The 57,671-nt window shown below is 59.4% G+C and carries 45 protein-coding genes and 1 pseudogene (1 of these 46 cut by a window edge); 30 read left to right on the top strand and 16 right to left on the bottom strand.

Features of this window, described 5'->3' with window-relative positions; genetic code table 11:
* Positions 1–388: the final stretch of a UDP-glucose 4-epimerase family protein gene (locus ACYJRZ_RS22960; protein WP_459462855.1), read on the top strand. 548 nt of this gene lie to the left of the window's left edge; 388 of the gene's 936 nt are visible here — the last part of the coding sequence; the start codon falls outside the window, past its left edge; it ends in the stop codon at positions 386–388.
* A 15-nt stretch (positions 389–403) separates the two neighbouring features.
* On the opposite strand, the gene ACYJRZ_RS22955 is transcribed toward ACYJRZ_RS22960, so the two are convergent.
* Complete coding sequence (locus ACYJRZ_RS22955) at positions 404–1,690, bottom strand: nucleotide sugar dehydrogenase (protein ID WP_459462853.1); 1,287 nt, start codon at positions 1,688–1,690, stop codon at positions 404–406.
* Positions 1,691–1,950: 260 nt separating this feature from the next.
* Here ACYJRZ_RS22955 and ACYJRZ_RS22950 point away from each other — a divergent pair, with 260 nt between their 5' ends.
* The gene (locus ACYJRZ_RS22950) at positions 1,951–2,139 is read left to right on the top strand and encodes a hypothetical protein (RefSeq protein ID WP_113352752.1); all 189 of its coding nucleotides are present in this window, start codon (positions 1,951–1,953) and stop codon (positions 2,137–2,139) included.
* A 28-nt stretch (positions 2,140–2,167) separates the two neighbouring features.
* Here ACYJRZ_RS22950 and ACYJRZ_RS22945 read toward each other — a convergent pair whose 3' ends face one another.
* Both ACYJRZ_RS22945 and ACYJRZ_RS22940 read right to left on the bottom strand, forming a co-directional pair.
* Positions 2,168–2,515, bottom strand: coding sequence for a conjugal transfer protein TraD (locus ACYJRZ_RS22945; RefSeq protein ID WP_459462851.1), 348 nt, complete (start codon positions 2,513–2,515; stop codon positions 2,168–2,170).
* Positions 2,445–2,669: a TraC family protein gene (locus ACYJRZ_RS22940; RefSeq protein WP_459462849.1), complete on the bottom strand. Its 225-nt coding sequence runs from the start codon at positions 2,667–2,669 to the stop codon at positions 2,445–2,447. Before ACYJRZ_RS22940 ends, ACYJRZ_RS22945 begins: the two co-directional genes overlap by 71 nt.
* 189 nt (positions 2,670–2,858) lie before the next feature.
* Between ACYJRZ_RS22940 and traA the strand changes: the two genes are divergently transcribed.
* The 5 genes from traA (at position 2,859) to ACYJRZ_RS22915 (ending at position 11,075) form a co-directional block, all read left to right on the top strand.
* A complete protein-coding gene (traA, locus tag ACYJRZ_RS22935) occupies positions 2,859–6,743 on the top strand; it encodes a Ti-type conjugative transfer relaxase TraA (RefSeq protein ID WP_459462847.1) in 3,885 nt (1,294 codons plus the stop codon).
* Between the two features lie 410 nt (positions 6,744–7,153).
* Positions 7,154–7,567, top strand: a complete 414-nt coding sequence (locus ACYJRZ_RS22930) for a DUF2442 domain-containing protein (protein ID WP_459462845.1) — start codon at positions 7,154–7,156, stop codon at positions 7,565–7,567.
* Between the two features lie 144 nt (positions 7,568–7,711).
* Complete coding sequence (locus tag ACYJRZ_RS22925; RefSeq protein WP_459462843.1) at positions 7,712–8,395, top strand: YoaK family protein; 684 nt, start codon at positions 7,712–7,714, stop codon at positions 8,393–8,395.
* A 150-nt stretch (positions 8,396–8,545) separates the two neighbouring features.
* Entirely contained in the window at positions 8,546–9,529 is a 984-nt protein-coding gene (galE, locus tag ACYJRZ_RS22920; RefSeq protein WP_459462841.1) for a UDP-glucose 4-epimerase GalE, read from the top strand.
* Positions 9,507–11,075 carry an alkaline phosphatase family protein gene (locus ACYJRZ_RS22915; protein ID WP_459462839.1) on the top strand — a complete coding sequence of 523 codons (1,569 nt, stop codon included), beginning with the start codon at positions 9,507–9,509 and terminating at the stop codon, positions 11,073–11,075. Before galE ends, ACYJRZ_RS22915 begins: the two co-directional genes overlap by 23 nt.
* Positions 11,076–11,083: 8 nt before the next feature.
* On the opposite strand, the gene ACYJRZ_RS22910 is transcribed toward ACYJRZ_RS22915, so the two are convergent.
* A complete protein-coding gene (locus ACYJRZ_RS22910; protein ID WP_459462837.1) occupies positions 11,084–11,590 on the bottom strand; it encodes a DUF1993 domain-containing protein in 507 nt (168 codons plus the stop codon).
* A gap of 372 nt (positions 11,591–11,962) precedes the next feature.
* Here ACYJRZ_RS22910 and ACYJRZ_RS22905 point away from each other — a divergent pair, with 372 nt between their 5' ends.
* From ACYJRZ_RS22905 to ACYJRZ_RS22860, 10 genes are all read left to right on the top strand, one after another.
* Positions 11,963–12,889, top strand: coding sequence for a sugar ABC transporter substrate-binding protein (locus tag ACYJRZ_RS22905; protein WP_041677731.1), 927 nt, complete (start codon positions 11,963–11,965; stop codon positions 12,887–12,889).
* A gap of 74 nt (positions 12,890–12,963) precedes the next feature.
* A complete protein-coding gene (locus ACYJRZ_RS22900; protein WP_459462835.1) occupies positions 12,964–14,505 on the top strand; it encodes a sugar ABC transporter ATP-binding protein in 1,542 nt (513 codons plus the stop codon).
* 32 nt (positions 14,506–14,537) lie between these two features.
* Positions 14,538–15,563 (top strand): ABC transporter permease, encoded by a 1,026-nt coding sequence (locus tag ACYJRZ_RS22895; protein ID WP_459462833.1) that lies wholly within the window; start codon positions 14,538–14,540, stop codon positions 15,561–15,563.
* A gap of 190 nt (positions 15,564–15,753) precedes the next feature.
* Positions 15,754–16,812 carry a dipeptidase gene (locus ACYJRZ_RS22890; protein WP_459462831.1) on the top strand — a complete coding sequence of 353 codons (1,059 nt, stop codon included), beginning with the start codon at positions 15,754–15,756 and terminating at the stop codon, positions 16,810–16,812.
* Between the two features lie 48 nt (positions 16,813–16,860).
* Complete coding sequence (locus tag ACYJRZ_RS22885; protein ID WP_459462829.1) at positions 16,861–18,501, top strand: ABC transporter substrate-binding protein; 1,641 nt, start codon at positions 16,861–16,863, stop codon at positions 18,499–18,501.
* A 42-nt stretch (positions 18,502–18,543) separates the two neighbouring features.
* Positions 18,544–19,590, top strand: coding sequence for an ABC transporter permease (locus ACYJRZ_RS22880; RefSeq protein WP_459462997.1), 1,047 nt, complete (start codon positions 18,544–18,546; stop codon positions 19,588–19,590).
* On the top strand, positions 19,587–20,513 hold the full coding sequence (locus ACYJRZ_RS22875) for an ABC transporter permease (RefSeq protein WP_459462827.1): 927 nt from the start codon (positions 19,587–19,589) through the stop codon (positions 20,511–20,513). The genes ACYJRZ_RS22880 and ACYJRZ_RS22875 overlap by 4 nt, the downstream gene beginning before the upstream one ends.
* A complete protein-coding gene (locus tag ACYJRZ_RS22870) occupies positions 20,510–21,343 on the top strand; it encodes an ABC transporter ATP-binding protein (protein ID WP_459462825.1) in 834 nt (277 codons plus the stop codon). Before ACYJRZ_RS22875 ends, ACYJRZ_RS22870 begins: the two co-directional genes overlap by 4 nt.
* Entirely contained in the window at positions 21,340–22,089 is a 750-nt protein-coding gene (locus ACYJRZ_RS22865) for an ABC transporter ATP-binding protein (protein ID WP_459462823.1), read from the top strand. The genes ACYJRZ_RS22870 and ACYJRZ_RS22865 overlap by 4 nt, the downstream gene beginning before the upstream one ends.
* Before the next feature lie 159 nt (positions 22,090–22,248).
* Complete coding sequence (locus tag ACYJRZ_RS22860) at positions 22,249–22,437, top strand: hypothetical protein (protein ID WP_459462821.1); 189 nt, start codon at positions 22,249–22,251, stop codon at positions 22,435–22,437.
* A gap of 114 nt (positions 22,438–22,551) precedes the next feature.
* On the opposite strand, the gene ACYJRZ_RS22855 is transcribed toward ACYJRZ_RS22860, so the two are convergent.
* The gene (locus ACYJRZ_RS22855; protein WP_459462819.1) at positions 22,552–22,809 is read right to left on the bottom strand and encodes a hypothetical protein; all 258 of its coding nucleotides are present in this window, start codon (positions 22,807–22,809) and stop codon (positions 22,552–22,554) included.
* 772 nt (positions 22,810–23,581) lie between these two features.
* Between ACYJRZ_RS22855 and ACYJRZ_RS22850 the strand changes: the two genes are divergently transcribed.
* Together ACYJRZ_RS22850 and ACYJRZ_RS22845 are read left to right on the top strand one after the other, a co-directional pair.
* On the top strand, positions 23,582–32,092 hold the full coding sequence (locus tag ACYJRZ_RS22850; protein ID WP_459462817.1) for a GH36-type glycosyl hydrolase domain-containing protein: 8,511 nt from the start codon (positions 23,582–23,584) through the stop codon (positions 32,090–32,092).
* Positions 32,093–32,199: 107 nt separating this feature from the next.
* On the top strand, positions 32,200–33,396 hold the full coding sequence (locus ACYJRZ_RS22845; protein ID WP_459462995.1) for an OpgC family protein: 1,197 nt from the start codon (positions 32,200–32,202) through the stop codon (positions 33,394–33,396).
* Positions 33,397–33,969: 573 nt separating this feature from the next.
* Here the strand turns inward: ACYJRZ_RS22845 and ACYJRZ_RS22840 are convergent.
* Positions 33,970–34,248 (bottom strand): helix-turn-helix domain-containing protein, encoded by a 279-nt coding sequence (locus ACYJRZ_RS22840; protein ID WP_459462815.1) that lies wholly within the window; start codon positions 34,246–34,248, stop codon positions 33,970–33,972.
* A gap of 17 nt (positions 34,249–34,265) precedes the next feature.
* Positions 34,266–35,585 carry a type II toxin-antitoxin system HipA family toxin gene (locus tag ACYJRZ_RS22835; RefSeq protein ID WP_459462813.1) on the bottom strand — a complete coding sequence of 440 codons (1,320 nt, stop codon included), beginning with the start codon at positions 35,583–35,585 and terminating at the stop codon, positions 34,266–34,268.
* A gap of 343 nt (positions 35,586–35,928) precedes the next feature.
* On the opposite strand from ACYJRZ_RS22835, the pseudogene ACYJRZ_RS22830 reads away from it, so the two are divergent.
* A pseudogene (locus ACYJRZ_RS22830) lies at positions 35,929–36,299 on the top strand (transposase); the annotation flags it as partial.
* Positions 36,300–36,375: 76 nt separating this feature from the next.
* Here ACYJRZ_RS22830 and ACYJRZ_RS22825 read toward each other — a convergent pair.
* Positions 36,376–38,145 (bottom strand): glucan ABC transporter ATP-binding protein/ permease, encoded by a 1,770-nt coding sequence (locus tag ACYJRZ_RS22825; protein ID WP_459462811.1) that lies wholly within the window; start codon positions 38,143–38,145, stop codon positions 36,376–36,378.
* A 365-nt stretch (positions 38,146–38,510) separates the two neighbouring features.
* On the opposite strand from ACYJRZ_RS22825, the gene ACYJRZ_RS22820 reads away from it, so the two are divergent.
* From ACYJRZ_RS22820 to ACYJRZ_RS22805, 4 genes are all read left to right on the top strand, one after another.
* Positions 38,511–39,251, top strand: coding sequence for a helix-turn-helix transcriptional regulator (locus ACYJRZ_RS22820; RefSeq protein WP_459462809.1), 741 nt, complete (start codon positions 38,511–38,513; stop codon positions 39,249–39,251).
* Between the two features lie 116 nt (positions 39,252–39,367).
* The gene (gene pyc / locus ACYJRZ_RS22815) at positions 39,368–42,829 is read left to right on the top strand and encodes a pyruvate carboxylase (RefSeq protein ID WP_459462807.1); all 3,462 of its coding nucleotides are present in this window, start codon (positions 39,368–39,370) and stop codon (positions 42,827–42,829) included.
* 81 nt (positions 42,830–42,910) lie between these two features.
* Positions 42,911–43,732 carry an AidB family quorum-quenching N-acyl homoserine lactonase gene (gene aidB / locus ACYJRZ_RS22810; protein WP_459462805.1) on the top strand — a complete coding sequence of 274 codons (822 nt, stop codon included), beginning with the start codon at positions 42,911–42,913 and terminating at the stop codon, positions 43,730–43,732.
* 81 nt (positions 43,733–43,813) lie between these two features.
* A complete protein-coding gene (locus tag ACYJRZ_RS22805; protein ID WP_459462803.1) occupies positions 43,814–44,272 on the top strand; it encodes a GNAT family N-acetyltransferase in 459 nt (152 codons plus the stop codon).
* A gap of 120 nt (positions 44,273–44,392) precedes the next feature.
* Here the strand turns inward: ACYJRZ_RS22805 and ACYJRZ_RS22800 are convergent, their stop codons facing one another.
* The 5 genes from ACYJRZ_RS22800 to ACYJRZ_RS22780 form a co-directional block, all read right to left on the bottom strand.
* On the bottom strand, positions 44,393–45,640 hold the full coding sequence (locus ACYJRZ_RS22800; RefSeq protein WP_459462801.1) for an MFS transporter: 1,248 nt from the start codon (positions 45,638–45,640) through the stop codon (positions 44,393–44,395).
* Positions 45,641–45,905: 265 nt separating this feature from the next.
* Positions 45,906–46,667: an amino acid ABC transporter ATP-binding protein gene (locus ACYJRZ_RS22795; protein ID WP_459462799.1), complete on the bottom strand. Its 762-nt coding sequence runs from the start codon at positions 46,665–46,667 to the stop codon at positions 45,906–45,908.
* Entirely contained in the window at positions 46,664–47,344 is a 681-nt protein-coding gene (locus ACYJRZ_RS22790; RefSeq protein ID WP_183874892.1) for an amino acid ABC transporter permease, read from the bottom strand. The genes ACYJRZ_RS22795 and ACYJRZ_RS22790 overlap by 4 nt, the downstream gene beginning before the upstream one ends.
* Before the next feature lie 88 nt (positions 47,345–47,432).
* The gene (locus ACYJRZ_RS22785; protein WP_459462797.1) at positions 47,433–48,206 is read right to left on the bottom strand and encodes an amino acid ABC transporter substrate-binding protein; all 774 of its coding nucleotides are present in this window, start codon (positions 48,204–48,206) and stop codon (positions 47,433–47,435) included.
* 218 nt (positions 48,207–48,424) lie between these two features.
* Positions 48,425–49,156, bottom strand: a complete 732-nt coding sequence (locus tag ACYJRZ_RS22780; protein ID WP_459462795.1) for an SDR family NAD(P)-dependent oxidoreductase — start codon at positions 49,154–49,156, stop codon at positions 48,425–48,427.
* Positions 49,157–49,237: 81 nt separating this feature from the next.
* Here ACYJRZ_RS22780 and ACYJRZ_RS22775 point away from each other — a divergent pair, with 81 nt between their 5' ends.
* Positions 49,238–49,630 carry a winged helix-turn-helix transcriptional regulator gene (locus ACYJRZ_RS22775; RefSeq protein ID WP_459462793.1) on the top strand — a complete coding sequence of 131 codons (393 nt, stop codon included), beginning with the start codon at positions 49,238–49,240 and terminating at the stop codon, positions 49,628–49,630.
* A 132-nt stretch (positions 49,631–49,762) separates the two neighbouring features.
* Here ACYJRZ_RS22775 and ACYJRZ_RS22770 read toward each other — a convergent pair whose 3' ends face one another.
* Positions 49,763–50,635, bottom strand: a complete 873-nt coding sequence (locus ACYJRZ_RS22770; RefSeq protein WP_459462791.1) for a DMT family transporter — start codon at positions 50,633–50,635, stop codon at positions 49,763–49,765.
* Positions 50,636–50,888: 253 nt separating this feature from the next.
* Here ACYJRZ_RS22770 and ACYJRZ_RS22765 point away from each other — a divergent pair, with 253 nt between their 5' ends.
* Both ACYJRZ_RS22765 and ispG read left to right on the top strand, forming a co-directional pair.
* Positions 50,889–52,088, top strand: a complete 1,200-nt coding sequence (locus tag ACYJRZ_RS22765; protein ID WP_459462789.1) for an MFS transporter — start codon at positions 50,889–50,891, stop codon at positions 52,086–52,088.
* Positions 52,089–52,215: 127 nt separating this feature from the next.
* A complete protein-coding gene (gene ispG / locus ACYJRZ_RS22760; RefSeq protein WP_459462787.1) occupies positions 52,216–53,469 on the top strand; it encodes a flavodoxin-dependent (E)-4-hydroxy-3-methylbut-2-enyl-diphosphate synthase in 1,254 nt (417 codons plus the stop codon).
* Between the two features lie 25 nt (positions 53,470–53,494).
* On the opposite strand, the gene ACYJRZ_RS22755 is transcribed toward ispG, so the two are convergent.
* Positions 53,495–54,136 carry a LysE family translocator gene (locus ACYJRZ_RS22755; protein WP_459462785.1) on the bottom strand — a complete coding sequence of 214 codons (642 nt, stop codon included), beginning with the start codon at positions 54,134–54,136 and terminating at the stop codon, positions 53,495–53,497.
* 229 nt (positions 54,137–54,365) lie between these two features.
* Positions 54,366–55,280, bottom strand: coding sequence for a polyprenyl synthetase family protein (locus tag ACYJRZ_RS22750; RefSeq protein ID WP_459462783.1), 915 nt, complete (start codon positions 55,278–55,280; stop codon positions 54,366–54,368).
* Between the two features lie 139 nt (positions 55,281–55,419).
* Between ACYJRZ_RS22750 and mtgA the strand changes: the two genes are divergently transcribed.
* The 3 genes from mtgA (at position 55,420) to rpmF (ending at position 57,345) form a co-directional block, all read left to right on the top strand.
* The gene (gene mtgA / locus ACYJRZ_RS22745; RefSeq protein ID WP_459462781.1) at positions 55,420–56,211 is read left to right on the top strand and encodes a monofunctional biosynthetic peptidoglycan transglycosylase; all 792 of its coding nucleotides are present in this window, start codon (positions 55,420–55,422) and stop codon (positions 56,209–56,211) included.
* A 128-nt stretch (positions 56,212–56,339) separates the two neighbouring features.
* Positions 56,340–56,987 (top strand): glutathione S-transferase family protein, encoded by a 648-nt coding sequence (locus ACYJRZ_RS22740; protein ID WP_459462779.1) that lies wholly within the window; start codon positions 56,340–56,342, stop codon positions 56,985–56,987.
* Between the two features lie 172 nt (positions 56,988–57,159).
* Positions 57,160–57,345 carry a 50S ribosomal protein L32 gene (gene rpmF / locus ACYJRZ_RS22735; protein WP_003543812.1) on the top strand — a complete coding sequence of 62 codons (186 nt, stop codon included), beginning with the start codon at positions 57,160–57,162 and terminating at the stop codon, positions 57,343–57,345.
* Positions 57,346–57,671 lie beyond the last annotated feature (326 nt).

Below are 57,671 nucleotides of genomic sequence, written 5' to 3'. Positions count from 1 at the left end.
ATTTCCCTGGCCGTTTGGGGCGGTTCGAAACCGTAGGTCGCTCATTTATGTCGGCAATCTCGTCGATTTCATGCTGCTGTGCGTCAATCATTCCGCAGTCGGCAACCGCGTGTTCTTGATCAGCGATGGCGACGATCTTTCGATCGGCCAGCTGATCGCCAAACTATCCCTTGCCGCGGGGCGCAAGGCCTGGATGCTGCCGGTGCCATCGGCGCTGCTCGAGGGACTTGCCGCGCTGCTCGGGCGTCGAGCTGCCGCGCAGCGGTTGCTTGGTTCGCTTCAGGTCGATATCGGCGAGACGCGGTCGATCACCGGCTGGTCGCCGCCTTACTCGGTCGAAGAAGGATTGGCGGCAACGGTCGCCGGTGTGGGGAGGAAGGCACGCTGAGCAGGCCTTTTAGGCTTACAGGCTCCAGACCGCATGGCCCTCCAACAAAGGATTGGCTCGATCGAGTGCCGCCTTCACGTCGACGACGACACCGTTTTCGCTCAAAAGATCAAGGATAGTGGCTGCACCTTCCGCCAGATAGGATCTATGGGGAACGGCAAGCACGACGGCATCAAGCTTGCCGAAATCCTTCAGTTCCATCAGGCGAATGCCGTATTCCTCCTCGGCTTCCGCATGGCTCGCCATCGGATCGTGCACCAGCGGCTCCAGGCCGAACTGATGCAGTTCGCTTATAATGTCGGGAACGCGGCTGTTGCGCAGGTCAGGCACATTTTCCTTGAAGGTCAGACCGAAGATGCCGATGCGCGCGCCATTGATCGGCTTTTTCGCCGCAACCAGCATCTTGATGAGCTTCTGGGCAATGAAGGCGCCCATGCCGTCATTGATGCGGCGGCCGGAGAGGATGACTTCGGGGTGATAGCCGAGCTCTTCCGCCTTGGCAGTCAGATAATAGGGGTCGACGCCAATGCAGTGGCCGCCGACCAGGCCGGGGGTGAAGGGCAGGAAGTTCCATTTCGTCCGTGCCGCCTTTAAAACATCGGCCGTGCGGATATCCATTTTCTCGAAAATGATCGAAAGCTCGTTCATCAGTGCGATGTTGACGTCGCGCTGGGTATTTTCGATCACCTTGGCGGCCTCGGCCACCTTAATACTCGGGGCGCGATGAATGCCCGCCTCGACCACGGCACCATAGATGGCGGCGATCTTTTCCAAGGTTTCCGCATCATCGCCGGCGACGACCTTCACGATGCGCTCAAAGGTGTGTTCCTTGTCGCCAGGGTTAATTCGCTCCGGCGAATAGCCGACATGGAAATCCTCGCCCTGGCGCAGCCCGGAAACTTCCGCCAGCACCGGGCCGCAGACCTCCTCGGTAACGCCGGGATAGACGGTCGATTCATAGACGACGATCGAACCCTTCCGCAAAACCTTGCCGACCGTGTGTGAGGCCGAAATCATTGGCCGCAAATCGGGCTGGCGGTTTCGGTCGATCGGTGTCGGCACGGCGACGATGAAGATATCGCGATCCCTGAGATCCTCGATATCGCCGCTGACGCGCAGCCCGCTCGACTGCAGCCGCTCGGCAGAAATCTCCTGGGTATCGTCCTCGCCAAGCTTCAAGGCGGCGACACGGGAGGCCTTGATGTCGAAGCCGACCACATCAGGGAATTTTTCGGCAAGCGCAATCGCGACGGGCAGGCCAACATAACCGAGGCCAATGACGGCAATTTTTTCGTTCAACACAACATACCTCGAACATTCAGCCTGAATTAGCCCGAATTCGAAGCCGATGTCAGTGCCTAATGTTTGCCTTCCCGATCATTTCAGCTGCAGTCGCATGAATGTGATGACCGGTCGGCCACTTTGAAACAAGTGTGAAACGGCGGCATTGCGGCATTTCGTGACGAGAGTTTCAGGTGGGTGATGGGACGTCTATCGAAACTTTCTGATTTCGAACCTATTTATTGGGAGTGAGACTTCATTTCTTTGAAAGCGTATTCGCAATGCGAAACAGCTATCTCAAACATCTGCGCACACAGCGCGAGCAGCTTGAAGCCAAGCTTGAGCTGCACATAGCCCGCTATTGTTTTGGCGAAGGCGAGGTGGACGACGGTACCGAGGCGGAGCTCCGTCAACGCATCGCGGAAATCTCCGACGAGATTGCCGCTCTCGAGGCCGAGCGCGCGGAGTAAGATTTGCGCGCGCCACCTCACTTTATGGTCATGCTAGGTCCTTGCTTTCCGAATCAGTCATGCGTGCATCGGCGCGAAACGCTTCCATACCAATCTTGTGTAGATGGCGGTATTGCGCAGTATCTGGCGGGATCCGGCTCGCCTCGATCAAGGCGCCGAGCAGGAACGCACGATCGGCCTTTCGCAAGCCAGCCTTGATGATCAATCCGCCGAAGATCATCTTTTCGCGCGTTTCGCGCTTGCGATCTTTCATCATGTCACGCTGCTGCCTGCGTTCGAGAAGCATAATCCGCTGATCTAGCCTCTTAAGTGGATGCGCCCGTTTTCCTTTTTTCGCCGTCGCGAAATCGCGCTGTGATTTCGGCGAGGACGTCATTGAGCTCGGCGTCGGAAATGTCCAGTTCCGCGAGACCTGCCCTCCGTGCCGCGCTAGCGAAGCGTTCATTGGCCTTGGCGACCATGTTCTTGCGCTTCTCCCTGAGCAGCTCGATCTGCGTGTCGATCTCGGAAGTCGTGGTTCTTGCACGCATACCTGTCCTTTCTTTCATCGGATCAATTCTGATGGCATCTTTTATACTGTATTAAATACGGTAGTCAAATCGGCTGATATAATATAGGAAAGTGGAAATCATCCTAGAAAATTGGCCTCTTCGAGGCTTTTTCGCCAGGTCTATCGATATCCATGCGGTACCGATGTGCTAGAAAAGGAAGAGTCAAATTTGGCTATTATGTTTTTGAGAGCGAAAATAATCAGCCGCGGAGCGGGGCAGAACATTATCTCGGCTGCCGCCTATCGTCATCGTACCAAGATGATGGATGAGCAGGTGGGGACTAAGTTCCGCTACTCCGCAAGGGCGGCCGAACTCATCCATGAGGAACTCGCTCTGCCCGAGGATACGCCAGCATGGTTGCGAATTTTAATCGACGGGCGATCGGTTGCCGGCGCCAGCGAAGCGCTCTGGAATGCGGTCGATGGTTTCGAGACCCGGCGTGATGCACAGTTGGCCCGCGAGATCATCCTTGCGCTCCCAAACGAGCTCAGCAGGACGGAGAATATCGCCCTCGTGCGCGACTTCGTTCGCAAGAACCTGGTGTCGCGCGGAATGGTGGCAGACTGGGTCTATCACGACAAGAAGGGCAATCCGCACGTCCACGTTATGACTACGCTGCGTCCGCTGACCGCGGAAGGATTTGGACCGAAGCACGTCGCTGTCGTCGACGACAGGGGCGAGCCGCTGCGCCTCAAAACCCTCTATAGGCCGAAAGGAGCATTTGTTTACCGTCCGTGGGCAGGCAATAAAGCAACGATGGAGGAGTGGAAGCTTGCCTGGGCTCAAACGGTAACGCACCATCTGGCACTTGCCGGTCACGATATCCGCATAGACGGCCGCTCCTATGAGGAGCAGGGGTTGCGGGGAATGGGGCAGCGCCATGTCGGTCCTGCACGCACGGCGCTTCTACGTAATGGTGCCGATGTCCATTTCGCCCCTGCGGCATTGGCACAGCGTTACAAGACGGCGGATCGCCTCGCTGCCGACCCCGGTCTACTGCTTAGGCAACTCAGCAACGAGCGCTCGACCTTCGATGAAGCCGAGATCGCCCGTGCCCTGCATCGCCATGTCGATGATCCAATCGTCTTTGCCAACATCCGAGCAAAACTGATGGCATCGGATGATTTGGTAATGCTGCGGCCGCAGCAGGTGAGTGCGGAAACTGGTGGGGTCGAGCTGCCGGCAGTCTTCACGACGCGCACGACGATGAGAACCGAATTTCACATGGCGCGGTCGGCATTCAATCTCTCGAACATCGGTGGTTTCGCGGTATCGTCATCTCAAGTTGATGCTGCCATAGGTGAGATTGAGGTAGCATCAGACAAGACCATTCGCCTCGACGCTGAGCAGGTCGCTGCGGTTCGGCATATCACCGCCGATAGCGGCATTGCAGCAGTCGTCGGTATCGCGGGCGCTGGCAAATCGACATTGCTGAGTGTGGCACGTGCCGCCTGGGAGCGAGATGGCAGGCGCGTCCTCGGAGCAGCGCTTGCCGGTAAGGCGGTAGAGGCATTGAATGGCAGCTCCGGAATCCGTTCGCGTACGATTGCCGCTTGGGAGCTTGCCTGGAAAAACGACTATGACCTGCTGCAGAAGGGCGACGTGCTGGTTCTAGACGAAGCTGGCATGGTATCGTCGCAACAGATGGCGCGTCTTCTCAAACGCGTCGAGGATGCCGGCGCGAAAGCAGTTCTTGTCGGCGACGCGATGCAACTTCAACCGATCCAGGCGGGGGCTGCCTTCCGTGCCATCGTCGAGCGCATCGGCTTTGCCGAATTGGTCGGCGTTCGCCGCCAGAGACACGAATGGGCGCGAGGGGCGTCCCGTCTGTTTGCCCGTGGAAATGTCGAGGAAGCCTTGAGTGCCTATAGCGCTCATGGCCATCTCCTTGAAAGTGACACGCGCAATGATGCGGTTCAACGCATCGTCTCCGATTGGGCCAGCGCCCGCCTTGATGTCATTGCCAAGGCGGAGGCCGAAGGTCGTAAGTTGCGTGGCGACGAGTTGATGGTTCTCGCCCACACCAACAGCGATGTGAGACGCCTCAACGACGCGATCCGTGCGGTCATGTCGCAACAGAATGCGCTTGGGGAGGGTAGGTCGTTTCGTACAGAGCGCGGCATGCGTGAGTTTAGCGAGGGAGACCGGATCATCTTCCTGGAAAATGCGCGGTTCGTCGAACCCAAAGCCCCTCACTTCACTGTTCAGCATGTCAAGAACGGCATGTTTGGAACGGTCATATCGACAGCGGGTCGAGGCGGGGTACCATTCCTTTTCGTTCGGTTGGACAGTGGTCGGGATGTCATGTTCTCCGAAGACACTTATCGCAATGTCGACCATGGCTACGCCGCAACGATTCACAAGACCCAAGGATCGACCTTCGACCGCACTTTCGTGCTGGCGTCCGGCATGATGGACCGACATCTGACATATGTTGCCATGACGCGTCATCGCGAGCGTGTCGATCTTTATGCGGCAAGGGAAGATTTTCAGCCAAAGGTCGAATGGAGCAAGTCGGCGCGCGTCGAACATGCCGCTGGAATCACCGGCGAGCTTGTTGAAACTGGGCTTGCGAAGTTCCGCAAGCGGGACGACGCCGGTCCTTCTCCTTATGTTGACGTCAGAACGAATGATGGAACCACGCATCGCCTTTGGGGCGTTAATCTGCCGAAGGCGCTTGAGACGGCCGGCGTCGGGGTCGGGGATATAGTGACCATGCGCAAGGAGGGGACTGAAAAAGTTACCGTTAAAATGCCCGTTGTTGATGAGGAAACGGGGGCGAGGCATTTCGAGAATCGCATTGTCGACCGCAATATTTGGACCGCATATTCAATTGATAAGGCCGAGGCTCGGATGGATCAACTTGCCGCCGAACATCGCCCTCCGACGCTCTTTGCGCAACTGATTGAACGGCTGTCGCGCCCCGGCGAAAAGACGACGACGCTCGATTTCGAAAACGAGGCGTCTTATCGATCCGTGGCTTTCGATTTCGCACGGCGGCGCGGCATCGACACTATCGCGGAGTATGGTTACGCCGTCGAGGCACACGTGGAACGCCTATCCAATTGGTTCACCGTACAACGTGATCATGTGGCGCGGCTCTGGCAACGGGCGAACGTGCCGTTCGGGGTCGCAGTCGAACCTTCAGGGCGCAATGCTGCTATTCACGCAACCCACGACAAAGACGCCTTGCCCGTTCCGAGGGCGGATGCTTCCGATCTATTACCCGCAGTGAACTCCCTTACCCGATCGTTTGCAGAAGAGGCGCGTCTCGCCCAACTCGCATCTCCTGCGATGTTGCCAGCGGTCACGAAATTCAAGGAAAGCCTCGATGAGGAGGCGCGGATACGTGTGATCGAGGCTGAGCACTACAAGCAGGTAAGAGCTATACTCGTAGCGACTGCGTCCGTGATCTGGCGCGACCCCGCAGCCGCCGTGGCGATGATCGAAGATCTGGTGCTGAAGCAGATCGACCCTGAGCGTATTGCACGTGCTGTTGCCACAGAGCCAACGGCCTATGGCCCTTTGCGCGGCAGCGGCAGAACGATGGATATACTGCTCGCTGGTGGCCGGGAGCGCAGGAAAGCACTGCAGGCGGTTAACGCGGTTGGTGCCGACATTCACTCTCTTGGTCGATATTATTTAAGCGCTTTTGAGACCGAAAAATCGGTGGTCATGATAGAGCGGGAACGGATGGCAATAGCCATTCCAGGGTTGACGAAAATTGCCCAGAACGCGCTACGGCACATCACGTCCGAGACGGAGAAGGACCCGCGCGAGCTGGCGCGATTGGTCCGGTCTTTGTCACCAGATGTCCGACACGAATTTTCTGTAGTCAGTAAGGCACTCGATGCTCGCTTCGGACCGGGCGTAATTTTGCGCAACGAGACCGATGTTGCCAAGATGGTCTCAAGGTCTCAGCAACCGGTCTTCAAATCCATCCTTGGCCAATTGCGCACAGTCCAGCGCGCCGTTGCTATAGATAGGACAGAAGAGATTATCGCTGAGCGCCAAAGTCGATCGATCAACCGTGCCCGTGGTATTGATCGCTGAGAAAACCCAAAGATTTAATAAGAAAATCAATGACTTACACAGATCTGTCCTCGATCAAAATCAATGTGGACAATTCAACCACCGATTAAGCGCGACGTTTACGACTTCAATTCGCCAGCGATCGAAAGAAACCGTTTTCCTAAGCGCTTAGGTTTTGATATAAAGTGAACATAGATGCCAACGGTGTTGAATTTCGCAGGGCTGCGAGCGGTCATTTATCCTAACGATCATCGACCTGCCCATGAACACGTCATTGGCAACGGCTGCTCTGCGGTTTTTCATTATGAACTGCCCTGATGGGCCGCCAGAGCTGAGAGAGAACAGAGGGTTCGGAAAACCTGAACTCGGTAGGATCGCAAGGAGCTTGAACGATTCGCGAAAAAGTATCTGCGAAGCATGGAGACGCATCCATGGAGATTTCTGATCTTGAGTTAGACATGGCCAACATGAGCGGAATGAAGTCGCAGATGGGGCCATATGCCACGTCGGCCCGCTACGACGCAGAGCATGACGCCATCGTTGTGGTGCTCAACAACGGATCATTCCTGGGTTTCCCCGTCGAGAAACTGCAGGGGCTCCAAGGTGCTAACGCTTCGGAATTGAACAACGTCGTTGTCGAGGCCAATGGCCTTGGGCTTCACTGGCCGGATATTGATGCCGATCTCTATGTGCCAGCTCTGATGGACGGAGTTTTGGGTTCCAGAAAATGGATGGCAGCGCAATTGGGTTCGACTGGTGGGAAAGCAAAGTCCGGTGCGAAAGCTAGTTCATCGAGACTCAATGGCCTAAAGGGCGGTCGCCCTAAGAAGAGTGCAGCCGCGTAGTCGCTCCTCCAGCCCGCCTGAAAAGGAGGCCTGGTAGGCAGGTATTTCGTTGGTGGCAGTTGTTACCTAATTCCGCAAACGTCTCGACATCGGAGGTCATTCGGCGCGATAAGGTCGAAGACGATCAAAGCGAGCGAGAAAGCGATGAAGCCGAGCCTGCCCACCCTTCTGAGCATCAATGGCGGCTATGTCGATACCGCCGGCTTCCTTGCCCTGCATGGCCTGTTCACGGCGCATGTAACGGGAAATTTTGTCACGCTTGGCGCTTCCCTGGCGCTCGGAACCTCGGGCGCTCTCGCCAAGCTTCTGGCGTTGCCGGTTTTCTGCGTCGTTGTCATTCTCGCCCGCCTCATTGGTGGTGATCTCTCGCGGCGCAACCTGCCGACGCTGCAGATCATCCTCTCACTGAAATTGCTGCTATTAGCGTTTGCGGCGATCCTGGCCTTACGCTTTGGCCCATTTGGCGATGGAGACGGCTGGCAGCCGCTTCTGACAGGCATGACGCTTGTCGCGGCCATGGCCATTCAGACGACGGCTCATCGCATTCACCTCGGCTCGACACCACCGACAACCATGATGACGGGCACGACGACGCAGATCATGATCGACATCGCCGATCTGCTCCATAGTGCCAAGCCGGAAGAAAAGGCGGCGATGAAGGCGCGGCTTCGCCGCATGGGAGCGGCCGTCGGCGGCTTTGCCTTCGGTTGTGCGCTGGCGGCGGCGCTTTTCCTGTTGGTCGGCATGGCCTGTTTTCTGCTGCCGCCGGTTCTGGCGTTTGCCGGAATTCTCATGCATAGCGGCAAGGCGGAGGTGAAGCCGGCTTAGCTTTCGGCCCCGGCTTGTTCTTGATACTACCAATCTTGCTCCTTTCTTGCGCCTTGCAAGTCGGCTACAGCTCTCTAAGTGTACGCCTCGGATCGAACTGGTCCGTCGCGCTTGGGGCGGCAAATCCTCGTGAGTCAAGAAGGGGTGGTCATGGCAGGAGAAACGGTGCTTGTGGTCGGCGGAGCCGGTTATATCGGTTCGCACACGTGTCTGGATCTGGCGAATAAGGGGTTCAAGCCCGTCGTCTACGACAATTTCTCCAATGGTCATCGCGAGTTCGTCAAATGGGGGCCGGCCGAGGAAGGCGATATCCGCGATCGGGCGCGCCTCGACGAGGTGCTGGCCAAGCACAAGCCTGCCGCTATCCTGCATTTCGCCGCGCTGATCGAGGTCGGCGAGTCGGTCAAGGATCCCGTCGCCTTCTACGAAAACAACGTCATCGGCACGCTGACGCTGCTGTCCGCGGCCCAGGCGGCTGGCGTGAAGGCTTTTGTCTTTTCTTCGACCTGCGCGACCTACGGCCTGCCGCAGAGCGTGCCGCTGGACGAGGGCCACCAGCAGGTGCCGATCAATCCCTATGGCCGCACAAAATATATCGTCGAGCAGGCGCTCGCCGATTATGACCAGTACAAGGGGCTGCGCTCCGTCATCCTGCGCTACTTCAACGCTGCCGGCGCCGATTTCGAGGGGCGCATCGGCGAATGGCATACGCCGGAAACCCATGCGATCCCGCTCGCCATCGATGCCGCCCTCGGCCGCCGCCAGGGCTTCAAGGTCTTCGGCAGCGATTATGACACGCGCGACGGCACCTGCGTGCGCGATTACATCCATGTGCTCGATCTCGCCGACGCGCATGTGCGCGCCGTGGAATATCTGCTTGATGGTGGCGATTCCGTCGCGCTCAACCTCGGTACCGGCACCGGTACGACGGTAAAGGAATTGCTGGGAACGATCGAGACCGTGTCGAACCGGCCGTTTCCGGTCGAGTATGTCGGCCGCCGCGAGGGCGATTCGACGACGCTTGTCGCCAATAACGACAAGGCCCGCGATGTCCTCGGCTGGTCGCCAAAATATGATCTGACGGAAATCATCCAATCCGCCTGGAATTGGCATGCCAAATCCAACCAGCACTAAACGGCGTTCTGTCGCTGGTGTTGAGGGCAAACGCCCGAACGTCCTGCTGATTTCAGCCGACCAGTGGCGGGGAGATTGCCTCTCCGCCGTCGGGCATGAATGTGTTAGGACGCCGAATGTCGATGCGCTCGCGCGGGAAGGCGTGCTCTTCCGGCGGCATTATGCCGGAACAGCGCCCTGTTCGCCGGCGCGCGCGACGCTCTATACCGGTCTTTACCAGATGAACCATCGTGTTTGCCGCAATGGTTCGCCGCTGGATGGCCGTTTCGACAATGTCGCGCTCGCGGCGCGGCGGGCCGGCTATGACCCGACACTGTTCGGCTATACCGATACGGCGCCCGATCCGCGCAGCCGCGATCCCCACGATCCGCATCTGACGACCTATGAGGGCGTACTGCCCGGCTTCACGCCGCGGCAGCTTTTGCCCGAGCACGAGAAACAATGGCTTTCCTGGCTGCGGTCGCGCGGTCATGCCGATGCCGTCAGCCGGGATATCCATATTCCCGTCGGCGCCGAACCCGGCGAGATTTCCAGCAACGCACCCGCCTATTCCAAGGAGGAGACGCAGACGGCCTTTCTGGCGGGCGAATTCATCCGCTGGCTCGGCGAACAGGATCAGCCCTGGTTCGCGCATGTTTCCTTCCTAAGGCCGCATCCGCCTTTCTCGGTGCCGGAGCCCTATAACCGTATGTTTTCGGCCGCCGACGGCCCGGCCTTTGCGCGCGCCGCCGATCGCGAGACGGAAATGGCAGCGCATCCGCTGCTCGCCTTTGGCCTACCGCTGATCGGCAAGAGCGGCTTCATCTATGGCGGCAAAGGCTCCATCAGCGACTGGACGTCACAAGACTTTGCGGCGATCCGCGCGATCTATTACGGCATGATTGCCGAAGTCGACGCGCAACTTGGCCGGATCTGGCAGGCATTGAAAGATGCAGGCGCCTGGGACGATACGGTCATCGTCTTCACCTCTGACCATGCGGAGATGATGGGCGACCACTGGATGCTCGGCAAGGGTGGCTTCTTCGACGGCAGTTATCATGTGCCGCTCGTCATTCGCGATCCCGGCCAGCTCGCCACGCACGGTCGGCAGGTGGAGCATTTCACCAGTGCTGCGGATATTTTCCCGAGCCTGTGCGACCGGCTTGGCATCGCCCCGGCAAATCATGTCGATGGCGAAAGCCTGCTGCCGTTCCTTTCCGGTTCCGAGCCGGAAAACTGGCGCGACGCGGCTTTCTGGGAGTTCGATTTCCGCGATATTGCCGAGGGTGTCCCCGAGCAGCATTTCGGCTTGCGGTCCAATGCCTGCAATCTGGCAGTCGTTCGCGACGAGCGCTTCAAATACGTCCATTGCGCCGGGCTGCCGCCGCTGCTCTTCGATTTGGCGAAGGATCCGGCCGAGCTGTCCAATGTCGCCGAAGACGGCGCCTATATGGCGATCAGGCTCGCCTATGCCGAAAAGCTGCTCTGCCTACGGGCGGAGCATCTCGACCAGACGCTCGCCTATACGGAACTGACGGAAAAAGGGCCGGTCTCGCTCCGGCCCTGAATCACATTTTAGCCAAGTGCACCGAGATAATTCATCTTGCCCACTGGCAGGCCGCGGCTGCGCAGGATGTCGTGCGCCGTGGTGACGTGGAAGAAGAAGTTCGGCAGCGCGAATTTCGCCAGATAATCCTCACCCTTGAAGGTAATCTTGTTGCCTCCCGGCGTGATCGTCACGTCTCTCGTCTCGCTGCCTTCCATCGTAGCCGGGGTGATCGTCGCCAGGAAATCCACCGTTTTCTTCAGGCGTTCGCGCAGGTCCGCGACGGTGACTTCATTGTCTTCGAAGCGCGGCGCATCAATGCCGGCAAGGCGGGAGATGGTGAGCTTCGCCGTATCGGAGGCGCGCTGGTACTGACCGGAGAGCGGCAGCATGTCGTCGATCAGGCGCGCGGAAACGAGTTCCTCCGCCGCAATGCCTTTCTCCGTGGCATAGGCTTCGATCTTGTCGAGATAGACTGAGAGGTTTTGCAGGCCGCGTTGAAAGATGGGGACCGAGAAACTGTACATCGAGGGCATGCGTGTTCTCCATTGCGGGCCGCGGCGCGGCTGGTTGGTTGACCGACATTCTATTCCGTTTCCATGTCGATGGAATAACCGTTCCACGGTGTCGGCGCCCGTATGTAGGGTTTGGCCACCTGATCTTGCACCAGCGGAGACAAGAAAACTCGTCGTCGTTCGCTCCTGTTTCGGTGGCCAGAATTTGCTGTTGACCTTTGCCCTGAAAAATGGAATGAATATTCCGGATAGAGAATTTTACGGTTTGTTTGTTCCGTTTTCGATATGGCTGCCATGGGAGTGGCGGCCGATTGAATAAAGGCCCCGCGGTCGAAACCGGGGGCTCCGGCATTCAGGAGGGGTGTGGCCGGACACCGTATCTGGGAGGAAAACATGAAGAAATTTATCCTTGGTTCTGCGATGGCGCTCATGCTGTCGACCGCTGCCCATGCCGAAACCATCGGCGTCTCCATGGCGCTCTTCGACGACAACTTCCTGACCGTCCTGCGCAACGGCATGCAGGATTATGCAAAGGACAAGGGCGTCACCCTGCAGGTCGAAGACGCGCAGAACGATATCGCCAAGCAGCAGAGCCAGATCCAGAACTTCATCGCCAGTAAGGTCGACGCCATCATCGTGAACCCGGTCGATACCGACGCGACGGCTGCAATTTCCAAGCTAGCCGCCGATGCCAAGATCCCGCTCGTTTACGTCAACCGCGAACCGGCAAACGTCGACAGCCTGCCGGATAAGCAGGCTTTCGTCGCCTCGAACGAGCAGGAATCAGGCACGCTGGAAGCCAAGGAAGTCTGCAGGTTGCTGGGTGGCAAGGGCAAGGCCGTCATCATGATGGGCGAGCTTTCCAACCAGGCTGCCCGCATGCGCACCAAGGACGTCCATGATGTTGTGGCGACCGATGAGTGCAAGGGCATTAAGATCGTTCAGGAGCAGACCGCCAACTGGCAGCGCACCCAGGGTGCCGACCTGATGACCAACTGGCTTTCCAGCGGCATCGAATTCGATGCCGTCATCTCCAACAACGATGAAATGGCGATCGGCGCCATCCAGGCACTGAAGGCTTCCGGCAAGTCGCTGGACAAGATCGTCGTGGCTGGTGTCGATGCGACGCAGGACGCGCTTGCCGCCATGCAGGCTGGCGACCTCAAGGTCACCGTGTTCCAGGATGCCGCCGGCCAGGGCAAGGGTGCGGTCGATGCCGCACTGAAGCTCGCCAAGGGCGATAAGATCGAGAAGAAGGTCTACATCCCCTTCCAGCTCGTCACGCCGACCAACGTCAAGGACTTCGTCAAGAAGAACTGAGGACGAAAACGATCGACGGATGCGGGCTCAAAAGCCCGCATCCTTTGAAATACGATCTGCCCGGGAGGGAAAAAATGGTTGTGAGCCCATCCACCATGGCGGCGGTGCGCGCCAGCGGCGTTGTTCCCAACGCTACCTACCTGTTGAGCGCTGAAGGCATTCGCAAAGAGTTTCCCGGCGTGCTCGCTCTTGATGACGTTTCCTTCCGCCTGAAGCGCGGGACGGTGCACGCGCTGATGGGCGAAAACGGTGCGGGCAAATCGACCCTGATGAAGATCCTCGCGGGCATCTATATCCCCGACCAGGGAGAAGTGCGGCTCAAGGGCGTCGAGATCCGGCTGAAATCGCCCCTCGACGCGCTGGAAAACGGCATTGCCATGATCCATCAGGAACTAAACCTGATGCCTTTCATGACGGTTGCCGAGAATATCTGGATCCGGCGTGAGCCGAAGAACCGCTTCGGTCTCGTCGACCATGCCGAGATGAGCCGCAAGACCGAGGAGCTCTTCCAGCGCCTCAACATTTCCATCGATCCCGAAATCCAGGTGCGCGAGCTTTCTGTCGCCAGCCGTCAGATGGTCGAGATTGCCAAGGCGGTTTCCTATAATTCCGACGTGCTGATCATGGACGAGCCGACCTCGGCGCTCACCGAACGCGAGGTTGCGCACCTCTTCCAGATCATCCGCGACCTGCGCGCCCAAGGCATCGGCATCGTCTATATCACCCATAAGATGAATGAGCTGTTCGAGATCGCCGACGAGTTTTCGGTGTTTCGTGATGGCAAATATATTGGCACGCATGCCTCTACCGACGTGACCCGAGACGATATCATCCGCATGATGGTCGGTCGCGAGATCACGCAGATGTTCCCGAAGGAAGAGGTGCCAATCGGCGACACCGTTTTGTCGGTCAAGGATTTGAGCCTCGACGGCATCTTCTCCAATGTGTCCTTCGATGTCAGGGCCGGCGAGATCCTTGGCGTGGCCGGGCTTGTCGGATCGGGCCGGTCCAATGTCGCGGAGACCATCTTCGGCGTGACGCCTGCATCCTCGGGCACGATCCAGCTCTTCGGCAAGACAGCTGAGATTTCCTCGCCGGCCGAGGCTATCCGTCACCGCATGGCCTTTCTGACCGAGGATCGCAAGGATACGGGCTGTCTTCTCATCCTTAGCGTACTTGAAAACATGCAGGTCGCTGTCTTGCACGACAAGTTCGTGCGCGGCGGCTTCGTGCAAGAGGGCGCGATCGAAGAGGCCTGCGAGGAGATGGCACGCAAGCTGCGCGTCAAGACGCCGAACCTCGACGAACGCATCGAAAATCTGTCCGGCGGCAATCAGCAGAAGGCGCTGATCGGCCGGTGGATGCTCACCAATCCCCGCATTCTGATCCTGGACGAGCCGACGCGCGGCATCGATGTCGGCGCCAAGGCCGAGATCCATCGTCTCGTTACCGAAATGGCGCGCAACGGCGTCGCCGTCATCATGATCTCCTCGGAAATGCCTGAGGTGCTCGGCATGAGCGACCGCATCATGGTCATGCATGAAGGACGGGTCACCGGATTCCTGGATCGCGCGGAAGCAACTCAAGTGAAGGTGATGGAGCTGGCCGCGCAGTGACGCCGCCATTCATCGCAAGGGAGGACTGAACCATGGTTAGCAAAGTTGCAGAGGCGGCCGCCCCGGCAGTCACACGGCCAAAAAGGCGCCGCGTGCCGCCCGAACTCGGCATCTTCCTGGTGCTGATCGGCATTGCGCTTCTTTGTGAAATCCTCGGCTGGATCTTCGTCGGCCAAAGCTTTCTGATGAACCTGCAGCGCCTGAAGATCATGATCCTGCAGGTGTCTGTTATCGGCATTATCTCGGTCGGCGTGACGCAGGTCATCATCACAGGCGGTATCGACCTCTCGTCCGGTTCCGTCGTCGGGCTGACGGCCATGGTTGCAGCGAGCTTTGCCCAGTCGTCGACATGGGCAAGGGCCGTCTATCCCGCACTGACCGACATGCCCTTCTTCGTGCCGATCGGCATCGGCCTGCTGATCGGCCTCCTTGCCGGTTTCATCAACGGCCAGCTGATCACCAAGACGAAGATCCCGCCCTTCATCGCGACGCTTGGCATGATGGTTTCGGCCCGTGGCCTGTCGAAGCTCTACACCAAGGGGCAGCCGATCTCGGGCCTGACCGACCAGTTCAATTTCATCGGTTCCGGCATCTGGCCCGTCATCGTCTTCCTGATCATCGCGGTCGCCTTCCACATCGTGCTGCGCTACACGCGCTACGGCAAGTTTACCTATGCGATCGGCGCCAATGTGCAGGCGGCGCGCGTTTCGGGCATCAATGTCGAGGCGCATCTCGTCAAGGTCTATGCGATTGCAGGGCTCCTGGCCGGTCTTGCCGGGATCATCACGGCTGCCCGCGTGCAGACGGCGCAAGCCGGCATGGGTGTCAACTATGAGCTGGACGCGATCGCAGCGGCCGTCATCGGTGGCACGTCGCTGACGGGCGGCGTCGGCCGCATTGCCGGCACGGTGATCGGCACCGTCATTCTCGGGGTCATGATCTCCGGCTTCACCTTCCTCAATGTCGATGCCTATTACCAGGAAATCGCCAAGGGTTTTATCATCGTCGCGGCCGTTGCCATCGACGTCTACCGCCAGAAGAAGCGGGCCAAGCGCTGAAATGCCCGACACATCATCAGCGTTGTAAAGCATGTCTTCAAGGCGGGGTTTTTGCCCCGCCTTTTTCCATTCGAATATGCACTTCCATGCAAATGCAAATTTTTTTCATTTGGGTATGGCGAATCCTGTCAGCTTTTCTATTCTGGCCGCTTTCCATTCGCTCGCTCGAGCGCTTCATCCGGGATAGACAATGCAAGCCGTATTCGATGGTCATAATGACGTTCTTCTGAGGCTCTGGCATCACGCGCGCGATGGCGCCGATCCGGTTGCCGAATTCAAGGACGGGACGTCGAGCGGCCATATCGATGCTCCGCGTGCGCGTGCGGGCGCCCTGGCCGGCGGTCTTTGCGCCATTTACATCCCGTCGGGCGATCTCGTCTTTGCCGATCCGGATAGCAACGGCCACTATGCCACGCCTTTGGCGGCTCCGCTGGAGCGTTCGCCGTCCCTCGATATTGCTCTCGAAATGGCGTCGATCGCGCTGCGGCTCGACCGCGCCGGCGCCTGGAAGCTATGCCGTTCCACCGCAGAGATCCGCGATTGCATGGAGAAAAGAATTTTCGCGGCGGTCATGCATATGGAAGGCTGCGAGGCAATCGACGCCGATCTCGTCGCACTCGAAACCTTCTATGCCGCCGGCCTGCGTTCGCTCGGTCCGGTCTGGAGCCGCAACAACGTCTTTGCCCATGGCGTGCCCTTCGCCTATCCGAGCTCTCCGGATACCGGACCCGGGCTGACAGACGCCGGTTTTGCGCTGGTGCGCGCTTGTAACCAACTCGGCATCCTCGTCGATCTCGCCCACATCACCGAAAAGGGCTTCTGGGATGTGGCGAAGACCTCGGACCAACCGCTGGTCGCAAGCCATTCCAATGCGCATGCGCTGACGCCGGTCGCGCGCAACCTCACCGACAAGCAGCTTGACGCCATCAAGGAAAGCCGCGGCATCGTTGGCCTCAACTATGCGACGGCCATGCTGCGCGACGATGCGCGCTCGGATGCCGATACGCCGCTCGAGGTGATGGTTCGGCATGTCGATCATCTCGTCGGCCGCTTGGGTATCGACTGCGTTGGCCTCGGATCGGATTTCGACGGTGCTACGATTCCGGCCGAGATCGGCGATGCCGCAGGCAACCAAAAGCTGATTGAAGCCCTTCGAAACGCTGGTTATGGTGAGGCCGATCTTGCAAAGTTGTGCAGGGAGAACTGGCTTCGCGTCCTGGCGTCCGCCTGGAAGGAAGGCAGCCGGTAAAGTGCGTGCCGATATTGCGTAAAGTTTGTTAAGAGGGGAATGAAAACAATGATGATGACCAAGATGAACCGCGGTTTGCGCGCACTGTCTGCCAGTGTGGCTCTCTCGCTTCTGCTGATGGCGGCGCCGAACGCATATGCTGCGACGCCCAAGGACACGCTGGTCGAAGGTTTTGCCTTCGACGACATTCTGAGCATGGACCCGGCGGAAGCTTACGAACTGTCGGCCGCCGAAATCACCGGCAATACCTACAGCCTGCTCGTCCGTCTCGACATCAACGATACGTCGAAGATCAAGGGTGACCTCGCCGAGAGCTGGTCGGTTTCCGACGATCACCTCACCTATACGTTCAAGCTGAAGCCCGGCCTGAAGTTTGCGTCCGGCAATCCGATCACCGCCGAAGACGTCGCATGGTCCTTCGAGCGCGTCGTCAAGCTCAACAAGAGCCCGGCCTTCATTCTTACCCAGTTCGGCCTGACCGGCGACAATGTGACGGAGAAGGCCAAGGCTACCGACGCGAACACGTTTACCTTCACCGTCGACAAGCCCTATGCGCCCAGCTTCGTGCTGAACTGCCTGACGGCAACCGTTGCCGAAGTGGTCGACAAGAAACTGGTCTTGCAGCATGTGAAGCCGGCGACACCGACCGCAGACTATAAATATGACAACGATTTCGGCAACAGCTGGCTGAAGACCGGCTTTGCCGGTTCCGGCCCGTTCAAGCTGCGCGAATGGCGCGCCAACGAGGCGGTCGTACTCGAGCGCAACGACAACTACTACGGCGAAAAGACGAAGTTGAACCGCGTCATCTATCGCTTCATGAAGGAAAGCTCGGCACAGCGCCTGGCGCTGGAGAACGGCGATATCGATATCGCCCGCAACCTATCTCCGACCGACCTCGAGGCTGTCGAGAAGAACGCGCAGCTCGCTTCGACCAGTGCGCCGAAGGGCACCATCTACTACATGAGCCTCAACCAGAAGAACGCTAATCTGGCCAAGCCGGAAGTGCAGCAGGCGTTCAAATATCTGGTTGATTATGACGCCATCGGCAAGACGCTGATCAAGGGTATCGGCGAGATCCACCAGACCTTCGAGCCCAAGGGCATGCTCGGCTCGTTGGATGAGAATCCGTTCAAGCTCGACGTCGCCAAGGCCAAGGAATTGCTGGCCAAGGCCGGCCTGCCCAATGGCTTCTCGATCACCATGGACGTGCGCAGCATCGAGCCGGATACGGGTATTGCAACCGCGATCCAGCAGTCGCTCGGCCAGGCCGGCATCAAGGTGGAAATCATCCCCGGCGACGGCAAGCAGAAGCTGACCAAGTATCGTGCCCGCAATCACGATATCTACTTCGGCAACTGGGGCCCGGACTATTGGGACCCCCATTCCAACGCCGATACCTTCACCACCAACGACGACAATTCCGATACCAGCAGCAACAAGACGCTCGTGTGGCGCAACACCTGGACCGCTCCAGAACTGGAGAAGCTGGCGAAGGCCGCTCTCTTCGAAGGCGACGCGGCCAAGCGCGGCGCCATGTATCAGGACATCCAGAAGAAATTCCTGGAAGCAAGCCCCTTCATTATCCTCTATCAGCAGACGGAAGTCGCCGGCTATCGTAAGGACGTGAAGGACTTCAAGCTTGGTCCGAGCTTCGACAACAACTTCGTCTGGCCGATCTCCAAGTAATGATCCGGCAGGACTAGATCTTTGAGCACTGTCGAACGAAAAATGCAGGTGCGGCCCAAAAAGGGCCGTACCGCTCCCTTTTTCATGGGCCTGCTGCGATTTCTCGTCGTGGCCGTCACCACCTATCTCGGCCTTCTGGCCGTCACCTTCTTCATCGGGCGCGTCATACCGATCGATCCGGCGCTGGCGATCGCCGGCGATCACGCGCCTCAGCAGATACTCGAGCGCCTGCGGCGCGAGATGCATCTCGACGAGCCGCTTTATCTGCAGTTCTATTATTATCTCGTAAGCGCTCTGAGCGGCGATTTCGGCACGTCGGTTCTGACGACCAATCCGGTCATGGACGACATCAGGCGCGTCTTCCCCGCGACGATGGAGCTTGCGACGGTCGGTACGATCATCGGCGCCTTGTTCGGGGTTCCCTTCGGCGTGCTTGCCGCCGTGCGCCGCAACAGCTTCATCGACCAGATCGTCCGCGTGATCGGCCTCGTCGGCTATTCCGTGCCGGTTTTCTGGCTGGCGATGGTTTCGCTCGTCATTTTCTATGCCAAGCTGAACTGGGTCGCCTATCCCGGCCGCATCGACATCGCTTATGAATACACCTTCACGCCGGTCACAGGCTTCTTTCTGCTCGACAGCGCACTGCAGGGACAATGGGACGTCTTCTGGGACGTGTTCCGCCACATCATCCTGCCGGCGTCGCTGCTCGGCTACTTTTCGCTTGCCTATATCAGCCGCATGACCCGTAGCTTCATGCTGAACGAGCTGGGCCAGGAATATATCGTCGCTGCCCGCGCCAAGGGGCTTTCCGAAACGCGGGTGATCTGGGGGCATGCCCTGCGCAGTGCCGCTGTGCCGTTGATCACCGTAATCGCGCTTTCCTATGCCGGGCTGCTGGAGGGATCCGTGCTGACGGAGATCGTCTTCTCCTGGCCGGGCATCGGCTTCTATATCACCAGCTCGCTGCGCAATGCCGACATGAATGCCGTTCTCGGCGGCACGATCGTCGTCGGCACGGTGTTCATCGGCATCAATCTGATTTCCGATCTTCTGTATCGGACGCTCGACCCAAGGACCCGACGTAAATGACTGTCGAGACCACCCAACCCAGCCTGAGGGACTGGCTGCTTTCCGACCGTCCGCAGTCGCGCCGGCAGGCGAGGCTAGGGCGCGCCTACGTCACCTCGCGGCAGTTCTCCGCCAATCGTCTGGCCGTCATCGGGCTGCTCATCATCGTCGCGCTCGTGCTGGTGGCAGCGCTTGCCGATGTGATCGCGCCGCATTCGCCTGTCATCGGCGACCTGACCAATGCCTATCTGAAGCCTCCCGGTACGCCAGGTTATCTGCTCGGCACCGACGATCTCGGCCGCGACATACTCTCGCGCCTCATCTACGGCTCGCGCTGGACGCTCTATATCGTCGTTCTGGTCGCGATCATCTCGGCACCGATCGGGCTCATTATCGGCATGGTATCGGGCTATCTGGGCGGCTGGGTCGATGTGATCCTGATGCGCATCACCGACATCTTCCTTGCGTTTCCGAAGCTGGTGCTGGCGCTTGCCTTTGCCGGCGCGCTCGGCGCGGGCATCGAGAATGCTGTCATCGCGATTGCCATCACCTCGTGGCCACCCTATGCGCGCCTGGCGCGCGCCGAAACCATGACGGTGCGGCGCTCGGACTATATCGCCGCCGTGCAGCTTATGGGTGCCTCGCCGCTGCGCATCATCTTCCGCCATGTCATGCCGCTCTGCATCTCCTCGGTGATCGTCCGCGTCACGCTCGACATGGCCGGAGTCATCCTGACGGCGGCCGGCCTCGGTTTCCTCGGTCTTGGCGCGCAACCGCCGCTGCCGGAATGGGGCGTGATGATCGCAAGTGGCTTCAAATACTATCTCGATCAATGGTGGGTGGCGGCCATGCCCGGTATCGCGATCCTCATCGTCAGTCTGGGCTTCAACCTGCTCGGCGACGGCCTGCGCGATGCGCTCGATCCGAAGGAGAGCGGGCAATGACGACGCTTCTGACCGTCGAGAACCTCAGGGTTCGTTATCCGACCCGTACTGGCGTCATCGATGCCGTGCGCGGCGTCTCCTTCACGCTCGGCCGCGAGCGGCTTGGTATCGTCGGCGAGAGCGGTTCCGGCAAATCGCAGACCGGCCGCGCCATCATGGGGCTGACCCCGCCGCATGGTATCGTCACCGCCGACACGCTTGACTTCAGCGGCATCGACCTCCTGTCGATTTCGGCAAGGGAACGCCGATCACTGCGCGGCAAGCGCATCGCCATGGTGTTGCAGGACCCGAAATATTCGCTCGATCCGGTCATGACCATCGGCAAGCAGATCACCGAGACGCTGCGCACGCATGAGAAGATTAGCAAGGCCGAAGCGCGAGACCGCGCTCTCGCCATGCTGGAAGCGGTGCAGATCCGCGATCCCGCACGCGTCTACGACCTGCATCCGCACGAAGTATCGGGCGGCATGGGCCAGCGTGTCATGATCGCCATGATGCTGATCGCCGGGCCTGAGCTGCTGATCGCCGACGAGCCGACCTCGGCGCTCGACGTCACCGTGCAGCTCGATGTGCTCAAGATCATGGACAAGCTCGTCTCCGAGCGCGGCATGGGGCTGATTTTCGTTTCACACGATCTGCGGCTGGTGTCGTCCTTCTGCGACCGGGTGATCGTCATGTATGCAGGTAAGGTGGTGGAAGAACTCAAGGCTTCCGAATTGAACAACGCCCAGCATCCCTATACGCGCGGTCTGCTGAACTGCATGCCCGTCATCGGCGAAAACAGGCATCCGCTGCCGGTGCTCGATCGCAAGCCGGAGTGGGCGGCATGACGACAGCACTCGCAGTTGATGGCCTCAGCGTAGTCTATGATGGCTACTATGCCCTTGATGCCGTTGGTATCGACGTGAACAAGGGCGAATCTTTCGGTCTGGTTGGCGAGTCCGGCTCCGGCAAATCGACGCTGCTGCGCGCCGTTGCGGGTCTCGCGCCCGTCACCGACGGCACGATCCGTGTCGACGGCGAACAATTGAAGGGGGCAAGGCGCAGCAAGGCCTTCTATCGCCAGGTGCAGATGGTGTTTCAGGACCCCTACGGTTCCCTGCATCCACGCCAGACGATCGACCGGCTGCTGCTGGAGCCGCTGTCGATTCACGGGATCGGCGACACCGAAGCCCGGATCGCCAGGGCACTGGACGAAGTCGGCCTCGGAAAGGGCTTCCGCTTCCGCTATCCGCACCAGCTCTCCGGCGGCCAGCGCCAGCGTGTCGCCATTGCTCGCGCGCTGATCGTCGAACCGTCCATCCTGCTGCTCGACGAGCCGACCTCGGCGCTCGACGCTTCCGTGCAGGCCGAGGTGCTGAACCTGCTCGAGCAGGTGCGCAAGGACCGCCATCTGACCTTCGTGATGGTGAGCCACGATCTCGGCGTCATCACGCATATGTGCGAGCGCCTGGCCGTCATGCGCAATGGTGCGGTCGTCGAGAGGCTGACGGCGAAGGAGCTTTCAGCCGGTGACGTGAAGGAAGATTACACGCGCAATCTTATGGTGGCGAGCAAGGGGTTCGTCCGCGCTTGAGCGGACAGCTCTCATCCGGCGACGCGTTAACGAACAGGCCGTTTAAACACGACCAATCGTATAGACTATTGACACCTGCCGCAATTCTGTCATGATCTCGTTAATGGCAGTTAACTTTCGTGATCCCGATGAGGGCTCAGACGTTAAGTGGAGGCAGGCATGTTTTTCATGGGTGGCATGACCATGGGCTATCTTCATCCGCCGGTTCCGGCGAAACGGGAAGGTGGACGGTCCGCTACTCTTTCCGAGGAAAGCAGCCGCCGACAGGCCGGACCTGCCGAAGAGCAGGCGGCAGATACCAGCGCCATCGAGCGCAGCTTGATTTGGGCCCGCCGCGTTCTCTGCTGATTAGGCGTTGCCGATCTTTCGGGTCCTCGACTTCAAATGGTTTAATTTTTCTCGGCCGGTGTTCTGGACGGAAATTCATCTCTACCTAATTGATAGGCAATGTATGAATATTCGTCACAGGCTTGGCCTGAGAGACATATAAGAAACGAACGGAGGCGACACATGGCGAATTTGGGTATTTCGAATACGCATGTGAATCGGTTCAATGGTTCCAAGCGCGCTGCGAATACGCGGCAAAAGATTCAAACGGCCGTTCACGTCGTCCTGTTTTCGGCTGCATTCCTCTTCGTTGCGGCCATTGTTTGCGGCATCGTCATCTAAGACGTTGTTTTGCGGAGTGGCGGCTTTGTTCTGCCGCTGATGTGAGGCCATGCGGCCCATCTCTTGAAATTTGGGAAGTTTGCAGGCTGGTCGATCAAGACTCAGCACTTTTTTCCTTGTGCGGCTTCCAATCCCGTTTCACTGGCATAGTTTTGCCGGGCAAAGAAAAGTTGCCCGAGCCGATGGAATACGCCGTGTGAAAACAGTAAGCTTCTTCCAAGAAAATTCGCTCGCGTAAGCGACCGGCGCGTCGTCATTATTGCGTCTCTTTCCGGAGAGAAGACGGATCGCTGTGATGGCATGATGGGGAGGACCTGTCTCGGCGCGGCGGCGGCGCCATTCACAGGCAGGCGTGCCGCTCAGTTCCGCACAGCCTTCAAAAGCGATGTGCTTCGAGAGGAATTTGCGAATCTTTTGAGGGGGTTCAGTTTAAGTTCATCTTCTGCGGGATATTGAGGATTCAATATGCCGAACCATGCTGAATTTCCGAAATTGGATCAATCAGCCGAAGGAGAATGCCTCATGACCTTGATCGATTTTCGTTGACGTGTGCGGATCGCTGCCGGAACCATTTGGCCGCGTATCCAGTTTCACGGGCACCCCAACCGAGATGATGGCGCAAAGTCGCTTTGATCCTTAGAACGGCCCCGTGAAAATCTTCGCCTCTATTTGTTTGTTTCAAGCCTTCATTTCGAATTCACCCCCTTCGCGCGCCGGGAAGCGAAGCAAAAGGGTCCAAATGCGTGAATTCTTGTGTCGGGTAGGGCAAAGACGATAAAGGCGACAATGCCACTCACTCTGTTTGGACCCAGAACCCGAATCCATGACATCTCAAAATCTCTCCACCGTTACGCCGCGCGATTCTGAAGCCAAGCAGATCGATCATAACGATGCGATCCGCGCCGCCTATTTCTCCAATGAGCAGATAAGGGAATGCGGCGCAGCCTTCGCCCGCAACGGCGCGAAAACCAAGCTGCCAGGCTTTGCGCCCTTCGATTTCTTCGCCCGGCACAAGGAGAACGAGAAAGAGATCCTGCGCGTCTATCGTTCGGCTAATGCCGATGTCGATGCGGGGGAATCGATCACGCCGGCCGCCGAATGGCTGCTCGACAACCATTACATCATCGAAGAGGCTATCCAGGAAGTCCGCCGCGATTTTCCGAAAAAGTTTTATGACCAACTGCAGACGCTGACCATCGACGGCATGGTGATGCCGCGCACGATGGCGCTCGCCTGGCTCTATGTCGCCCACACGCATAGCACCGTATCCAATCAGGGTCTGCTGGCGCTCGTGGAAGGTTTCCAGTCGGTGGAGATGCTGAAGATCGGCGAGCTTTGGGCCGTTCCTTCACTTGTGCGCTATATCCTCGTCGAAAACCTGCGCCGCATTTCGAGCCGCGTCGAGCAGAGCCGCATCACCCGCAAGAAGGCGAATGCCGCTGTCGATGAGCTGATCCGTCTGAACGACGACGCCAAGGTCGAAGAATTCCTGAAGACGCTCGAGCCCTACACCTCGGACAATACCTTCGCCACGCAGTTCCTCTATCGCCTGCGCGATGGCTCGCATACGTCGGGCCTTGCCGTCACCTGGCTTGAGAAGCGGCTTGCCGAGGCCGGCACCGACGCCGAAAGCGTCATGATGGCCGAGCACAATCGCCTGTCGTCAGGCAATGTGACGATGGGCAACATCATCAAGAGCCTGCGTCTCATCGACGACACCGACTGGTCCGTCTGGGTCGAAGAGGTCAGCGCCGTCGACAAGCTGCTCTGGGACGAGACCGACTACGCCAAGCTCGATCCGGGTTCGCGCAACAGCTACCGCCGCCGTATCGAAAAGCTCGCACGCCGTTCCGACAAGACCGAAATGGAAATCGCCCAGGTCGCCATGGCGATGACCGAGGCCGCCAAGGCATCGGGCGAAGGACAGCAGCGTGAGCCGAATATCGGCGACTTCATCATCGGCCAGCAGACCCAGAAGCTGGAAAAGGCGATCGGCTACCGTGTGCCGATTTCGGTGAGCTTCGTGCGTCAATGGCGCAAGCTCAACTGGCTATCGATCGCAGCCCCGGTGCTGTTCCTGACCGTCGTTGCGCTCGGTATCGTCGGCTATTTCATGCTGCATGCCGGCATGGGCTGGGCCGAGACCATCCTGCTGCTTCTGATGTTCTCTCTGCCGGCATCGGAAGGCGCCACCGGACTCTTCAACTTCTTCGTCACCATGTATCTGACGCCGGCGCGCCTCGTTGGCTACGAATTCAAGGAAGGTATTCCGGAGGAGGCCCGTACGCTGGTCGTCGTGCCGACGCTGATCGGCAACCGCGACAGCGTCGACGAGCTCGTGCGCAATCTCGAGGTCCATTATCTCGCCAATCCGCGCGGTGAAGTCTATTACGCGCTGCTCAGTGACTGGCCAGACAGCCAGGAGGAAGAGAGCGAGCGCGATCTGGAAATCCTGGATTATGCTCGCCGCGAAGTGGCTAATCTAGCTGCCCGCTATGACGAAGATGGCGTCCAGCGCTTCTATCTGCTGCATCGCCGCCGCCTCTACAATCCGGCCGAAGGCGCGTGGATGGGCTGGGAGCGCAAGCGCGGCAAGCTGCACGAGCTGAACATGCTGCTGCGCGGCGACCGCGATACCACTTTCCTGCCCGGCGCCAATATCGTGCCGAAGGACGTCCAGTATGTGATGACGCTCGATTCGGATACGCGCCTGGTGCGCGATACCGTGACGAAGCTCGTCGGTAAGCTGCATCACCCGATCAACCGCCCGGTTTTCGATCCCGAGAGCAAGCGCGTCGTGCGCGGTTACGGCGTGCTGCAGCCGCGTGTTACCCCGTCGCTGACAACCGGCAAGGATGCGTCGGTATTTCAGCGCGTCTTCTCGGTCAACCGCGGTCTCGACCCTTACGTCTTCGCTGTGTCCGACGTCTATCAGGATCTGGTGGAAGAGGGCACGTTCACCGGCAAGGGCCTCTATCACGTCGATGCCTTCGAAGCGTCGCTGAAGGGCAAGATCGAAGAGAACGCGGTTCTCAGCCACGACCTGCTCGAAGGCTCGATGGCGCGCTGCGCGCTCGTCACGGACTGCGAACTGGTCGAAGACTTCCCGATCCGCTACGAAGTCGAAGTCTCGCGCCAGCATCGCTGGGCGCGCGGCGACTGGCAGCTGCTTCCTTACCTCTTTAACCCCAAGCGCGGTGTCACCGGCCTCGGCCGCTGGAAGATGATGGACAATCTGCGTCGCTCGCTGACGCCGATCGCCTGGTTCTTCGCCTCCGTGCTCGGCTGGTACTTCATGGAGCCGTTGGCGGCGCTCATCTGGCAGATCCTGCTGATCTTCTGCCTATTCGTCGCGCCAACGCTGTCGCTCATCAACGGCATCATTCCGCGCAGCAGCGATATCGTAGCGCGTGCGCATCTCTACACGGTCTGGTCGGATATCCGTGCTGCCAATGCGCAGGTCGCGCTACGCATCGTCTTCATCGCCGACGCCGCTTGCGTCATGGCTGACGCCATCGGCCGTTCGCTCTACCGCGCCTTTGTCAGCCGCAAGTTGATGTTGCAATGGCGGACCGCTGCCAGCGCCCAGGCTGCCGCGCAAACGACCATCCTCGGCCATTACCGCGTCATGTGGCACGCGCCAGTGCTTGCGCTGCTTGCGCTTGCCTTCGCTTCACTTTCCGGCGACAACGCCTTTTTCGTCGGCATTCCCTTTGCCCTGCTCTGGGTCCTATCGCCGGCGATTGCCTGGTATGTCAGCCAATCGGCCGAGACCGAAGACAGGCTCGAAGTGCCGGAAAGCGTTTCGTTCGAATTGCGCAAGATCGCGCGGCGCACCTGGCGTTATTTTGAAACCTTCGTCGTCGAACAGCAGAACCATCTGCCACCAGACAATGTGCAGCAGACCCCGAATGCGGTCGTCGCATCGCGGACGTCACCGACCAATATCGGCGTCTATCTGCTGTCGGTCATCTCGGCGCGGCATTTCGGCTGGACGTCCTTCGAGGAAACTATCGATCGCATGGAAAAGACCATGGCGACCGTGGCGAAGCTCGAAAAGTTCCGCGGGCACCTATGTAACTGGTATCACACCGATACGCTGAAGCCGATGGGCGCTCGCTACATCTCGGCTGTCGATAGCGGCAACTTCGCCGGTCATCTGATCGCCGTCTCGTCTGCCTGCCGTATCTGGGCGGAAGCACCGTCTGCACATATGCAGGGCAATCTCGATGGTATCGGCGATGTCGCCGGCATTCTCGCCGAAACGCTTGCCGAGCTTCCGGATGACCGCAAGACGGTGCGCCCGCTACGCCGCCGCCTGGAAGAACGCATCGTCGGTTTCCAGAACGCGCTTGCTGCCGTCAAGCGCGAGCACGAATTTGCTTCCATCCGTGTCATCAACCTGTCGGTTCTGGCTCAGGATATCCAGAAACTTGCGGCAAACCTCGACCATGAGGTGAAATCCACGCAGAGCGGCGAGGTGCTCACCTGGTCGCAATCGCTGGTGAAGGTTTGCGAAGGCCATATCGCCGACAGCATCTTCGATCTCGCCAATGTGGATTCGTTGCGCCAGCGCCTGGCGAAGTTGCGCGACCAGATGCGCGAACTCGCCTTCGGCATGGAATACGCCTTCCTCTATCGTCCGGAACGGCGCCTGCTTTCCATCGGCTTCCGCGTCGAAACCAATGAGCTCGATGCGGCCTGCTACGACCTTCTGGCCTCCGAAGCCCGCCTCACCAGCCTTTTCGCCATCGCCAAGGGCGATCTGCCGACCGAGCACTGGTATCGCCTCGGCCGTCAGGTCGTGCCCGTGGGCTCGCGCGGTGCGCTGGTCTCCTGGTCAGGCTCGATGTTCGAATATCTGATGCCGCCGCTCGTCATGCAGGAGCGCCAGGGCGGTATCCTCAATCAGACGAACAATCTGGTCGTGCAGGAGCAGATAAACTACGCCAAGCGTCTCGGCTCCGACATCCCCTGGGGCATTTCGGAAGCGGCCTTCAATGCCCGCGACCACTACATGCACTACCAGTACACGAATTTTGGCGTGCCTTCCCTCGGTCTCAAGCGCGGCCTCGGCCAGAACGCCGTCATCGCGCCTTACGCCTCGATCCTCGCCAGCCAGTATCGCCCGGCTGCGGCACTGGAAAATCTGCAGAAATTGCGCAAGGTCGGCGCCCTCGGCATCTACGGCTTCCATGATGCCGTCGATTTCACGCCGACCCGCGTACCCGAAGGCAAGAAGTGCGCAGTGGTCTACAACTACTATGCCCACCATCATGGCATGTCGATCGCGGCGATCGCCAACGTCGCCTTCAACGGCCGCCTGCGCGAGCTCTTCCATGCCGATCCGGTGATCGAAGCGGCCGAACTGCTGCTGCAGGAAAAGGCGCCGCGCGATATTCCGGTCATGGCCGCCAAGCATGAAAGCGACCAGCCTGCCAATATCCAGGAAGACATGCTGCGTCCGGAGATCCGCAAGATCGCCGATCCCGCGTCGCAGGATCGCGAGCTCGCCTTCCTTTCCAATGGTCATTATTCGGTCATGCTGACCGCGACTGGCGCCGGTTACTCGCGCTGGAACGGCCTGTCGGTGTCGCGCTGGCGCGCCGATCCGACGGAAGACCGCTGGGGTACCTTCATCTTCCTGCGCGATACGGCTTCCGGTCAATGGTGGTCGGCAACCGCAGAACCGCGCAGCATCGAAGGAGAGAAGGCCAAGGTCGCCTTCAGCGATGAAAAGGTCGAGTACAGCAAGACGGTCGGCGATCTCACCAGCGACGTCGAATGCATTGTCGCGACCGAGCATGATGCCGAAGGCCGCCGCGTCACGCTGCTCAACATGGGTACGGAAGATCGCTTCATCGAGGTGACCTCCTACCTCGAGCCGGCGCTTGCGAGCGACGACGTCGATTCCGGTCACCCGGTTTTCACCCGCATGTTCGTTCGCACCGAGATCGGCAATAGCGGCGACGTCATCCGCGTCGAGCGCAACAAGCGCGACTATAACGAGCCAGACATGTCGGTCGCCCATCTGGTCGTCGACAATGCCGGGTCGGAACGTCCGACGGAATTCGAAACGGATCGCCGCAAGTTCCTCGGCCGTGGCCGTACTCTTGCGGAAGCCGCAGCCTTCGATCCGGGTGCGACGCTCTCCGGCACGGACGGCTTCACTATGGATGCCTGCCTGTCGCTGCGTCGCGTCGTGCGCGTTCCCGCCGGCAAGAAGGTCAGCGTCATCTTTTGGACGATTGCCGCGCCGAACCGCGAGGAAGTCGATAAGGCCGTCGAGCGCTACCGCAATCCCGACACGTTCGGCGTCGAGCTGACGCAGGCGTGGACCCGCACGCAGATGCAGATGCGCCATGTCGGCGTCACCTCGCAGCAGGCTGCCGCCTTCCAGAAGCTCGCCCGTTATCTTGTCTACCCGGATATGCACCTGCGCGCCGACGGCGCCACCGTGCAGGCCGGCCTGCATTCGCAGTCCGCGCTCTGGCCGGTGACGATCTCTGGCGATTTCCCGATCTTCACCCTGCGCATCAATGATGATATCGACCTCGAAATCGCGCGGGAAGCGCTGATGGCGGCCGAATATCTGCGGTCGCGCGGCATCAATGCCGATCTGGTCATCGTCAACGAACGCGCTGTCGAGCATGCGCAGGATATGCAGCGCGAACTCGACAAGTTCGTCGAGCACGTCCGCCACAATCAGGGCGACGGGTTGCGCCAGAATATCTTCTCGGTGCGCAAGGACCAGATCGAGAATGAAACCTATCAGGAGATCCTTGCCGCATCGCGCGTAATTTTCCATGCGCGCAACGGCAAGCTCGTCGATCAGATCGCGCGTGCGGCAACCCTCTTTGCCTCGACGCAAACAGATGACACCACGCCGGTCAATCGTCTCTCCGTACCGCTCGCGCTGCAGGATTCCGTCTTTGCGGCCGAGCCTATCGAGGCGCAGGACGATCTCGATTTCTGGAACGGCTATGGTGGCTTCTCCGAGGACGGCCGCGAATATGTCGTGCGTCTGCCGGGCGGTCAGTCGACGCCGCATCCGTGGATCAACGTCATCTCGAACGAGCGCTTCGGCTTCCACGTGCCCGCCGAAGGCGGCGGCTTCACCTGGAGCCACAATTCGCGCGACTATCAGCTGACGCCGTGGACAAACGACATGGTCATCAACCGTCCGGGCGAGGCGCTTTATGTCGCCGACCTCGACAGCAGCAAGGTCATGACGCCCTATGCCGGCCTGTCGTGCAATGCGAAGGTCCGTTTCGAGGCCCGTCATGGTCTCGGCTACTCGATCTTCTCGAGCGAGGAAGATGGCGTGGCGCTGGAGCTCACTCAGACCGTCGATCGCGAGCGCCCCGTCAAGCTGTTCCGCCTGCGGCTCAGCAACAAGGGCGCCGGCAGCCGGCGCCTGCGAATCTACAATTATGCGGAATGGGTGCTCGGCACCAATCAGAACAAGACCAGACCCTTCATCCTGTCGACGCTGGATGAGGAGACGGGTGCACTGTTTGCCAACAACCCCTACAGCATCGATTACTTCAAGCGAACCGCCTTCATGGCGGCGAGCGAGACGCATTCGAGTTTCTCGGCAAGCCGCCGCGAGTTCATCGGCCGCCATGGCACGATCCAGATGCCGGAAGCCGTCGTCACGGCTGCCGCGCTCTCCAACTCGACTGATCTTGATGGCGACCCCTGCGGCGCTCTGGCCTTCGACGTGATGATTTCAGCCGGCGAGCAGAAGGAAATCTGCTTCTACATGGGTGATACGGCGACCGTCGAAGAGGCCCGCGCGCTGGTTTCGGAAATCCGCAATGTTGATTTCGAGGCCGTGCTTAAGGCAGGCCGCGAATTCTGGGACGGGTTTACCGGCCATGTGAAGATCTCGACGCCGGACAAGGCAATGAACAACATGATCAACGCCTGGCTTCCCTATCAGAGCCTCGGCTGCCGCATCATGTCGCGTACTGCCTTCTATCAGTCGTCGGGTGCCTTCGGCTTCCGCGACCAGCTGCAGGATACGCTGGCATTCCTGGTGCATAAGCCGGAGCTTGCCCGCAACCAGATCCTCAATGCTGCCCAGCGTCAGTTCCGTGAGGGCGACGTGCAGCATTGGTGGCTGCCGGGCAGCGGCGCCGGCGTGCGCACGCATATTTCCGACGACGTCGTCTGGCTTGCTTATGCCATCGACCAGTACTGCACGGTGACGGGCGACAAATCGATCCTCGACGAAGAGCTCGCCTTCGTCGAAGGTGCAGCGCTGATGCCCGGAACGCATGACGTCTTCTACCAGCCGACCGTGTCGCAGGACAAAGTCAGCGTCTATGAACATGCGGCCTTGGCGCTCGATCTCGCTATCAAGCGCAAGGGCGGCAACGGGTTGCCGCTGATCCTCGGTGGTGACTGGAACGACGGCATGAACCGCGTCGGCATTCAGGGCCGCGGCGAAAGCGTCTGGCTCGGCTGGTTCCTGGCCGGCATGCTGACCGCCTTCCTGCCCTATGCCGAAGCACGCGGCGACAAGGAGCGCGTCAAGCGCTGGTCCGACCATCTGCCGGAACTGCGCAAGGCGCTGGAATCGGCGGGCTGGGACGGCGGCCACTATCGCCGCGGCTATTTCGACGACGGTAGCCCGCTCGGCTCCAGCGAGAATTTCGAGTGCCAGATCGATTCGATCGCGCAGTCCTGGAACATTCTCTCCGGCGAAGGCGACAGGGCACGCGGCGAGAAGGCGATGAATGCCGTGCTCGACAAGCTGGTGGATGACGAAAACCGCATCATCCGGCTGTTCACCCCGCCCTTTGCCAAGTCGGCGCGTGATCCGGGCTACATCAAGTCCTATCCGCCTGGCGTGCGCGAGAACGGTGGCCAATATACCCACGCTGCCACCTGGGTCGTCATGGCGCTGGCGGAAATGAATCGTGGCGACGATGCCTGGCATTGCTTCGACATGCTGAACCCGATCAACCATGCACGCGATCGTGATCAGGCCGATATCTATCGTGTGGAGCCCTATGTTGTTGCTGCTGATATTTACGGCGAAGGACAATTGACGGGCCGTGGCGGCTGGACCTGGTATACGGGCTCTGCCGGCTGGCTGTATCGCGTCGCTGTCGAAGGCATTCTCGGTATCCGAGTGAAAAACGGACGACTTTTCGTCAAGCCGGCATTGCCCTCGAACTGGGATGGCTTTACGGCGGATATCGAACTGCCGAGCGGAAATTACCGTATTTCCGTCTCAAAAGCGCCCGATGCAGCGACATACTCGGTCACGATCAATGACAGGGCGGTCGCCCATCCCGAAGAGGGCTATCCGGTCGGACAGTAGCGTTTCTGCACTGTTTCGCTTCGACGATCGGGGCCAAAGGGGAACTCTTTGGCCCCGATTGCATTTGAGTGTCGGAACAGGAGAGTTTTATGAATTCGAGGGCGGATATGAGCTCGGTGCCGGCACAACGATTGAGTTTGCCGAAGCCGGTCTCGCAGAGGGATACCCGACTGGATGTCCTCAGAGCTCTGGCTCTGATTATGATCTTCATCAACCACGTGCCAGGCCAGATTTTCGAAGATTTGACCTCCAAGAATTTCGGATTCTCCGATGGCGCCGAGGCTTTCGTGCTGATCTCCGGTATCTCCGTCGGTTTTGCCTACGGAACCAGGTTTCTTCCGGGCAGTCGGCTGAACGTCGCATGGAAGGCGATCAGGCGTGCTTTCACGCTCTATACGGCGCATATGATCACGACATTCGTGACGCTGGTGCTCTTCATCTCCGGCGCATGGATTTTCCACCAGAAGGGCCTGCTCTGCGAAGTGAACATCCTTGCCCTGCTGATGGACCCGGCGCGCGGTATCCCTGCGCTCCTGACGCTTGGCCATCAGATCGGCTACAACAACATCCTGCCGATGTACGGCGCCCTGTTCCTGATGTTGCCGCTGATCATGCTGCTGGAGGCAAGGAGCCCCCTGCTTCTGCTCACAGTTTCGGTCGGCGTCTGGCTGGTATCAGGCATCTATTATATCGCGCCGCACACCACGCTGCTTGACGGCTTCTGGTTCCTCAATCCGCTATCCTGGCAGCTGCTTTTCGTCATCGGGTTCGTTGCCAGCATGCATGTCAAGCGCGGTGGGCGAATCCCTGCCCATCCGGTTTTGATCGGGCTTGCCTGCGCCTATGTGCTGGTGTCCTTCATCTGGGTGACCGACAAGCTATGGATACTCGGCGACTATCTTGCCATGCTCGGCCTGCCGACCGTCGTCACCGGCTTCGATAAGACCTTCCTGTCGCTGCCGCGGCTGCTGCATGTTCTGGCGCTCGCTTATATGATCGTAAGCATCCCCGCCATTTCGGCGTTTCTGCGCCGCTCGGCGAACCACCCGCTGACAATCCTCGGGCGGCATTCGCTGAACATTTTCGTTGCGGGCACGATCCTCGCCATGGCCGGCCAGGTCCTTCTCTACGTGACCAACAAGAGCCCGGTCGTCGGTGCCATCTATGTCGTCTTCGGCATCGCCGCGCAGTTCCTCTATGCCTATCATCTCGAGCACAAGCGGCTTGAGCTTGCTGGCCAGCGTACGGCCAAGACGTCTGCGGCACCGGCCGCAATGCCTGTGCATTTCGGAAAGCGTCGCTGAAGGCTTCTGCCACGCCGCGTGTCTGCGCGGTTCGGCCTATCGATCTGCCCGCTGCTGCAAAGCGCGCGGCGGCTCGGTTCATGGGATCGGCACTGACAACTGGACGGACCTGGCCAGCTTCGAGTGCAAGTTCTGATCCGATGCCGGTCGGGTACCGACCTTAACTCCAGTCGGCATTCGTCCGTATTGACCTCCGATCAGAAAACGGAGAGACCCGCTTTTCCCGCCGGGTCTTTCTTCGTGACCGGCGTAAGCTCGTGCAGGTAGAGGCCCTTCACCCTCACCCTTACCCCGCCTGCTGCAGAGGCTATCGCATATGCGGGACGAGCAACAGAAACTCCTGGAATTAGGCAGCGACTGCCACCAGCTCCGAATTCTCGGCTTCGGAGCGCATGTCAGGCAATCAGCGGCCTGAACTACCGAGCATCCAATACCCCAGCCGAGATCTGATTCGTTACGCTATACTTGGTTTTCCTCACCGCTTTCCCGCAACACCTGTGTTATGTTCCGTTGCCTATCCCAGTTTCCCAAAATGTTCGAACGCAAGCCTGACCCGCGAACTAACTGCTTGGTTCAGCTGCTTTTGGGAACAAAGCCAATTCCGAACCCAAACAATCGACCAATCTTTTCTAAGGTTTCAAGTGTGGGGTTTGCCATGCCTGATTCAATCTCGGCAACTTGGCGCCTTGTAAGTGAAAGGGTTCTGGCGAATTCCTCTTGGGTCATTCCGAACCCTTTTCGTATCTCCATTACAGCATCCGGCAACCTGAGATCCCCCTGTCGAGCACGCTCCGCCAGCCTTCGTCTGTTTTCAAGAACTTCTTCCTTCGTGGGCTTCTTCCATCGAGCCATTTACCATCCCTCTGGCATCACTGGCATGTCGCCACAACGTTATCCGCGATTTCCTTACAGCGCCCCATCGCACGCTCTAGCACTTCGGGAGATGCCCCCATGCGCTTCGCCAGCTCTGGTGCGTGCTGTAGATGTTGTGCAAATGCACAGATCGAAGCCGTTAGAAGTTCCTGCTCGGCAGGAACGGGCATCAGTTCAGTGCAAATGCGTTTCCAATCCGGAAGATGGTCGCGACCACCGTCGCGCATCATGGCCCATCGGGTGGAACGAACAATCCCCTCCTTGGCGAGCCGCATAGGAGCGAAGTCAAAGAGTGGAGACAGGCGGATCGTGCCGTCCTGATGCTTGCTAAGTGCTGAATTCTGGCCGTGATTGTCGGGATTGCCGAGCGCCAGGTTAGCGATGTCGCGTTTCAGGTATTCGACTATGTCCGCGAAGGGATCGGCTGAATATTGACGCAGAACTTCGATATAGGCCTCATGCGTCCCGACATGGCCGAAATCGGCGACTCCAACCGCTGACACCAGGCTTTCCTGGCCCAGTCGGATTGTTTCCCCGCCCTCCATCTTCCTCCGATCGAAACGGGGAATGATCAAGACACCTTCGGCGTAAGTCGAGGGTTCGCTGACGTTCAGACCGATCCCTTGGGCGATCCGTGAATAGAGGGCTTCGCCTTCGAGAATTAGGCGGTCCACGGGCTCGTTGCTGCGTACCAGCTTGACGATGACATGGCGTGCGGCTTCGTCATCGGTCACGAAACTGTCAGGATAATAGAGTCCATCTTTCGCCTTGGTCATCGAGACCTTCGGCCATTCGCCTTGCAGGCCGCTTGAGCCAGAGGCGAGCATTCCAAAGCGATCAGCGACTTCCATGAAACGATCTGAGCGCTCAAGAATCTCCGCTTCTGTAACGCCTTGACGCTCAACGCCTCGCAATCTTTCCGTTTCGGCTTCAGCCGCTTCCTTGATGCGGATGTTGCCAATGCCACCTGTAGCAGATCGCAGAAGCAACGGGAGATCGGAAGCGCGCGAGCCTTCCGCGAGCCCGAGGTGTTCGGCAAGCTTTCGCCTCGCATGTCCCTGGGGCATAAGATCCAAGAGGAAGGGTGGCCAGCTACGGCTATATCGATGTTCGAGATCTACGGGATAACGGACCGACAAGGCGCGATGGTCATGAACTGTCTTTCCGACTGCAAATTCCGCCGATGCCATTGTAACGAAGTAGTCGAGCTCGTAATCGACGATGGACGCGCTCTGAAAGCCGTCGTCGTCCCTTAGCTCTAGAGTCGCAGCGTAATGCCACTCACGATTAAAATGGGTTTGGAGCGTCAGACGCATTTAATGACCCTTTCAATGGATCAATTAACGCATCTTCTTCATTTATTCAACCCATCAAAGTGGGTGAATAATTTTTGTCAGAATTGTCGACTACCAAAACGCGGCCAACGTTTATCGCGCGCGAGCGTTCCTATCGGCAACATTCAAGTTTGCCGTGAGCTGGGCGGAAGCTGCGGCCATGCCTTGCGTTTCACCAAGAACGTTCGATGACTGGGTTCCTCGTGGCCTGATGCCGAAGGGTATCAAGATCGGGTCCTTGCGACGCTGGATGTGGAAGAGATCAACGCCGCATAGCGCAATTGTCGAAGGGAAGATGCTGGATGAAGAGGGCGAAACCCCTTCGACCAGCTCGTCGGCTATGGTGCTGCTCGACGGCGCAATGAATGGCGCAGCGTCCCGAGCCTATGTCGAACAGGTTCTCGTGCCAAAACTGATGCACAGCGACATTATCGTGATGGGTAACCTGCCTGCGCACAAAGCCGAAGGCGTGCGGCAGGCTATTGAAGTGGCCGGTTTCCAGCTACTCTACCACCCGCCCTATAGCCCGGACTTCAACCTCATCGAAAGGCCTTCTCTAAGCTCAAAGCGCTCCTCCGAGCGAGAGCAAAGGGCACCGTCGAAGCACTGTGGGACACAGTCGGCGAGATCATTGCGCTTTCCAAACCCCAAGAATGCGCCAACTACTTCACGGCGTGTGGATATGCCCTCGAGTAAAATGGACGCGCTCTAAGCAGCAAAAAACCGGGAGAGCACAGCTCTCCCGGCTTCGATCTTAGGCCCCTTGCGAAGATCAGGCGGCTTCGGTTTCCGTTGTGTGTGCCTTGCGGACCTCCTCGTCCGTCAGGATGCCGCTGGCGCGCAGCAGGGCGGCGAAGCGGCCGTTGCTCTGGCTGAGCTCGTTGAAGCTGCCGTTCTCGATGATGCGGCCGTTATCGAGGAAGAGGACCATGTCGGCCTCGCGAACCGTCGATAGGCGGTGCGCAATGATGAAGGTCGTGCGGTTCTGGCGCAGATTGTCGATCGCCGTCTTGACCCGGTTTTCGGTTTCGACGTCGAGCGCGCTTGTGGCTTCGTCGAGCACGAGGATCGGCGCATCCTTGAGGATGGCGCGGGCGATCGCAATACGCTGGCGTTCACCACCCGAAAGCTTGTTACCACGTTCGCCGACGCGGGTATCGTAACCGCCTTCGCGGGTTTCGATGAAGTCGTTGGCGGCAGCAGCCTGGGCTGCGCGGATCATTTCTTCCTGCGTTGCGCCTTCACGGCCGAGGCGGATGTTGTCGCTGATTGAGCGGTTCAGCAGGCCGGCATCCTGGAAGACGGTGGCGATGAAGCGGCGCAGCGACCTACGCGTCACCTTGGTGATGTCGTGACCGTCGACGAGGATCTGGCCCTTCTGCGGGTCGAAGACACGCTGCAGCAGGTTGACGAGCGTCGTCTTGCCGGCGCCGGTCGGGCCGACGATGGCAACGGTCTGTCCTGCCTTTACCTTGAAGGAGATGTCGTGCAGGCCCTGCGACGAGTTGGCGAAGCCGAAGGAGACATCGCGGAATTCCACTTCGCCCTTGACGTCCTTGATTTCGGCAAGGCCGGCCGGCTCTTCGCGATCGCGAACCGAATCTTCCAGCGTATAGAAGTCTTCGAGCTTGGCACGAGCTTCGAAAATCTGGTTGGCGAAGTTGCGCAGCTGTTCCAGGCGGCCGATCAGCACGTTGGCAAAGGCTATGAATGTGATAAGCGCACCAAGGCTCAGGCTGCCATCTTGTACGAGAACGGTTCCGATCATCAGGATCGCCATCATGGCGACGGTCGAAGCCGTGCGGTTCAGCGCGCCGGCAAGGGCCCACCAGTCGAGGACCGGATACTGGGCCTCCAGCAGGCGTTCAGTGAAAGACTTCAGCGCCTTGGTTTCAGCTTCGATGCGGTTGTAGCTGTGCAGCACAGACACGTTGCTGATCGAGTCGCTCACATGCGAGAAGACCGTGTTATAGTGGCTTTCGACCGAAGTCTGACCATCCTTCGTGCGGCTCATGACCAAGCGGCCGATGGTCCAGTAGAAGACGCCAAGCAGGATAAGCACTGCGGACAGGCGCAGGTCCATCGACATGGCAGTCGGGATCATGACGACAAGAGCGACAGCGGTCGACAGGTGGTTGCGCATGAATTCGAGCCACAGGCCGAACAGTGCTTCGCAGGCGCGCAGCAGCGTATTCAATGCGCTTGCCGTCCCGCGCTGGCTATGCCAGGAGAGCGGCATCGAGATGATGCGCCCGAATGCTTCGGTGAGCAGGGTCGCGCGACGACCATGCGCGAGGCGATCGGCCTCGCGGGACACCACGATGAAGGCTACTGCACTGAAAACGGCAAAGCCGGCCCATAGCATCATGGTCGGCGTGACGGCGTCCTTCTTGGCAATGGCGTCGAAGATGCGGCCGAACAGAACCGGTTCGTAGATGGTGGTCATCGCAAGCGCGATGTTTGCGATCACGACCATCCAGACGCGGTATCGATACGCGCCAAGATACTTCAAGGCTCTTGCATAGACTTTGAACAGTGACACGTCAGGCACCCTCTTTGCATCAGCAAAACTCGGAATGCTGCGACAGTACAGATCGGTACCTGAACCGGCGATTAACGGAATCTGAAGCTGTTTTTTAAGGGGAATTTCTCACGCCTGACGCGTTGCCCAGAAAGCGCTGCTATCGTTCGCCGCAGAAATATGACAGCTCACCGCCGCGTTAACCGTTACCATTAAGTCACGCAAGCCCCGGCTATTCAGGGTTGAACGACAAAAAAATCGCCAAAGACGTTCAATTTTGCCCCGGCGTGAGTATGTTGCCGCCGAATAAGCGTGCTGGGGACCCGGCAAGTAGGATGGCAAAGCTCGTCTGCGGATCATTCAGGCTGCAAGGTCAAGGGGTAACTGTGAATATCCATTCGCTCATACAATTGCTTGTCGTGATTGAAGAATGCAAGCTCGCGCAGGACGTCGTGGCCGAGCTTGAGCTTGCGCTTCGCTCCTATAAGTTCGATTTTTATGGCGTCTTGAAGCGGGCGCGGCCGAATGTCGATGTTGCGCATTTCATGCTGGCGGGCCGCTGGCCCGATCAGTGGCCGCTGACTTATGTCCGCAAGAGGTACATGCTTGTCGATCCAGTCGGACGCTATGCGATCCAGGCGCAGCGTCCCTTCCGCTGGAGCGATGCCGTTGCGGCGCTGAAGAAGGACCCGCTGCGGCGACGCATGGAGCAAATGATGGCGGATGCCCGCGCCAACGGGCTCGCCGACGGCTATCTCTTCCCGATCCACGGTCGCAACGGCTTGCTTGGAAGTATGACGATCGGCGGCGAGGCGGTCGATCTTTCTCCAACCGAGATTTCCGTTTTCGACGCGGTTGCGAGAAAGGTCTTCTGGCGACTTCTGGAATTTCGAGACGAAGCGCAATACTTGGAGAGAGCGGGGGCAGCCGAGTTGAAGCTGACCAAGCGTGAGATGGAAGTGCTCAGTCATCTGGCCGACGGCATGACCTCGATCGAGATCAGCCGGTTGCTGGCAATCTCCAATCATACCGTCGACTGGTATATGAACAGTATTCAGGACAAGCTGAAGGCTAGAAATCGGCAGCATATCGTTGCCATCGCTTTCAGGAACGGACTTATTCCGTAAAAGCAACTATTTTGATGTCGGATGTCGCAGGAGAAATTGAACTTCCTGTGACAAGAAGTTAAGAATTCTCTTCGCGGGTGCAGCATTGCCCGTTTCGATGCCGTGAGGAGACTGCATTGCCCATTTCCAAGATCCTGGTTGCCAACCGTTCCGAAATCGCCATCCGCGTATTCCGCGCTGCCAACGAGCTTGGCATAAAAACGGTGGCCATCTGGGCCGAGGAAGACAAACTCGCACTGCATCGCTTTAAGGCTGACGAGAGTTATCAGGTCGGCCGCGGTCCGCATCTTGCCCGTGATCTCGGGCCGATCGAGAGCTATCTGTCGATCGAGGAAGTCATCCGCGTCGCCAAGCTTTCGGGCGCCGATGCCATCCATCCCGGCTATGGCCTGCTGTCGGAAAGCCCCGAATTCGTCGATGCCTGCGATGCCGCCGGCATCATCTTCATCGGCCCGCGCGCCGATACGATGCGCCAGCTCGGCAACAAGGTCGCAGCGCGCAACCTGGCGATCTCGGTCGGCGTGCCGGTCGTGCCGGCAACCGACCCCCTGCCTGACGATATGAAGGAAGTCGCCAAGATGGCGGCTGAGATCGGCTATCCGGTCATGCTCAAGGCCTCCTGGGGCGGCGGCGGCCGCGGCATGCGTGTCATCCGCTCCGAGGCCGATCTCGCCAAGGAAGTGACGGAAGCCAAGCGCGAGGCGAAGGCGGCCTTCGGCAAGGATGAGGTCTATCTCGAAAAGCTCGTCGAGCGCGCCCGCCACGTCGAAAGCCAGATCCTCGGCGACACGCACGGCAATGTCGTGCACCTGTTCGAGCGCGACTGTTCAGTCCAGCGCCGCAATCAGAAAGTCGTCGAGCGCGCGCCAGCCCCCTATCTCACCGAGGCACAGCGTCAGGAACTGGCCGCCTATTCGCTGAAGATCGCCAAGGCGACGAATTATGTCGGCGCCGGCACCGTCGAATATCTGATGGATGCCGACACCGGCAAATTCTACTTCATCGAAGTCAATCCGCGCATCCAGGTCGAGCACACCGTGACCGAAGTCGTCACCGGCATCGATATCGTCAAGGCGCAGATCCATATTCTCGATGGCTTTGCCATCGGCACGCCGGAATCGGGCGTTCCGAAGCAGGAAGACATTCGCCTCAACGGCCATGCGCTGCAATGCCGTGTGACGACGGAAGATCCGGAACATAACTTCATTCCGGATTACGGCCGCATCACTGCCTATCGCTCGGCCTCCGGTTTCGGCATCCGTCTCGACGGCGGCACCTCCTATACCGGCGCGATCATCACCCGTTATTACGATCCGCTGCTAGTGAAGGTAACGGCCTGGGCGCCGAACCCACAGGAGGCGATCGCCCGCATGGACCGCGCGCTGCGCGAATTCCGTATCCGGGGCGTGGCGACGAACCTCACCTTCCTCGAAGCGATCATCACGCATCCGAAATTCCGCGACAACAGCTACACGACGCGCTTCATCGACACGACGCCGGAGCTCTTCCAGCAGGTCAAGCGCCAGGATCGCGCCACGAAGCTGCTGACCTATCTCGCCGATGTCACGGTCAACGGCCATCCAGAAACGCGCGGTCGTCCGGTACCGTCGCCCAAGGTGGCGCAACCGGTGCTGCCCTATATCAACGGCAATATTCCCGACGGCACCAAGCAGCTGCTCGACAAGCTCGGCCCGCAGAAGTTTGCCGAATGGATGCGCAACGAAAAGCGCGTGCTGATGACCGACACGACGATGCGCGATGGCCATCAGTCGCTGCTTGCGACCCGCATGCGCACCTATGATATCGCCAGCGTCGCCGGAACCTATGCGCGCGCCCTGCCGCAGCTTCTTTCGCTGGAATGCTGGGGCGGCGCCACCTTCGACGTTTCCATGCGCTTCCTCACCGAAGACCCCTGGGAGCGACTGTCTCTGATCCGCGAGGGTGCGCCGAACCTCCTTCTGCAGATGCTGCTGCGCGGTGCTAACGGCGTCGGCTACACCAACTATCCCGACAATGTCGTAAAGTACTTCGTCCGTCAGGCAGCCAAGGGGGGCGTCGATCTCTTCCGCGTCTTCGACTGCCTGAACTGGGTCGAGAACATGCGCGTGTCGATGGATGCGGTCGCCGAGGAGAATAAGCTCTGCGAGGCGGCGATCTGCTATACTGGCGATATCCTCAATTCGGCTCGTCCAAAGTATGATCTGAAATATTACACCGATCTCGCCGTCGAGCTGGAAAAGGCCGGTGCTCATATCATCGCGCTGAAGGATATGGCGGGCTTGCTGAAGCCAGCAGCGGCCAAGGTGCTCTTCAAGGCGCTGCGCGAGGCAACAAGCCTGCCTATCCACTTCCATACACACGATACATCGGGCATCGCGGCCGCAACCGTGCTGGCCGCGGTGGACGCCGGCGTCGATGCTGTGGATGCGGCGATGGATGCGCTGTCGGGCAATACCTCGCAGCCCTGCCTCGGCTCGATCGTCGAAGCCCTCAAAGGCTCCGAGCGCGATCCGGGCCTCGATCCCGAATGGATCCGCCGCATCTCCTTCTACTGGGAAGCGGTGCGCCATCAGTATGCTGCCTTCGAAAGCGATCTCAAGGGACCGGCTTCGGAAGTCTATCTGCACGAGATGCCCGGCGGGCAATTCACCAATCTCAAGGAACAGGCGCGTTCGCTCGGGCTTGAAACCCGGTGGCATAAAGTGGCGCAAGCCTATGCCGATGCCAACCAGATGTTCGGCGATATCGTCAAGGTGACGCCGTCCTCCAAGGTCGTCGGCGACATGGCACTGATGATGGTCAGCCAGGACCTGACGGTCGCCGATGTCGAGAACCCGGCCAAGGATATCGCCTTCCCGGATTCGGTCGTCTCGATGCTGAAGGGCGATCTCGGCCAACCGCCGTCCGGATGGCCGGAAGCCCTGCAGAAGAAGGCGCTGAAGGGCGAGAAGCCCTATACCGTCCGTCCCGGCTCGCTGCTTGCCGAAGCCGATCTCGATGCCGAGCGCAAGGTCATAGAGACCAAGCTGGAGCGCAAGGTCGACGATTTCGAGTTCGCCTCTTACCTGATGTATCCGAAGGTCTTCACTGACTATGCGCTGGCCGCCGATACCTACGGCCCCGTCTCGGTATTGCCGACGCCAGCCTACTTCTACGGTCTCAAGGAAGGTGATGAGCTCTTTGCTGAAATCGAGAAGGGCAAGACGCTTGTCATCGTCAACCAGGCGATGACGGCGACCGACGAGAAGGGCATGGTCACCGTGTTCTTCGAGCTCAATGGCCAGCCGCGCCGCATCAAGGTGCCGGATCGTGCCCATGGTGCTTCCGGCAGTGCGGTGCGCCGCAAGGCCGAGACCGGCAATGCTGCCCATGTCGGTGCGCCGATGCCGGGCGTCATCTCCACGGTCTTCGTCTCGCCCGGCCAGGCGATCAAGGCCGGCGATGTGCTTGTTTCCATCGAGGCCATGAAGATGGAGACGGCGCTGCACGCGGAAAAGGACGGTACGATCTCCGAGGTGTTGGTGCGCGCCGGCGACCAGATCGACGCCAAGGATCTGCTCGTCGTCTACGGCGCCTGAGCATAGGTGAGAATAGAATAAAAAGGGGGCGGTTCACTGATCCGCCCCTTTCTTTTTGCAAATCCCAGGCTGAGCATAGTCATGACCGATCATTCCCTGCATATTGGGCAGTACGACGTTACGCTTCTGCTTGACGGCCTCTTTGAGGCGCCGGCGGACGTGTTGATCCACGCGGACGGCGATGTTGCCCGGCAGCATGCGATCGCAAGCTGGGGCAAGCCGACGCTTCAGGTTGATGTGAACTGCTTCCTCCTGCGCGGACCGGCCGGTATTTTTCTCTTCGATGCTGGGACCGGCTCGTCCTGGGGGCCGAAATACGGCCATGCGCGTGCAGCGCTGCGTGACGCGGGAGTTTCGCCTGATGAGGTCCAGGGCGTCTTGCTCACTCATATTCACGGCGATCATGCGCTCGGTCTCTTCGATGGCGACACGGCATACTTCCCGCATGCAGAGGTGTTCGTATCGGAACGCGATATCGCCTTTTTCACCGATCCAGCCGAACGTGAAGCCCTGCCGGAGGCGAGACGCGGCGGTTTCAAGATTGCCGAGCAGCTGCAGCGGGTCTATGGCGCGCGCGTAAGACGGATCGGGGCAGGGGAAGTGCTGCCAGGCATAGAGGTTCTCCCGCTGCCGGGTCACACACCCGGCCATATCGGCTATCTGCTTCGCGGTAAGGATCTTTCCCTGCTCCTTTGGGGCGATACCTTGCATCTGGGGGATCTGCAGCCCGTCGATCCGAAGATCGGACTGACCTATGATCTCGACCCTGGGCAGGCGGCCAGAACCCGTCTCGCCGCCCTGGAGGACGCTGCCTCTCAAGGGTGGATCGTCGCCGGTGGGCATATCACTGGTTTTGGGCGGGTGACACGGGATACAGGCGGCTACAGGATTCTGCCAGCTTGACATATCCGGCGGTGCAAGCCTGAAACACCTGACTGCAAGAGCTGCGCAACTGGGGTCGACTGACCGAAGGGGAGTTTGGAAGTGGCGGAAGAGATTTTCTTGCGTGCGGCGACCGATGCCGATGTTGGCCCCATTCTTGCCTTGACACGCGAGGCCTATGGCAAATGGGTGCCGCTCATCGGTCGTGAACCGCTGCCGATGACGGCTGACTACGCCGAAGCGGTGCGGAAGCATCGTATCGATCTCCTTGAGGCTGATGGCGAGCTTGTGGCCCTGATCGAGATGGTGCCGGCTGCCGATCATCTGCTAATCGAGAACATCGCCGTATCGCCCCGCCATCAGGGGCGTGGCATCGGCAGGAGGCTGCTTGCCCATGCCGAGCAGGTTGCCGCCTCGCTCCGTGTGAACGATATCCGCCTCTATACCAACAAGCGCTTTGCTGAGAATGTGGAACTCTATCTGAAGAACGGCTACGCGATCGATCGCGAAGAGCCGCTCAAGGATGGCTTTCTCGTCCACATGAGCAAACGCGTCGGATAGAGCCTTTCCGCACTTCTTCAAAACGCTGAAAGGCTCTATCTCTTTGTTTTTACGCAATTCCGGATGGAAAACCGCTGCGCATTTTTCCTGGAATTTCTCCAGCTTGGCGAAAGCCGCCCGTCAGCAAGCCCGTTTTTCGATCATCGCAGCCCAAGACGCAGCCAGCAATGCGAGCAAAGCTGAAATCAGCATCAGGGCGAACAAGGTATGAATAGCAGGGGATTGGGCAAGAAACAGTCCGGCAAGAGAGCCGATGATCGCGCCACCCGATATCCGCATGGCCGCCGCCATTCCCGCAGCCGTTCCGACCATATCAGCTCGTACCGACATCGCGCCGCTATTGGCGGCCGGCATGGTGAGGCCATTGCCGATGCCGATGAAAATGCAGGGGCCAAAGAGCGCCCAAACATGCATCGTCCCCGATAGCGACAAGGCAAGACCCGTTGCTAGGCCAAGGCAGGTCAGAAGCCGTGCGGCGACAAGGATCGTGCCGAGTTGGATTCTCGCGCCGTAGTGGCCGGCTAGATAGCTGCCCAGAATGAAGCCGGCGGGGATTAGGCCCATATAGAAGCCGAGCCTTGCGCTTGATCCGCCAAGCGTATCGCCGATCGTAAGCGGCACTCCCCCAAAGAAGATGTAGAGAACCCCCATCGAGCAGGCCATGCAGAGCGTATAGGCCCAGAACCGTGCCGAACGTAAAAGCAGCCCATAAGAGGCTAGATAGTTTCCAGGTGCTGCCAGGGATGGCGCTTGCGACCCCTTCAATTCGCGCAGGGATAGAAGGAAGGCGGCAACACCGAAGATCGCGAGGACGACGAAGCTCGCCTGCCAGCCTAAAAGCTCGTCCAAGGTTCCGCCGAACAGAGGCCCTACCATGGGTGCCAGCGCCCATCCCATCGCGAGATAGCCGAATTTGCTGGCAGCCTGGCCCTCGTCTGATGTTTCCTTGATGATGACGAGAGCGACGGAATAACACGGTCCGATGCAGGCCTGCATCATGCGGCACAGCAAGAAGATGCCGATATTGGGCGCGAGAACGCAGCCAATCGAGGCGACGATGAAGATCGAGAGCGCCGTCAAGACGACAGGCCGACGGCCAAACCGGTCCGATATCGCGCCGCCGACCGCTTCAAGAGACGCGGTGACAATCGAAAAGCCGGCAACCGATAGGTTCACGAGGGCGAAATCGGCATGGAATGCCGCTGCGATCTTCGGCAGCGACGGCAGGATCATGTTAACAGGCAGCACGGCAAGCGCCGAGAGCAGGATGAGGGTTATCAGCCGCGGCTGCATGGCGGCGCTTCCGGTGGTCGTGTCGTCGGTTGCTTGCTTGGCTGAATGGTCGATGCGGCTTTCGGTGCGCGTCATGGCCTTGTCCGTCGTGTGGATTGGAAGTCGAGGAAGATCTGACGGGGTGCAGCCCGGGTTTCAGGCAATAAAAAAGGCCCCGTCAGGAGCCTGCTTACCGCGCATGGGTGCTTTCGCCGGATGGTTACACCATCCTGCCCATGCGCCTTCCTACCACTACGAGAACGAGTGCCGTGTTCATGGCATTAGAGCTAACCGCAAAGTTGCGTAGCGTCAATGCACGGCTGCCCCAATATGACGCCGTTTTCGAGTCAGGTGGGCGGGCTCAGATGTCGTAGCTGAGCCCGGAATTCAGTGTCGAGATGAATTGCTTCGTCCGCTCCTGTGCAGGGTTGGAGAAGATGTTGCGTGAGGAGCCGGTCTCGACAATGTTGCCCGCCTCGAGGAACACGACGTTGTTGGCGATCTTCGACGCCAAGCGCAGATCATGCGTTGCCATGACCATGGTCGTGCCTTCGTTGGCAAGCTTGCCCAGCACGTCGACGACCTCGGCCGCCAGTTCCGGATCGAGCGCCGAGGTTGGTTCGTCGCAGAGCAGAACGCGCGGCGAGGGGGCGAGCGCGCGAGCGATGGCGACACGTTGCTGCTGGCCGCCCGAAAGCGTCGAGGGCCAGGCATCGATCTTGTGCGCCATGCCGACTTTGGTCAAAAGCTCGACGGCGCGAGCGCGAGCCCTGTCCTGAGGCCAGCGCAGCACGGTCGTCAGGCCCTCCATGACGTTCTGGATCGCGGTCTGATGCGGAAAGAGCTGAAAATTCTGGAAGACCATGCCCGTCTGGCGGCGGATCTTCTGGATGTCCTGCCAGGACGGCTTCTTGCCCGGCTGGAAGGTGGCCGTTTCCCCGCCGATGCGGATCGTTCCGGCTGTCGGGATTTCCAAAAGGTTGATGCAGCGAAGCAGCGTGCTCTTGCCGCCGCCCGAAGGCCCCACAAGCGCCGTCACCGTTCCCTCGGGGATCGTCAGGCTGATATCCTTGAGGATGACATTGTCGCCGAAGCGCTTTTCGATATGCGAAAGCTCGATCATGCCTGTGCCTCCAGCGTGCCGCCCGAGCGGGCGAAGCGGCGTTCGAGGTAGCCCTGCAGCGTCGAGAGAAAGGTGCTGAGCACGAGATAAATGATGGCGGCCTCGATATAAAGGATCAGCGGCTCATAGGTCGTTGCCACGATGCGCTGCGCGGCCTGAAACAGCTCGGGCACGGTGATGGCGGCGGCGAGCGACGTATCCTTGACCAGCGAAATGAAGGTGTTCGACAACGGCGGCACGGCGACCCGCGCTGCCTGCGGGAGGATTGTGCGGCTCATGGCTTGGCGCCAGTTCATGCCGATCGAATAGGCGGCCTCCCACTGACCTTTCGGCACGGAGGAAATGACGGCGCGGATGATTTCGGATGTATAGGCGCCGACGCTCAGCGTGAAGCCGATGACGGCGGCGGGAAAAGCGTCGAGCAGAATGCCGAGGCTCGGCAGGCCGTAGAAGATGACGAAGAGCTGCACCAGCAGCGGTGTGCCGCGGATCACCCAGACATAGAAGCGGGCGATGGCCACGAACGGCGCCGGGGCAAACAGCCTGACGACGGCGGTGAGCAGGCCGAGCAGAAGGCCGAGAACGAAGGTGATCAAGGTGAGCGGGATGGTGAAGACGAGCCCCGCCCAAAGCAGCGTGCCCAGTGACTCCCACATCAGTTGCAGCCAATGCTCCAAGGAGAAGCCTTTCAATCAATAAGAGAATGCGTCCGGAGGTGACCCCGGACGCATCTTTTTCACAATTTGGCGTTTCTGCCTATTCCCCTTACTTCGAAACGTCCTGTCCGAAGTATTTCTTGGAGATCTTGTCATAGGTGCCGTCGGCCTTGATGTCGGCCAGCGCCTTGTTGATCGCAGCAAGCAGTTCCGGCTCGCCCTTGCGGATGATGACGGCGGAGAAATCGGCATTGGCCTGCTGCGCGACGATCTTTACCGGGGCGTCAGGCTTGTGCTTCTTGAAATCGAGGAAGGAAAGGCTGTCGTTGATGGTCGCATCGGCGCGGCCGGTCAGCACGAGCTGGATCGACTGGTCGAAGCCGTCGGTACCGACGAGTTCGGCGCCGGATTCGGTTGCAAGCTTGCCGAAGTTGCTGGTCAGCGACTGTGCTGCCTTCTTGCCCTTGAGATCTGCGAAATCCTTGATGCCGGTGTTGCTGTCCTTGACGATCAGCACGGCCTTGGAGGCGATATAGGGCTCGGAGAAGTCATACTTCTTCTTGCGGGCTTCGGTGACGCCGACTTCGTTGATGACGGCATCATAGCGGTTGGCGTCGAGGCCGGCGATCAGGCCGTCCCACTTGCCTTCCAGGAACTGCGCCTTGACGCCGAGCTTGGCGGCGATGGCTTCTGCGATCTCCACATCGAAGCCGGTCAGCTTGCCGCTCTCGTCATGAAAGGTGAAGGGCGCATAGGTGCCTTCCGTGCCGACTTTGAAGACGCCGGCCGACTGGATCGCCTTGAGGTTTTCGCCGGCATGGGCGGGGAGCAGGAATGCAGCCTGCACGAGGGCGGCGGCGGCAACAGTCTTCAACCAGTTCATCGTTTTCTTCCGTTTCTGGAGCGGTTTTATTCAATGTCGCATACATCGCAGAAAATTTGCACCGCGAAAGCGTAGAAAACTGCAAGATAAAGCGGCAATTGCGAATATTTTTCTCAAAGAGGGAAGGGTGGTGATTTTCAATTCAAAGTCTGTCTCCCATCGAGTGCGTTTTGCTGTACCCGACCTGCTCAGATCGGGTACAGCGTTTGAACTCAGCCTTAGACCTGGCGCAAGCCGCCGTCGACACACAGTTCGGCACCGGCAATATAGCTCGCGTCATCGCTCAACAAGAACAGGGCGGCAGCAGCCACTTCCGAAGGACGCGCCATTCGCCCCATCGGGATCGGTGCGACAAGCGCTGCACGCATGTCTTCCGGAACCGCAGCCATCATTTCGGTATCCGTTGGACCGGGCGCGACAACGTTGACGCGTATCCCTTTGGGCGCGAGCTCTGCAGTCCATGTTCGGGCATAAGAACGGACGGCCGCTTTCGTGGCGGCGTAGGTTCCGTACGAAGCGTAGCCCGCGCTATCGGCGATGGATCCGACGAGGACCACCGATCCGCCTTCCGTCATCGCGGTTAGAGCCGCCTTCAGGCCAAAAACCATCCCGCGGACGTTGACGTTGAAGTGGCGGTCGAAGTGTTCAGGCGTTATGTCGGTAATCTGCGCAGGTTCGGAGAGGCCTGCATTCAAGACGAGCGCGTCAATACGGCCGTATGCTTTGCGCACTTTTTCGACAACCTCCATCATATCCTCGGGCACACTGGCATCGGCGGCAATGCCGACCGCGTCATTGCCGATAACCTTGGCCGCCTTCTCGGCATCGTCACTTCTACGACTGGTAATGAAGACCTTCGCCCCTTCGGCAGAAAGCCGCTCTGCAATTGCCAAGCCTATGCCCTTGGCGCCGCCCACGACGAGGGCAACCTTGTTACTCATTCGAGCCATCGTAAATCCTTTCAATTGATGGTCTCGTCATGATATACGTCCTATATCTGGTATCAATTACGCACCTGAAGTAGCCTAGATATGGACGACTATACTGACCTAGAAGCACTTTCTCATCGCGCCTGCGGCGACATGGCGCGGGTTCGCCCGGTGCTCGACAAGATCGCTGACAAATGGACGATCCTGATACTGACAGTGATTTGTCCCAAACCCTCGCGCTTCAACGAGATAAAGCGGCGTCTCGATGGGATCACGCATAAGGCGCTGGCCGACGCCTTGAAGAGGCTTGAGCGGAACGGTCTTGTGACGAGAACCGTACTCCCAACTCAGCCGATCGGCGTGGAATATGCAATTACTCCATTAGGCCATTCACTGCGGGAACCGTTCGAAGCACTGTGTGCATGGGCAGCCGCCAATGGCGAGAAGGTCGAGGCGGCCACGCGACACTATGACAACACGGCAAATCGTCGCTGATCACGTCGCCATGACCGCTTCTGGGTGCAAAGCCGCCGTTCCGGCGGACCGAAATTGCTAGCGAACCACGAGAACGGCTAACCGATACGACAGCAGGCAAGGTGACGGACAGTCATTGCCCAGTTCTTCAGCTCAAGCCGCCGCCGCTCGCCGCTTCATCCGCTCGCTGACAATAATAATCAACCCCGCGCTCAGGATCAGGATGGCGCCGATAAATGTGTTGGCGCCGGGGATGTCGCCCCAGATCAGATAGCCGAGCAAAAAGGCCCAGACGAGAGACGTATATTCGAACGGCGCCAGCACCGAGACGGGCGCCTGGCGCATGCCTTCGAAGAGGGCGAGCTGGCCGGCGCCGGCGATGATGCCGGTGAGCGCCAGCAGCACGATCTGGAAGGGCGTCGGCGTGTGCCAATGGGCGATTGCCATGCCGGCGGTCAGGATGATGAACAGGATGTTCGAGACGGCCATCTGGATATGGCTCTTCTCGTGCAGCGCCGTCTTGCGCAGCAGCACCATGCCGCTTGCCCAGAGGACGGCGGCCTGCAGCGCCAGATAGACCGGCCAGGAAATCGACAGCCCCACGGGATTGGAGGCGATCACCACGCCGCAAAAGCCGACGCCGACCGCCATCCAGCGGGCGACGGTGACCTTTTCGCGCAGCACGATGGTCGCGAGGATAGTACCGACGATCGGCGCTGCATAATAGAGCGTCGTTACCTCGGCGAGTTGCAGGTAGGACGCCGCCGAATAATAGGAAATCCAGGCGATCAGGATGATGACGCTACGCAGGATCATCGGCTTGATGATCGGCGAACGCGCCACTTTGTGGACCAGCGACGGGCCTTCGAAGACGAAGCAGCCGGCAAGGATGGTGCAGCTTCGGATGAACAGGACCTGCCAGACGGGGATGGAGGCGACGAGCAGTTTCACCGCCGAATCGTGGGCGGTGAACAGCATGTAGGCAAACACCGTAAGCAGGATGCCATAGCTGATGGAGTTTTTCACGAGGATGCACCAGAAGATGATCCGGCTTGGGCCGGCTGAAGGATCTTTCAGGTCTCAACCGATAGGAGCCTACTTTTTCGGCGTCAATAGAACATTTTGCCGATGGCGTGCACATATGAATGATTTATTCGGGTTGTGGTGTCTTTGCCTCCGCTTTAACAGACGGAGATGAAATGTGACCGTTTCGGCTTTTTCGATCGTTGAGATTTCAATCGATTTAAATAGACTGCGGCGCAAATTTGGAGGAGTTTTCATGGACAACGGGACGAGAATGGAGGGCTTGAAAGAGCGCAGGAGTCCGTTTTTCACCAAATCGCGTGCTGCGGTGTCGCTGATGTTTCTCATGAACGGCTTCATGGTCGGCTGCTGGGCACCGAAAATTCCCGAATTCGCCGAGCGGCTGCAACTGACGAAATTCGAGCTCGGCCTGATGATTCTCGTCTTCGGCGTCGGTTCCCTCGTCATGATGCCGCTTGCCGGCGCGCAGATCGCGGTGCGCGGCTCGCGCATTGTCGTGCGTGCCTTTGCGGTGCTGCTGCTGCCGATGATCCTGGCGCTGACGCTGGCGCCGAATGTCTGGACGGCGGCGATCGCGCTTTTTCTCTTCGGCGGTTTCATCGGCGCCATGGATGTGGCCATGAATGCCAATGCCGTCTCGGTCGAAAAATCCATGCGTCGGGCGATCATGTCCTCCTGCCATGCCTTCTGGAGCCTGGGCGGCCTTTTGGGCGCGGCGATCGGAGGACTGCTGATTTCTCGCTGGGGCATTCTCGCCCATGCCGAGACCTCGACCGCGATTGCCGCGCTTTTCCTCGCCATTGCCTGGCCGATGGTGCTTGGCGACCAGCCACATCATGATGAGACCAAGCCGAAAGCAAAGCTGCCGATGATCCCGCTGCCCTGGCTGCTCGGCATCGTCGCGCTCTTCTGCATGGTGCCGGAAGGCGCGGTTCTGGATTGGAGCGCGCTCTATCTCAGCCAGGAAAAGGGCGCCTCGGTGGCGCTCTCCGGCTTCGGCTACGCCGCTTTCTCCGCCACTATGGCGACCATGCGTTTTGCCGGCGATTTCGTCCGCGATTGGCTGGGCGCGATCAAGACATTGCGGGTCTGCACAGTCTTTGCCATCGTCGGCATGCTGACGGCCGCGCTGGCGCCGAACGCGGAAATCGCCATTCTCGGCTTTGCACTCTGCGGCATCGGCATTTCAAACATGGTGCCGATCGCCTTTTCGGCGGCCGGCAATATTCCGGGCCTGCAGCCGGGCATCGCCATTTCCGTCGTTACGACGCTTGGCTATTCCGGCATGCTGGTTGCGCCCTCCGCGATCGGCTTTGCCGCCGAGCATGTCGGCTTCTCATCGGTCCTTATGGCGCTGCCGGTGCTGCTGCTCGTCGTACTGGCATTGTCATCGCTCGCGCGCTACGCCGACGGTATCGGGGATGCCAAGCATTAATTTCGTCGCTTTTGCCCGATAGAGGGTGGGCTCCATTCGATCAAAAGAGATTGCCGGAGCGGTTGACAACGACCGCTCCGTGATCCACGTGAAAGACACCCATTTTCGAGGCCTGCGAGAGCTTTCCATGTCGTCCGCCACCGATTTCGATCCGAAACCGCGCCGTTCCTCCGTTGCCGTCGATGTCGGCGGCGTGATCGTCGGCGGCGGTGCCCCCGTCGTCGTGCAGTCCATGACCAATACCGATACGGCCGATATCGATTCGACCGTCGCGCAGGTGGCAGCCCTCTACAAAGCCGGCTCGGAGCTCGTGCGCATCACCGTCGATCGCGATGAAAGCGCTGCCGCCGTGCCGAAGATCCGCGAGCGGCTGTTGCGCCTCGGCATGGATGTGCCGCTGATCGGCGATTTTCATTATATCGGCCACAAGCTGCTCGCCGATCATCCTGCCTGCGCCGAGGCGCTGGCAAAATACCGCATCAATCCCGGCAATGTCGGCTTCAAGGACAAGAAGGACAAGCAGTTCGCCGAAATCATCGAGATGGCGATCCGCTACGACAAGCCGGTGCGCATCGGCGTCAACTGGGGCTCGCTCGATCAGGATCTGCTGACTGCACTGATGGACAAGAACGCTGCCGAAGGCTCACCGCTCTCTGCCCGGCAGGTGACGCGCGAGACCATCGTGCAGTCGGCGCTGATCTCCGCCGATCTTGCCGAGGAGATCGGCCTGCCGCGCAACCGCATCATTCTGTCGGCTAAGGTCAGCCAGGTGCAGGATCTGATCGCCGTCTATTCCATGCTGTCGGAGCGTTCCGACCATGCGCTGCATTTGGGCCTCACCGAAGCCGGCATGGGCTCGAAGGGCATCGTCGCTTCCTCTGCCGCCATGGGCTATGTGCTGCAGCATGGCATCGGCGATACGATCCGGGTCTCGCTGACGCCTGAGCCGAATGGCGATCGCACCCGCGAGGTGCAGGTGGCGCAGGAACTGCTGCAGGTCATGGGTTTCCGGCAGTTCATCCCGGTGGTTGCGGCGTGTCCCGGCTGCGGCCGCACGACTTCGACGGTCTTCCAGGAGCTGGCGCAGAATATCCAGAACGACATCCGTAAGAACATGCCGATCTGGCGTGAGAAATATCCGGGTGTCGAGGCGTTGAACGTCGCCGTCATGGGCTGCATCGTCAACGGTCCTGGCGAAAGTAAGCATGCCGATATCGGCATTTCGCTGCCTGGCACCGGCGAGACCCCGGCCGCCCCCGTCTTCATCGATGGCCAAAAGGCCATGACGCTGCGCGGCCCGAACATCGCCTCCGATTTTGAGGCCTTGGTGACCGACTATATCGAAAAGCGATTCGGCCGGAAGAACGTCGCGGCGGAGTGATCCGCCGCCTAAAGTCGAGGCTGGATCAGATGTTGCTCGTCAGCAGCTTGATGCCGGCGAAGCAATAGAAGCCGGCCATGGCGCCCTCGATCCAGCGGCGGGCATTGCGGTAGACTTTCAGCGCATGCGATGTCGAAAACAGGATCGCATAGCCCATGAACGCCAGAAGACCGGTCGTGCCGCAGATGGCGATGATCAGCACCGCTACGGAAGCGGGTGCGCCCTGCGGCATGCCGAGCGCGATGATGGCGAGCCATGCGAAGATCGCCTTGGGATTGGTCACGTGAATGCCGTAGCCGCGCAGGACCAGCGATTTGAAGCTGGGCGTTTTCGGGCCTTCGACAGCGGTCGGCAGCTCGCTGCCGGCACGCACGGCACGGAATGCCTTGTAGGCGAGATAGAGCAGGTAGATGCCGCCGAAGATCTTCAGAACTTCCAGCGCCATCGCATAGGTCTGCAGCAGCGTCGCAAGGCCTGCCGCTGCGGCAATCGCCCAGGTCATCGATCCCCCGAATATCCCGAGCGAGATCGTCATGCCGGCTTTGCGGCCATGGGTCATCGAGGTGCCGATGATGGCCATGATGGCGGGGCCGGGACTGACGACGGCAATTATGTAGGCGATATAGGCCGGCAGGATCTGCGGTAGATAGGCAAGGGTCTCGTGCATGGAAGATTTCCCGGGGGTGTTCGGCCGGCGCGGAGAATTCTGCGTCTACAGGCCAATACGGAACCGGAATGTGTCATAGATCGCGGCGGAAATCACCCGGCGCAGTCATGGATTCTTGTGATGGTGACATTTCATGACTGAATGAATGGCCATGGCTGAACAGCCACGGGCCGATGGCTGTTGCCGAGCGGCTGGCTCGCCCCGACAGCACCACCAAGTTGCTTCGGGATCAGCTTTTGCGGTTTGCAACGAAGCGGGCGGTTTCCGTCAGGACGTCCGCCTTGCTGCCATAGCCGGACAGCAGGCCGGCTGCTTGGCCCACCAGCCTTAGGAGCGTCGTTTCCGCCCATTCCTGCCCGTGCAGGGCAACCAGCGTACCCTTGCCGCGGCCGGCATCCTTGCCGGTTGCCTTGCCCATGGTGGCGGCGTCGGCGGTCAGGTCGAGAAGATCGTCGGCAAGCTGGAAGGCAAGGCCAATCTTTTCGCCGAAGGTCCTGAGACGCTTACGGTCTTCGGCCGAGGCGCCAGCGATGATGGCGCCGGCTTCGCAGGCAAAGCGGATCAGCGCGCCCGTCTTCATCGCCTGCAGCGTGGTGATGCCCTTTTCGTCGGGCGCTTCCTTCTCGGCAGCGAGATCGAGGGCCTGGCCGCCGGCCATGCCGCCGATGCCGGCTGCGCGCGACAATGCCAGCACGAGCGCCATTTTCCGATCTGCCGGCAGCTCCGTTTCGGGTGCCGCGATGATATCGAAGGCGTAGGTCAGTAGGCTGTCGCCGGCCAGAATCGCCGTGGCGTAGTCGAAAGCGATGTGCACGGTCGGCTGGCCGCGGCGCAGATCATCGTCGTCCATCGCCGGAAGATCATCATGTACGAGGGAATAGCAGTGTACGCATTCGAGCGCGGCGCCGACCCTCAATGCCGCCTCGGCATTGCCGCCGAGAAGGGCAGCCGATTCCATGACAAGGAAGGGACGCAGCCGCTTGCCGCCATTCAGGACGCCGTGGCGCATGGCGCTCAGCAGCCTGTCGGGGCGCACGATCTCGTCATTCAGGCTGCCGTCGGTGAGAAGCCGGGCCAGCAGTGCCTCGATCTTGCTGGCATTGTCCTTAAGGCGGTTCTCGAATGAGGAATGGGTGCTGTCCATGGGCGCTGTTTGGCATGAGAGGCCGTTGCTGGCAACGACAATTGTCGACGACGAGGTGGGAATTGCGCCGCACTCTGGTCATCGCTTTGTGTAGACGGTATGACGGGGCTGCAGCATCAGAGCGTTTCCCGGATGCATTATGGGGTTGTACCGGGAGGGAGCGATCGTGGACGTCAGGCACTTGGACATATCGACCGATAATGAGGAGGAGGAAGCCGAGGTGCCGCAACGCTCCTCCCCCTTGGCGCGCTTCAAGGCAAGGCCAATCTGGCAGCGCGTCGTCCTCATAGTGATCGGCATCCTTCTGCTGCCCTATCTCTTCATCGTCTTTTATCTGCTGCCGTTCGTCCATCCTGTTTCCACCCTGATGGTAGGCGACGCCATTACCCTTCAGGGATATGATCGCCGCTGGGTTCCGCTGGATAAAATCGCGCCGGTGCTGGTGAAATCCGTCATGGTCTCGGAAGACGGGCAGTTCTGCTTTCACGGCGGTGTCGATTGGGGCGAGATGCGGGCGCTGGTCCAGGAAACGTTGCGCGGCAGGTCCACCCGCGGCGGCAGCACGATCCCGATGCAGACAGTGAAGAACCTGTTTTTATGGAATGGCCGCTCTTTCGTTCGCAAGACGCTGGAATTGCCGCTCGCGGTTTCCGCCTCGGCGGTCTGGTCGAAACGCCGGATGATGGAGATCTATCTCAATATTGCCGAGTGGGGACCAGGCATTTATGGCATAGAGGCGGCAGCACGCTACCATTTCAAAGTGCCGGCCTCCAAGCTCACGGCACGTCAGGCGGCCCTCCTTGCCGTCTCGCTCCCCAACCCGATCGATCGGGTGGCAAGCAAGCCGGGACGGGGACTCAGCCAGCTCGCCTCGTTGATCCAGCGCCGCGCGCGCAATGCCGATGCATACATCAAATGCCTTTATGACTGATATCAGAACTTGTCGTTCGATCGGCTTGTCTTCATCTGGCATCCTTGGCTGTGATGTAAGGACGGGTTTGAATCATTTCAAAGAACTCCTCCCCTTCGGGTTCCGGCGCTGAAAAGGAAACAATGATCGTGGACAAGCTCACTCTCTATATCGGCAACAAGAATTATTCCTCCTGGTCGTTCCGGCCGTGGATCGCGCTCGAAGGCTGCGGCATCCCTTTCGAGGAAGTGCTGATACCCTTCGATTTCCCAGCTGGAAATCCGCGCATTCGTGAGGTGTCGCCGACGGGCAAGGTGCCGATGCTGGTTCACGGCGGCTTCAAGGTATGGGAATCCTTCGCCATCATCGAATATGCGGCCGAGCTTTTCCCGGATGCGGGGCTTCTACCGAGGGATCGTCAGGCGCGTGCATTGGCGCGATCCTACAGCATGGAAATGGTTTCCGGCTTCAGTGCCTTGCGCAACTTCTGCCCCATGAACATGCGTCGCCCGATCGGCCGCCGCGATCTACCCGATGGGGTAACGAAGGACGTGGCGCGCATCGAGACCATCTGGCGCGAGGCGCGAGCCTTTTCGGGTGGACCTTTCCTGTTCGGGGCCTTTTCTGGTGCGGACGCCATGTTTGCGCCTGTCGTCAGCCGCCTGGAGCGATATGACATCGCGGTTGCGGCAGATACGCGTGACTATATGGCGGCCATGAAGGCGCTTCCCGCCTGGCAAAAATGGGAGGAAGCGGCATTGCAAGAAACGTGGACCGTGCCGGAGGATGAAGACTGAATCGGTCTCGACTATCCGCCAATCTGGCGCAGCGGGCAAAAAATGCTATTGGGGACTGGTCAAAGCCCGTCAAGCCATGTATAAGCCCGCCCAATTTCCGAAATTGATGCATGTCTATTTCGGCCGCCTTGCTGGCCGTGGATATGTTTCGTCCGTACATGGAGTAACGAGAATGGCTGTACCGAAGAGAAAAACGAGCCCGTCCAAGCGCGGTATGCGCCGCTCTGCTGACGCCCTGAAGGCTCCGACCTACGTCGAAGACAAGAACTCCGGCGAACTGCGTCGTCCGCACCACATCGACCTGAAGACCGGCATGTATCGCGGCCGTCAGGTTCTGACGCCGAAGGAAAGCGCATAATCCAGCGCTGCCTTGATGGCATGAATGAAAAGGCTGGCGATTCGCCGGCCTTTTTCTGTTTGTAGTTGGGGTATGCTGGAAGTGAACCAACGGATGGGAAAAACGCGGCCGCGCGATATGGTGTGGCTCTGATACACCCTCTGTCCCTTTCGGGACATCTCCCCCCAAGGGGAGATCGTCGGGAGCATGCTGTCTGTTCTCACCAAATCAATAACTGCAGTTCCGCGGATGCGATATTCGCTTGAGGCGCGAGGATTTCTGCAAGTTGCTGATCTCCCCCGCGTGGGGGGAGATGTCACGTCAGTGACAGAGGGGATAAAAACTTT

This window comes from Rhizobium sp. No.120 (assembly GCF_054558365.1).
The sequence above is the reverse complement of the archived record's forward strand: the minus strand, read 5'-3'. Positions and strand labels throughout refer to the sequence as shown.

Bases quoted from the DNA above. Each gene is read 5' to 3' on its own strand.
- ACYJRZ_RS22880 (WP_459462997.1), top strand. From the start codon at position 18,544: ATGCAGGTGCGGCCCAAAAAGGGCCGTACCGCTCCCTTTTTCATGGGC.
- ACYJRZ_RS22800 (WP_459462801.1), bottom strand. From the start codon at position 45,640: ATGACGCGCACCGAAAGCCGCATCGACCATTCAGCCAAGCAAGCAACC.
- ACYJRZ_RS22900 (WP_459462835.1), top strand. From the start codon at position 12,964: ATGGTTGTGAGCCCATCCACCATGGCGGCGGTGCGCGCCAGCGGCGTT.
- ACYJRZ_RS22860 (WP_459462821.1), top strand. From the start codon at position 22,249: ATGTTTTTCATGGGTGGCATGACCATGGGCTATCTTCATCCGCCGGTT.
- ACYJRZ_RS22780 (WP_459462795.1), bottom strand. From the start codon at position 49,156: ATGGCTCGAATGAGTAACAAGGTTGCCCTCGTCGTGGGCGGCGCCAAG.
- ACYJRZ_RS22895 (WP_459462833.1), top strand. From the start codon at position 14,538: ATGGTTAGCAAAGTTGCAGAGGCGGCCGCCCCGGCAGTCACACGGCCA.
- ACYJRZ_RS22775 (WP_459462793.1), top strand. From the start codon at position 49,238: ATGGACGACTATACTGACCTAGAAGCACTTTCTCATCGCGCCTGCGGC.
- ACYJRZ_RS22785 (WP_459462797.1), bottom strand. From the start codon at position 48,206: ATGAACTGGTTGAAGACTGTTGCCGCCGCCGCCCTCGTGCAGGCTGCA.
- ACYJRZ_RS22855 (WP_459462819.1), bottom strand. From the start codon at position 22,809: ATGGCCTCACATCAGCGGCAGAACAAAGCCGCCACTCCGCAAAACAAC.
- ACYJRZ_RS22885 (WP_459462829.1), top strand. From the start codon at position 16,861: ATGATGATGACCAAGATGAACCGCGGTTTGCGCGCACTGTCTGCCAGT.
- ACYJRZ_RS22875 (WP_459462827.1), top strand. From the start codon at position 19,587: ATGACTGTCGAGACCACCCAACCCAGCCTGAGGGACTGGCTGCTTTCC.
- ACYJRZ_RS22870 (WP_459462825.1), top strand. From the start codon at position 20,510: ATGACGACGCTTCTGACCGTCGAGAACCTCAGGGTTCGTTATCCGACC.
- galE (WP_459462841.1), top strand. From the start codon at position 8,546: ATGGCAGGAGAAACGGTGCTTGTGGTCGGCGGAGCCGGTTATATCGGT.
- ACYJRZ_RS22765 (WP_459462789.1), top strand. From the start codon at position 50,889: ATGGACAACGGGACGAGAATGGAGGGCTTGAAAGAGCGCAGGAGTCCG.
- ACYJRZ_RS22905 (WP_041677731.1), top strand. From the start codon at position 11,963: ATGAAGAAATTTATCCTTGGTTCTGCGATGGCGCTCATGCTGTCGACC.
- aidB (WP_459462805.1), top strand. From the start codon at position 42,911: ATGACCGATCATTCCCTGCATATTGGGCAGTACGACGTTACGCTTCTG.
- ACYJRZ_RS22835 (WP_459462813.1), bottom strand. From the start codon at position 35,585: ATGCGTCTGACGCTCCAAACCCATTTTAATCGTGAGTGGCATTACGCT.
- ACYJRZ_RS22890 (WP_459462831.1), top strand. From the start codon at position 15,754: ATGCAAGCCGTATTCGATGGTCATAATGACGTTCTTCTGAGGCTCTGG.
- rpmF (WP_003543812.1), top strand. From the start codon at position 57,160: ATGGCTGTACCGAAGAGAAAAACGAGCCCGTCCAAGCGCGGTATGCGC.
- ACYJRZ_RS22865 (WP_459462823.1), top strand. From the start codon at position 21,340: ATGACGACAGCACTCGCAGTTGATGGCCTCAGCGTAGTCTATGATGGC.
- mtgA (WP_459462781.1), top strand. From the start codon at position 55,420: ATGGGGTTGTACCGGGAGGGAGCGATCGTGGACGTCAGGCACTTGGAC.
- ACYJRZ_RS22930 (WP_459462845.1), top strand. From the start codon at position 7,154: ATGGAGATTTCTGATCTTGAGTTAGACATGGCCAACATGAGCGGAATG.
- ACYJRZ_RS22755 (WP_459462785.1), bottom strand. From the start codon at position 54,136: ATGCACGAGACCCTTGCCTATCTACCGCAGATCCTGCCGGCCTATATC.
- ACYJRZ_RS22940 (WP_459462849.1), bottom strand. From the start codon at position 2,669: ATGCGTGCAAGAACCACGACTTCCGAGATCGACACGCAGATCGAGCTG.
- ispG (WP_459462787.1), top strand. From the start codon at position 52,216: ATGTCGTCCGCCACCGATTTCGATCCGAAACCGCGCCGTTCCTCCGTT.
- ACYJRZ_RS22840 (WP_459462815.1), bottom strand. From the start codon at position 34,248: ATGGCTCGATGGAAGAAGCCCACGAAGGAAGAAGTTCTTGAAAACAGA.
- ACYJRZ_RS22945 (WP_459462851.1), bottom strand. From the start codon at position 2,515: ATGACGTCCTCGCCGAAATCACAGCGCGATTTCGCGACGGCGAAAAAA.
- ACYJRZ_RS22845 (WP_459462995.1), top strand. From the start codon at position 32,200: ATGAGCTCGGTGCCGGCACAACGATTGAGTTTGCCGAAGCCGGTCTCG.
- ACYJRZ_RS22950 (WP_113352752.1), top strand. From the start codon at position 1,951: ATGCGAAACAGCTATCTCAAACATCTGCGCACACAGCGCGAGCAGCTT.
- ACYJRZ_RS22910 (WP_459462837.1), bottom strand. From the start codon at position 11,590: ATGCCCTCGATGTACAGTTTCTCGGTCCCCATCTTTCAACGCGGCCTG.
- ACYJRZ_RS22795 (WP_459462799.1), bottom strand. From the start codon at position 46,667: ATGATCGAGCTTTCGCATATCGAAAAGCGCTTCGGCGACAATGTCATC.
- ACYJRZ_RS22915 (WP_459462839.1), top strand. From the start codon at position 9,507: ATGCCAAATCCAACCAGCACTAAACGGCGTTCTGTCGCTGGTGTTGAG.
- ACYJRZ_RS22750 (WP_459462783.1), bottom strand. From the start codon at position 55,280: ATGGACAGCACCCATTCCTCATTCGAGAACCGCCTTAAGGACAATGCC.
- ACYJRZ_RS22925 (WP_459462843.1), top strand. From the start codon at position 7,712: ATGAAGCCGAGCCTGCCCACCCTTCTGAGCATCAATGGCGGCTATGTC.
- ACYJRZ_RS22850 (WP_459462817.1), top strand. From the start codon at position 23,582: ATGACATCTCAAAATCTCTCCACCGTTACGCCGCGCGATTCTGAAGCC.